The organism is Enterobacter wuhouensis (genome assembly GCF_035835995.1).
Classification (GTDB): domain Bacteria; phylum Pseudomonadota; class Gammaproteobacteria; order Enterobacterales; family Enterobacteriaceae; genus Enterobacter; species Enterobacter wuhouensis.
In genome coordinates this window covers 3,435,611-3,492,876 of the sequence record NZ_CP142124.1, presented here as the reverse complement: position 1 = coordinate 3,492,876, position 57,266 = coordinate 3,435,611, and the positions used below count along the sequence as shown (strand labels likewise).

The window sequence follows — 57,266 nt, the reverse complement described above, 5'->3', positions numbered from 1 at the left end:
CCACGCGACGTGTACCGGGCAGGCCGATCTTGTCAGAGATAATCAGGTCAACGGCATTGCTGCGCTCCAGAACCTGAATATTAGGATGGCTTAGCGCCTTGCTAACCAGCGTGGTTTCGACCTCTTTACCGGTAGCATCCGCGGCGTGGAGTATGCGGCGGTGGCTGTGTCCGCCCTCCCGGGTCAGATGATAGCTCGCTTCACCGTTGGGCTGAACGTGGGTGTCGAACAATACGCCCTGGTCGATAAGCCACTGAACGCAGTGCCGGGCATTGCTGGCAACAAACTCTGCGGCATGTTCGTCAACGATCCCCGCCCCTGCAATCAATGTATCTTCGACATGCGACGCAATGCTGTCCGTTTCATCAAACACGGCGGCAATGCCCCCCTGCGCATAAAGCGTAGAGCCTTCGCTCATGGGGCCTTTACTCAGAACAATCACTTTCTGATGCTCGGCCAGGCGTAATGCCAGTGAGAGGCCAGCAGCACCGCTGCCGATAATCAGTACATCACAATGAAGGTCAGGTAGTGTATTCATGATGTTTGTTTAATTTACTAAACAGTGTTTGGCCAGAATAGCACCGTAATGCGAGGTATCGCACGCATTTTTTTGCTCAGCGTTGCAGTGACTAAACTTATTGCAGAGGATTAAAATGACGTAAAAGAACGAAAATATTTTGCGAAGCAGATCGTTAGCTTCAGATTATGTGGTGAAATAAAGCCCGTGTTGCGTTACTCTTCTCACGGGAAAATAGATGTTTCTTGCCAGAAAGTGGGTACGTATCGTGAACAGACATATAATGAGAGAAAATGAACGGTCTGCGGCGCGATGAACAAAAACAAAGGCGTGACGGAACTTATTGAAGAACAGACACTCTAACCCGGTGCTTGCTCAAAGTGCGGTTTTTAAGAGTGGCGTTTCGATAACGCGTGGAATTTAGGTTTGGGGAGACATTACCTCGGATGAGCGAGCAGTTAACGGACCAGGTCCTGGTTGAACGGGTCCAGAAGGGAGATCAGAAAGCCTTTAACCTACTGGTGGTACGCTACCAGCATAAGGTGGCGAGCCTGGTTTCCCGCTATGTCCCGTCAGGCGATGTGCCTGATGTGGTACAAGAGTCTTTTATTAAGGCCTATCGTGCGCTGGATTCGTTCCGGGGAGATAGCGCTTTTTATACGTGGCTGTACCGTATTGCGGTGAATACAGCAAAGAATTATCTGGTCGCTCAGGGCCGTCGTCCGCCTTCAAGTGATGTGGACGCAATCGACGCCGAAAACTTCGAAAGCGGCGGCGCGTTGAAAGAAATTTCGAACCCTGAGAACTTAATGTTGTCAGAAGAACTGAGACAGATTGTTTTTCGCACGATCGAGTCGCTCCCGGAAGATTTACGCATGGCAATTACGTTACGGGAGCTGGATGGCCTAAGCTATGAAGAGATAGCGGCTATTATGGATTGTCCGGTCGGCACGGTGCGTTCACGAATCTTCCGTGCGCGAGAAGCTATTGATAATAAAGTTCAACCGCTTATCAGGCGTTGACGATAGCGGGATACTGGAAAAGGTATTAGGCATGCAGAAAGAAAAACTTTCCGCTTTAATGGATGGTGAAACGCTGGATAGTGAGCTCCTCAATGAGCTGTCTCATTCTCCTGAAATGCAAGAGACCTGGGAGAGCTACCATCTCATCCGTGACACCCTACGCGGTGACACTGGCGAGGTTCTCCATTTCGATATCTCAGCCCGTGTGATGGCGGCAATTGAGAACGAACCCGTTCATCAGACCACTCCGCTGATTCCTGAAGCTCAACCCGCGCCTCACCAGTGGCAGAAAATGCCGTTCTGGCATAAGGTGCGTCCGTGGGCCAGCCAGCTTACCCAAATGGGCGTGGCTGCATGCGTATCGCTTGCAGTTATCGTTGGCGTCCAGCACTATAATACTCAGTCTGAAACTAATCAGCAGCCAGAAGCGCCAGTGTTCAATACGCTGCCGATGATGGGCAAAGCCAGCCCGGTTAGCCTGGGCGTACCGGCTGATGCTTCCGCAAGTGGCGGCCAGCAGCAGCAGGTTCAGGAGCAGCGCCGTCGCATTAATGCGATGTTGCAGGATTATGAGTTGCAGCGTCGTCTGCACTCTGAACAGCTTCAGTTTGAGCAGGCACAAACCCAGCAGGCTGCTGTGCAGGTGCCAGGAAACCAAACTTTAGGAACGCAATCGCAGTAATGAAGCAACTTTGGTTCGCCATGTCTCTGATGGCGGGTAGCCTGTTCTTCTCTGCCAACGCCTCGGCTGATGTTTCATCCGGGGCGTTGTTGCAGCAAATGAATCTGGCCAGCCAGTCACTCAATTACGAGTTGGCATTTATCAGCATTAACAAGCAGGGCGTAGAGTCGTTACGCTATCGCCATGCGCGTCTTGATAACCAGCCTCTCGCCCAGCTTTTACAGATGGATGGCCCGCGCCGGGAAGTTGTCCAGCGCGGTAACGAAATCAGCTATTTCGAGCCAGGCCTTGAGCCTTTCACGCTGAATGGCGACTATATCGTCGATTCGTTGCCATCTCTTATCTACACCGACTTCAAACGCCTCGGCCCTTACTACGATTTTATCTCGGTAGGCCGTACGCGTATTGCGGACAGATTGTGCGAAGTGATCCGTGTGGTTGCCCGTGACGGAACGCGCTATAGCTATATCGTCTGGATCGACGCAGAAACCAAGCTGCCGATGCGCGTTGATTTACTGGATCGTGACGGCGAAACGCTGGAGCAGTTCCGCGTAATCTCATTCTCCGTCAACAATCAGGTTGGCAACAGCATGCAGAACCTGGCCAAAGCCAGCCTGCCGCCGCTGCTTTCGGTACCGGCCGGTGATTCCGTGAATTTCAACTGGGTACCCTCCTGGATCCCGCAAGGGTTTAGCGAAGTCTCCAGCAGCCGCCGTCAGTTGCCAACGATTGAAACGCCGGTTGAATCCCGTCTTTATTCCGATGGCTTGTTCAGCTTCTCGGTGAACATCAATCGCGCCTCGGCAAACAGTTCTGAACAAATGCTTCGTACCGGGCGTCGGACGGTGAGTACGACGGTTCGCGACAACGCTGAGATCACCATCGTTGGGGAATTGCCGCCGCAGACGGCTAAGCGTATTTCCGACAGTATTAAATTCAGGGCGGCGCAATGATCAAAGAGTGGGCCACGGTTGTCTCCTGGCAGGATGGCATAGCGCTGGTGAGCTGCGATGTTAAAGCATCTTGCAATAGCTGTGCGTCCAGAGCCGGTTGCGGCAGTCGCGTACTGAATAAACTCGGGCCGCAAACCTCGCATACGATCGCCGTGCCGAGCGAACAGCCGCTGGTGGCAGGGCAGAAGGTCGAACTGGGCATTGCCGAAGGCAGCCTGCTGACCTCCGCCGTGCTGGTTTATCTCTCCCCGCTGGTGGGCCTGTTTGTGATGGGTGGCATTTTCCAGATGCTTTTTGCTACCGATGCGGCTGCGATGTGCGGGGCCGTACTGGGGGGAGTGGGCGGATTTTGGCTTGCGAAGGGCTTATCGCCCAAGCTTGCTGCTCGTGAGGAATGGCAGCCCGTTATTCTTAGCGTCGCGCTGGCACCTGACCAGCTTCGCGTTGAAACACTCTCTTCTGAGGCCCGGTGATCCACCGGGCTTTATCATTATTTACGTCTCAAAAAAGAAAACGCCGTTTCTTCGCGCTATGCTTGGCTCTAAGTGCATTTCCAGGTTACGGGGATGTAGTGTAGAATGCTGCGTTTTCGCACTGAAAAACGTCAGGCTAAGAACAGCGGCCTCCAGGAATTCGTAAGGCATAATTATTTAACTATATGAAGAACATACGTAACTTTTCGATCATTGCTCACATTGACCACGGTAAGTCGACGCTGTCTGACCGTATTATCCAGATTTGCGGTGGCCTGTCTGATCGTGAAATGGCAGCCCAGGTTCTGGACTCCATGGACCTGGAACGCGAACGCGGTATCACCATCAAAGCGCAGAGCGTAACGCTCGACTACAAAGCCACCGACGGTGAAACCTACCAACTGAACTTTATCGACACCCCAGGCCACGTTGACTTCTCGTATGAAGTCTCACGCTCGCTGGCGGCCTGTGAAGGTGCGCTGCTGGTGGTGGATGCCGGGCAGGGCGTAGAAGCGCAGACCCTGGCAAACTGCTACACCGCGATGGAAATGGACCTCGAAGTTGTCCCGGTCCTGAACAAAATCGACCTGCCTGCCGCCGACCCAGAGCGCGTAGCGGAAGAGATTGAAGATATCGTCGGCATTGACGCGACCGATGCGGTGCGCTGCTCGGCGAAAACCGGCGTAGGCGTTCCTGATGTGCTGGAACGTCTGGTGCGTGACATTCCGCCACCGGAAGGCGATCCGGATGCCCCGCTGCAGGCGCTGATCATCGACTCGTGGTTTGATAACTACCTCGGCGTTGTCTCGCTGGTGCGTATCAAAAACGGCACCATGCGCAAAGGCGACAAAATTAAGGTGATGAGCACCGGTCAGGTTTACAACGCCGATCGCCTGGGTATCTTCACGCCTAAGCAGGTTGATCGTACCGAGCTGAAATGCGGTGAGGTAGGCTGGCTGGTTTGCGCCATTAAAGACATCCTCGGCGCGCCGGTGGGCGATACGCTGACGCTGGCGCGTAATCCGGCGGATAAAGCGCTGCCAGGCTTCAAAAAAGTGAAGCCGCAGGTCTATGCTGGCCTGTTCCCGGTCAGCTCCGACGACTACGAAAACTTCCGTGATGCCCTCGGCAAGCTGAGCCTGAACGATGCCTCTCTGTTCTACGAGCCAGAAAGTTCAACGGCGCTGGGCTTCGGCTTCCGCTGCGGCTTCCTCGGCCTGCTGCACATGGAGATCATTCAGGAGCGTCTGGAACGTGAATACGATCTGGATCTGATCACCACGGCGCCGACCGTTGTCTACGAAGTGGAAACCACCTCGAAAGAGGTTATCTACGTCGATAGCCCGTCCAAGCTGCCGCCGCTGAACAACATTCACGAACTGCGCGAGCCTATCGCAGAGTGTCACATGCTGCTGCCGCAGGAGTTCCTCGGTAACGTCATCACCCTGTGTATTGAGAAGCGTGGCGTGCAGACCAACATGGTTTACCACGGTAATCAGGTGGCGCTGACCTATGAAATCCCGATGGCGGAAGTGGTGCTCGACTTCTTCGACCGCCTGAAGTCGACCTCACGTGGCTATGCGTCACTGGATTACAACTTTAAACGCTTCCAGGCGTCCAACATGGTGCGTGTTGACGTGCTGATCAACAGCGAGCGAGTTGATGCGCTGGCGCTGATCACCCACAACGACAACGCGCCGTACCGCGGTCGCGAGCTGGTTGAGAAGATGAAAGAGCTGATCCCACGTCAGCAGTTTGACATCGCTATTCAGGCGGCGATCGGTAACCACATTATTGCGCGTTCAACCGTGAAGCAGCTGCGTAAAAACGTTCTGGCTAAATGCTATGGCGGTGACGTCAGCCGTAAGAAAAAGCTGCTGCAGAAGCAGAAAGACGGTAAGAAGCGTATGAAGCAGGTCGGTAACGTTGAGCTGCCGCAGGAAGCATTCCTTGCCATTCTGCACGTTGGCAAAGACGGCAAATAACCTTTAAGGAGTTGGCATGGCGAACATGTTTGCCCTGATCCTGGTCATCGCTACCCTGGTGACGGGTCTGCTGTGGTGTCTGGATAAGTTTATCTTCGCGCCAAAACGCCGTGAGCGTCAGGCTGCCGCACAGGCAGCAACTGGCGATGGGCTGGATGCGAAAACCCTGAAGAAAGTCGGCCCGAAACCGGGCTGGCTGGAGACAGGGGCATCGGTGTTCCCGGTGCTGGCGATCGTTCTGGTGGTGCGTTCGTTTATTTACGAACCTTTCCAGATCCCGTCAGGCTCAATGATGCCAACGCTGCTGATTGGCGATTTTATTCTGGTGGAGAAGTTTGCCTACGGCATTAAAGATCCGATCTATCAGAAAACGCTGATCGAAACGGGTCATCCGAAACGTGGCGACATCGTGGTGTTTAAATATCCGGAAGATCCGCGCCTTGACTACATCAAGCGTGCGGTTGGCCTGCCGGGTGATAAAGTCACCTACGATCCGGTTGCCAAAGAAGTGACCGTACAGCCAGGCTGCAGTTCCGGTACGGCATGCGAAAATGCGCTGCCAATCACCTACTCAAACGTTGAGCCAAGTGATTTTGTGCAGACCTTTGCCCGTCGTAACGGCGGTGAAGCGACCAGCGGTTTCTTCCAGGTACCGAAAGACGAAACCAAAGACAACGGTATTCGTTTGACTGAACGCAAAGAGACGCTGGGTGATGTTACGCACCGTATTCTGACCGTGCCAATTGCGCAGGATCAGCTGGGTATGTATTACAAACAGCCGGGTCAACAGCTGGCCAGCTGGATTGTACCGCCGGGACACTACTTCATGATGGGTGATAACCGCGATAACTCCGCGGACAGCCGTTACTGGGGCTTTGTGCCGGAAGCGAATCTGGTGGGTAAAGCGACCGCAATCTGGATGAGTTTTGAGAAGCAGGAAGGCGAATGGCCGACCGGTGTTCGCCTGAGTCGTATAGGCGGAATCCATTAATTCTCAATAATTGAACACGTAGCCGCAAATATTTGTGGCTACGTGAATTATTTCGGCGATAAATCTCGTTGAACTAACGACATCCCCTGTCGTTGTGTATAGAATATTCCCCCGAAGTTTAAGGTTGGCCCTGCAAGGGTGCCACGGCACACGAAACCGCGTTGGTTTTCTCAGGTCGGTTTCGTGTGCTGCATTTTTGACGCATTTATCTATTGGTATCGCATGAACCCCATCGTAATTAATCGGCTTCAACGGAAGCTGGGCTACACTTTTCAACATCAGGAATTATTGCAACAGGCATTAACCCACCGCAGCGCCAGCAGCAAACATAATGAGCGCCTCGAGTTTTTGGGTGACTCTATTTTAAGTTTCGTGATTGCTAATGCGCTTTATCATCGTTTCCCGCGAGTGGACGAGGGTGATATGAGCCGCATGCGCGCCACGCTGGTAAGGGGTAATACCCTTGCGGAAATCGCACGCGAATTTGAACTCGGCGAATGCCTGCGCCTTGGGCCTGGTGAACTGAAAAGCGGCGGCTTCCGTCGTGAATCTATTCTTGCCGATACGGTCGAAGCGTTAATCGGCGGCGTGTTCCTGGACAGCGATATCCAGACCGTAGAAAAGCTGATCCTGAACTGGTATCAGAGCCGTCTGGACGAAATCAGTCCGGGCGATAAACAAAAAGATCCGAAAACGCGTCTGCAGGAATATCTGCAGGGTCGCCATCTGCCGCTGCCATCTTATCTGGTGGTACAGGTGCGTGGTGAAGCGCACGATCAGGAATTTACCATCCATTGCCAGGTCAGTGGCCTGAGTGAACCGGTGGTTGGCACAGGTTCTAGCCGTCGCAAGGCGGAACAGGCTGCCGCCGAACAGGCGTTGAAAATGCTGGAGCTGGAATGAGCGAAGAAAAAACCTATTGCGGATTTATTGCCATCGTCGGACGTCCGAACGTCGGCAAATCCACCCTGCTGAATAATCTGCTCGGGCAGAAGATTTCGATCACCTCGCGTAAGGCGCAGACCACGCGTCACCGCATCGTCGGTATTCATACTGAAGGCGCGTATCAGGCGATCTACGTCGATACCCCGGGCCTGCATATGGAAGAGAAACGCGCCATCAACCGCCTGATGAACAAGGCGGCGAGCAGCTCAATCGGCGACGTAGAGCTGGTCATTTTCGTTGTGGAAGGCACCCGCTGGACGCCGGACGACGAAATGGTGTTGAACAAATTGCGCGATGGCAAAACGCCGGTGATCCTGGCCGTCAACAAAGTGGACAACGTCCAGGAAAAAGCCGACCTGCTGCCTCATCTGCAGTGGCTGGGCAGCCAGATGAACTTCCTCGATATCGTCCCGCTGTCTGCAGAAACCGGTCTGAACGTCGACACCATCGCGAGCATCGTGCGTAAGCATCTGCCGGAAGCGATTCATCACTTCCCGGAAGAGTACGTTACCGACCGCTCCCAGCGCTTCATGGCCTCTGAAATCATTCGTGAAAAGCTGATGCGTTTCCTGGGTGCTGAACTGCCGTACTCTGTGACGGTGGAGATCGAGCGTTTCCAGAGCAACGAGCGCGGTGGCTATGACATCAATGGCCTGATCCTCGTTGAGCGTGAAGGGCAGAAGAAGATGGTCATTGGCAACAAAGGGGCCAAGATCAAAACCATCGGTATTGAAGCCCGTAAGGACATGATGGACATGTTCGAAGCGCCGGTTCACCTCGAACTGTGGGTGAAAGTGAAATCTGGCTGGGCCGATGATGAGCGTGCTCTGCGCAGCCTCGGTTACGGCGAAGATCAGTAACGCAAGACGACAAGCATATGGAAGGTTGGCAGCGTGCCTTCGTTCTCCATAGTCGTCCCTGGAGCGAAACCAGCCTGATGCTGGACGTCTTCACGGAAGAGTCGGGCCGCGTGCGCCTTGTTGCGAAAGGCGCACGTTCCAAACGTTCTAACCTGAAAGGTGCCCTACAGCCTTTCACGCCGCTGCTGGTTCGCTTTGGCGGGCGAGGGGAAGTTAAAACCCTGCGCAGTGCCGAAGCCGTCTCTCTGGCGCTTCCCCTTTCTGGCATCACGCTCTACAGCGGCCTGTACGTCAACGAACTCATCTCACGGGTTCTTGAACATGAGACTCGCTTCTCTGAACTTTTCTTCGATTATCTGCACTGTATCCAGGCGCTGGCTGGCGCAACCGGCACGCCTGAACCCGCCTTGCGTCGTTTTGAACTGGCGCTGCTGGGGCATCTCGGGTACGGCGTAGATTTTCTGCACTGTGCGGGCAGCGGGGACGAGGTAGAAGACACCATGACCTACCGCTACCGCGAAGAAAAAGGCTTTATCGCCAGTATCGTGATAGACAACAGCACCTTTACCGGTCGCCAGCTCCGGGCGCTGTATGAGCGCGAGTTTCCCGATCGGGACACCCTGCGCGCAGCAAAACGCTTTACCCGGATTGCCCTCAAGCCGTATCTTGGCGGCAAGCCCTTAAAGAGCCGCGAATTATTCAGGCAGTTTGTGCCGAAACGTTAGACCACAGAATCGAAAAGAAAACCGAGGATTGTCATGGCTGAATTACTGTTAGGCGTCAACATCGATCATATCGCCACGCTGCGTAACGCGCGCGGCACGGCGTATCCCGATCCGGTTCAGGCGGCGTTTATTGCCGAGCAGGCTGGCGCCGACGGCATCACCGTTCACCTGCGTGAAGACCGCCGCCACATCACCGATCGCGACGTGCGCATTCTGCGTCAGACGCTGGACACCCGTATGAATCTTGAGATGGCGGTCACCGAAGAGATGTTGACCATTGCCTGCGAAACTAAGCCGCACTTCTGCTGCCTGGTGCCGGAAAAACGTCAGGAAGTGACCACCGAAGGCGGTCTGGACGTGGCCGGGCAGCTCGACAAAATGCGCGATGCCTGCAAACGTCTGGCGGATGCCGGTATCCTGGTTTCCCTGTTTATCGACGCCGATTTCGGTCAGATCAAAGCGGCGGCCGACGTGGGCGCGCCGTATATCGAAATCCACACCGGCTGCTATGCCGATGCTGAAAACGACGCCGAACAGGCGAAAGAGCTGGAGCGTATCGCCAAAGCGGCCACCTACGCGGCAAGCCTGGGCCTGAAGGTCAACGCCGGTCACGGCCTCACCTACCACAACGTGAAGGCCATTGCCGCGCTGCCGGAAATGCACGAGCTGAACATCGGCCACGCCATTATTGGCCGCGCGGTAATGAGCGGCCTGAAAGAGGCGGTATCCGAGATGAAGCGCCTGATGCAGGAAGCGCGTCAGTAATGGCGATTCTGGGCTTAGGCACCGATATCGTTGAGATAGCCCGCATTGAAGCGGTAATCGCCCGTAGCGGCGATCGCCTCGCAAGACGCGTGCTGAGCGATAACGAGTGGGCCATCTGGGAAGCGCATCAGCAGCCGGTGCGCTTTCTGGCGAAGCGCTTTGCGGTAAAAGAGGCGGCGGCCAAAGCCTTCGGTACGGGGATCCGTAACGGTCTGGCATTTAACCAGTTTGAGGTGTTCAACGACGAGCTGGGGAAACCGCGCCTGCGCTTATGGGGCGAGGCGCTGAAGCTTGCGGAGAAGCTGGGGGTGAATCACATGCACGTGACGATCGCGGATGAACGTCACTATGCCAGCGCGACGGTGATCGTCGAAAGTTAAAGTTTGTCTGCGTGATGCATCAGCACAAACTTATCCCACAGCTGCTCTTCGCTTTCGACGTGTGCCGGATCTTTAAGAATGGTATTAGGGATCGGGCACACCTTCTGACAGGTTGGCGTCTCATAGTGGCCGATGCATTCCGTGCAGCGGTCGCTGTTAATCTCATAAATGCTGTCGCCCATCGAAATCGCCTCGTTAGGGCATTCGGGTTCGCACATATCGCAATTGATGCATTTTTTGGTAATTAACAGCGCCATCAGGAAATTCTCAGAACCAACACAAACAGGGCGGGCATTATATGCGCATTCCCTGCTCAAACCAATTTTTTTACCAGCTCTTCGCTGTGGCGGATTCGTTCCGGCGCACGCTCCAGATCCTGCTGCACCAGCGCCATAAACAGCAGATCGGTCAGCATCATCTGCGCGCTGGTCGATGAAATTGCCGCGCTGCGCGTGGCCTGCTCTTCGGCAATGGTATATAGACAGCGCGTTGCCCGCTGCTGTAGCGCATTAGGGGTAAAACCGGTTATCGCCAGAATTTTACCGCCGACGCGCAGGGCTTCATCCGTGGCCATGTTGATCTCGCGGCGTTCACCGGAATAGGAGATCGCCAGCAGCAGATCGTCAGCGTCCATCGCCTGCACGGTCGCAAGCAGGGCATGCATATCCTGCTCGACGATGGCGTTAAGGCCAATTTTCGTCAGCTTCCAGCCAAAATTACGCGCTACCAGTCCGGACGCGCCGATACCTGTCAGAATGATCCGCCGCGCCCCGTGCAGCATCGCCACGCTTTCCAGAAGCTTCTCTTCGGTATTCACGTCCAGCGTGGCGTGCATCGCCGCCACGTTCTCTTTAATCAGCTTTTCGCCTACCAGCCGCATCGGATCGTCGCCGCGGATCTGATTGTGCACCGGCATGGACTGCGGATTAGGGTTGCTCACCAGCGCTTCGCTGATCGCCAGCTTCAGCGCTGGAAAACCCTTAAAACCAATCTTCTGGGCAAACTTCACCACGCTGGACTGGCTCACTCCGGCTTCACTCGCCAGCTGCTGGGAACTGAGATGGCGCGCGCGATCGGGCTGAGACAGTAAAAAATCCGCCAGCTTTTTGTCGCTTTGAGCAAAGCCCGCGTAGCGCTGGCGAATGCGGATTAAACAGTTCATACGTTCTCCTGGCGAAAATGTGATTGTCTGCGCAAATATGGATTTTGCTCGCCTGAATGAATTTTATATTCCATTATAGTGTGATTATTATGAATTAAAAATTCCAGAGGTAAAAAAGATGAATTTAGGCTCACTTGTTTCAGAAACGCGTAACCCACAAACCATGGATCTCGACGCGCTCTCCACGCTGGAGCTGGTTAACCGTTTTAATCAACAGGATACGCTGGTCGCGCAGGCAGTGAAAGAGACATTGCCTGAGGTGGCGAAGGCGGTTGATGCGGCAGCAGCAGCGCTAAAGGCCGGTGGACGCATTATTTACATGGGCGCAGGCACCAGCGGACGTTTAGGGGTACTGGATGCCTCCGAATGTCCGCCAACCTTTGGCGTCCCGCACGGTCTGGTGATCGGGCTCATTGCCGGCGGCCCGGGCGCGCTGTTAAAGGCCGTTGAAGGGGCAGAAGATAACAAACAGCTCGGTGAAGATGATCTCAAAGCCTTGAACCTGACCGCGCAGGATCTGGTGGTGGGGCTGGCAGCTTCCGGGCGCACGCCGTACGTCATTGGCGGCCTGGAATATGCCAACCGGGCCGGCTGCACGACCGTTGCCATCTCCTGTAATCCCGGTTCGCCGATTGCGCAAGTGGCCGCCATTGCCATTTCCCCGGTCGTCGGGCCAGAAGCGCTGACCGGCTCCACGCGCCTGAAATCAGGGACCGCACAAAAGCTGGTGCTGAATATGATCTCCACCGGCGCGATGGTGAAGTTCGGCAAGGTCTACCAGAACCTGATGGTGGATATGCAGGCCACCAACGTCAAGCTGGTGGACAGAGCTTGCCGCATGGTGGTGGAAGCCACGGGGGCAAGCCGTGAAGAGGCAGAAGCCGCCCTGAAACAAACCGATCATGAGGTTAAACCCGCCATTCTGATGATCCTGAGCGGGCTGGACGCAGCGGCGGCGAGAGCCAGACTCGATGCGCACAACGGGTTCTTACGGGCTGCATTAGAAAACTAACAGAGGCGTGTATGGAAAAAACAGCAGCGCTCGCCAGCGGTATCCTGCAGGGGATCGGCGGAGAAAAAAATATTCAGCGTCTGGAAAACTGCATGACGCGCGTGCGCGTCGAGGTGCATGACGACGATGAGCTTGATCTGCCGCGCCTCAAGCAACTTCCCGGCGTAAGCGGATACGTCAAACAGGGGCAACAGCACCAGCTTATTGTCGGGCCGGGTAAAGCGGCGCAGGTTGTCGATGCCATGCGCGCGCTGATGGTGGGCGGTGACGCGACGGCGTCATTTGACGATGCCGAACGCACCAAAGCTCAGGCAAAAGCCAGGTACAAAGCCCCGATGAGCGACGCGCTGCGACAGCTGGCGAACGTCTTTATTCCGCTGATCCCGGCGTTTATCGCCTCGGGGCTGATCACCGGGATCATCAATATCCTCAAGCGCCCGGATATCGTGGGCGATTTTGCCACGCAGTATCCGAACCTGCTGGGGATTCTGGGGATCTTCGGCAGCGCCGTTTTCGCCATCATGAACATCCTGGTCGGGGTGAACGCCGCGAAGGTGTTTGGCGGATCGCTGGCGATGGGCGGCGTGATGGCGGGGATTTTGTCCAGCCCACAGCTGGCGCAGATTACGCTGTTTGGTGAGGCGCTCCAGCCTGGCCGTGGCGGGGTGATTGCGGTCCTGCTGGTGGTCATCCTGATGTGCTGGATTGAGAAACGGCTTCGCGCGGTATTGCCTGGCTCAATTGAGTTAATCCTTAACCCGCTGCTGACCACGCTGATCGCCGGCAGCGTAGCCATTGTGGCGCTGCAGCCGCTGGGCGGCTGGATCTCGGAAGCCATTGCCCACGGCGCGTCGCTGGCTATCGATCGCGGCGGGCTGCTGGTGGGCGCGGTGCTTTCCGGCACCTTCCTGCCGTTAGTGCTGACGGGGCTACATCAGGGGCTGGTTCCCATCCACGTCGAGCTGGTGCAGGCGCACGGCTACAACGCGCTGCTGCCAATCCTGTCGATGGCGGGCGTAGGGCAGGTGGGGGCGGCGATCGCCGTACTGATGAAAACCCGCAACGCGCGTCTGAAAAAGGTGATCAAAGGGGCGCTGCCGGTCGGACTGCTGGGTATTGGCGAACCGCTGATTTTTGGCGTCACGCTGCCGCTGGGTAAACCCTTCCTCGCCGCCTGCCTGGGTGGCGCAGTGGGCGGGGCGCTGATCAGCTACTGGAAAGTGGCGACGGTAATCACCTTTGGGCTTTCCGGTTTACCGCTGGCATTAACCATCGTGACCGGAAAAGTCATGCTCTATCTGTTAGGCTATTTAGTAGCGGTGATCGCCGGGTTCCTGTTTACCTGGCTGTTAGGATTCAACGACCCAGAGGAGTAAGGTTTGGCCAATCACGAGCGTCGCGTTGTTTTTTTCGACCTGGATGGAACGCTGCATCAGCAGGATATGTTCGGCACCTTTATGCGCTACCTGCTGCGGCGCCAGCCTCTGAATGCGCTGCTCGTCTTACCGCTCTTACCCGTAATTGGCATCGCGCTGCTGGTGAAAGGCCGCGCGGCGCGATGGCCGATGAGCCTTCTGCTCTGGGGATGTACCTTTGGGCACAGCGAAGCGCGGCTCAAACAGCTTGAACAGGATTTTGCGCAGTGGTTTCGCGGCCATGTTGCCGCGTTCCCCGTGGTACAGGCGCGGCTGACCGGCTACCTCGACGCCAACGATGCCGACATCTGGCTAATTACCGGCTCGCCGCAAACGCTGGTGGAGCAGGTCTACTTTGATACCCCGTGGCTGCCGCGGGTGAATCTCATCGCCACGCAAATCGCGCGCGGCTACGGCGGCTGGGTATTGACCCTGCGCTGCCTGGGGCATGAAAAAGTGGTCCAGCTGGAGAAGCGCATCGGCACACCGCTGCGCCTGTACAGCGGCTACAGCGACAGCAAGCAGGACAACCCGCTGCTCTATTTTTGCCAGCACCGCTGGCGCGTCACGCCTGTGGGTGAACTTCAGCAACTCGAATAGTCTTCTCTAAAACGGGCGTGTATAATGCCGCCCGCTTTCGACTGGAGTATCAGCCTTGTCCAACCGTGAACACACTCATGAATACTGGATGCGCCATGCGCTCACGCTGGCTCAACGCGCCTGGGAAGAGGGGGAAGTGCCCGTCGGGGCCGTACTGGTTCACAACGACCAGGTCATTGGAGAAGGGTGGAACCGTCCGATTGGCCGTCACGATCCTACCGCGCACGCCGAAATCATGGCGCTGCGTCAGGGCGGGCTGGTGCTGCAAAACTACCGTCTGCTTGATACCACGCTGTACGTGACGCTGGAACCCTGCGTGATGTGCTCCGGGGCGATGGTGCATAGCCGAATCGGGACGCTGGTGTTTGGCGCACGGGATGAAAAAACCGGGGCTGCAGGGTCGCTAATGGACGTGCTTGGGCACCCGGGAATGAATCACCAGGTGCAGACTATCGGTGGGGTACTTGCACCAGAGTGTTCGGGTCTGCTGAGTGACTTCTTTCGAATGCGCCGGCAGCAGAAAAAGCAACAAAAGGCAGAATTGAAGCAGCCGGGCGATTAAGTTCGTCCGGAGCAACCACCGGATAGCTTTGGGCCAACTGTTGCGCCTCTGCCGCCTCCTTTTCTTTCTCACGCAGATAGCCCACCAGGCTAATCTGGTATTTACGAATATTCTCTACGTAGGCGTACGCCTCATGCCCGCGCGCATAGCCGTAGGTGAGCTTGTTGTACCACGGCTTCTGGCTCAGCAGCGGCAGGCGCTGTTTGACATCAGACCAGCTGTCCGGGTTGCCTTTGGTTTTTGCCGTCAGCGCCCGGGCATCCAGCATATGCGCATACCCCATGTTGTAGGCCGCCAGCGCGAACCAAATCCGCTCTTCTTCCGGAACCGTCTCCGGCACTTTCGCCATCATATCCTGTAAATACTGCGCGCCGCCGCTGATGCTCTGCTCCGCATCGGTACGGTCGTTAACGCCCAGGCTCAGCGCGGTATTCTTGGTCAACATCATCAGCCCACGTACGCCCGTAGGGGAGGTGGCCTGAGCATCCCAGTGAGATTCCTGATACGAGATGGCCGCCAGCAGCTTCCAGTCAATCTCCTGGGCATACTTCTCGAATAGCGGCTGCAGGTCCGGCAGCACGCTATCCACGGCGCGCAGGAAGGTGCGGGTATCGACGTAGTCGAAATCATCCCCGTGTCCGAGGTATTTCTCTTCCAGGCGTGCCAGCGTGCCGTCTTCATTGATGGTGTTATAGAAGTCGAGCATGGCCGCAGAGAGGGTCTGATCGCTGTCCAGCTGGGTAAACCAGGTGACCGGCTGTTCGTCCGTCACGTCCAGCGCCACGGCGATTTCCGGGTGTACGCGCTGGAACAGGCTGATCGCCACCGAATCGGCAATGGTGTAGGGCAGCTTCTTGTCCTTTACCTGATCCAGCAGTTCGGTGGTGCCGAGTTTGGGATCGACCGTCCAGCCCAGGTCAGGATACTTTTTCTCTTTAAGGGCGCGCAGGTCGTCAATCACAACGTGGCCGGGGGCAATCGTCAGCTGTTGCTCATTGATGGTGGCCAGCGTGCGGGGGCGCAGGCTGCCGACGCGGTACACCAGCTGCTGCGATACGGAGTAGTAGGTCGGGCCGGGCTGATAGTTCTTGCTGCGTTCGGTGTTGTACACCAGCCCGGCTGCCAGAATGTCCGCCTCATCGTTATCCAGGTCATCGAAGAGCTGGTTAATGTTCTGACGCACGGTGACTTTCAGCTTCACGCCCAGGTAATCAGCAAACTGTTGGGCCAGCTCATAATCCAGACCAATGGTTTTGCCGTTGATGTCGCTGTAGATCAGCGGAGAGGAAAGAGTACTGACGCGCAGCTCCCCCCGCTCCTGAATGGCGGCGATACGGTTTTCGGCCTTGCCGAACCAGGGGATAGAAGGCCAGAGGGCCACTGCCAGCAGCAACGTCACAATGCCGATGAGCAGATAATTAATCTTTAATTTTTTCAATTAGTTAATTCTCTGCGACGCCGGTTGCCTCAGTATGCTGTAGCCATGTTAAGAATAAGGTTTGCCATTGATTGAGCGGCATTTTGCGCAAACTTGCGGCAGTTGGCAACCAATTAGAGAGACAGGTCACATCTATTGTTAAACGTCTTTGCAAATTTTATTTCGACGCAAACGGTTTCGTCAACGCGCAGGATTCTCTATAATGACGCCCGTTTTCCCCCCTTGCGCACACTGTAAGCGCCCCGGCGCTTCGAAGACGAGAGACTTATGATGGAAATTCTGCGTGGTTCGCCTGCACTGTCTGCCTTCCGTATCAACAAACTGCTGGCACGTTTTCAGGCAGCCGACCTTCCGGTAAGCAATATTTACGCTGAGTATGTCCATTTTGCTGACCTGAATGCCCCCCTGAATGCAGAGGAGCGCGAACAGCTGGAACGCCTGCTCAAGTACGGCCCAAGCCTGAGCAGCCACACGCCAACCGGCAAGCTGATCCTGGCGACGCCGCGTCCGGGCACCATCTCCCCCTGGTCTTCCAAAGCCACCGACATCGCCCACAACTGTGGCCTGAACCAGATTAACCGTCTGGAACGCGGCGTGGCGTACTACGTGGAAGCCTCTACCCTGAGTGAAGCGCAGTGGCAGGCGGTTGCGGCTGAACTGCACGATCGCATGATGGAGAGCGTGTTTGCCTCGCTGGACGACGCGCAGCAGCTCTTCTCGCACCATCAGCCTGCGCCGGTACAGAGCGTGGACCTGCTGGGGCAGGGCCGTCAGGCGCTGATTGACGCCAACCTGCGTCTCGGCCTGGCGCTGGCAGAAGATGAAATCGACTACCTGCAGGATGCGTTTGTTAAGCTCAACCGTAACCCGAACGACATCGAACTCTACATGTTCGCGCAGGCTAACTCTGAGCACTGCCGCCACAAGATTTTCAACGCCGACTGGATTATTGACGGCGAACAGCAGCCGAAGTCGCTGTTCAAAATGATCAAAAACACCATGGAACAAACCCCTGACCACGTGCTGTCTGCCTATAAAGACAACGCCGCGGTAATGGAAGGTTCCGAGGTGGGCCGCTTCTTCGCCGATCGCGAAGCAGGGCGCTATGACTTCCATCAGGAGCCTGCGCATATCCTGATGAAGGTGGAAACCCACAACCACCCGACGGCGATCTCTCCGTGGCCGGGTGCGGCGACCGGCTCCGGCGGTGAAATCCGTGACGAAGGTGCGACCGGTCGCGGCGCTAAACCTAAAGCGGGTCTGGTCGGTTTCTCCGTTTCCAACCTGCGCATCCCGGGCTTTGAACAGCCGTGGGAAGAAGACTTCGGCAAGCCAGAACGCATTGTGACCGCGCTGGATATCATGACCGACGGGCCTTTGGGCGGCGCGGCATTTAACAACGAATTTGGTCGTCCGGCGCTGAACGGTTACTTCCGTACCTACGAAGAGAAAGTGGACAGCCACAACGGCGAAGAGCTGCGCGGCTACCACAAGCCGATCATGCTGGCGGGCGGGATCGGCAACATCCGCGCCGATCACGTGCAGAAAGGCGAGATCGTCGTCGGCGCGAAGCTGATCGTGCTCGGCGGCCCGGCGATGAACATCGGCCTGGGCGGCGGGGCGGCATCTTCAATGGCCTCCGGCCAGTCTGATGCCGATCTCGACTTCGCCTCCGTACAGCGCGACAACCCGGAGATGGAGCGTCGCTGCCAGGAAGTGATCGACCGCTGCTGGCAGCTGGGCGATGCCAACCCGATTCTGTTCATCCACGACGTGGGCGCGGGCGGTCTGTCCAACGCCATGCCGGAGCTGGTGAGCGACGGCGGACGCGGCGGTCGCTTCAACCTGCGCGACATCCTGAACGATGAGCCGGGCATGAGCCCGCTGGAAATCTGGTGTAACGAATCCCAGGAACGCTACGTGCTGGCGGTTGCAGCCGATCAGCTGCCGCTGTTTGACGAGCTGTGCCGCCGCGAGCGCGCGCCGTATGCCGTCATCGGTGAAGCGACCGAAGAGCAGCACCTCTCCCTAAGCGACACCCATTTCGACAACCAGCCTATCGACCTGCCGCTGGACGTCCTGCTCGGCAAAACGCCGAAGATGACCCGCGACGTTACAACCCGCAAAGCGGCGGGCAAAGCGCTGGATCGCCAGGGCATTACCGTGGCAGAGGCGGTTAATCGCGTGCTGCACCTGCCTGCCGTGGCAGAGAAAACCTTCCTGGTGACCATCGGCGACCGTACCGTGACCGGTATGGTATCGCGCGATCAGATGGTCGGCCCGTGGCAGATCCCGGTGGCGAACTGCGCCGTGACTACCGCGAGCCTCGACAGCTACTACGGCGAAGCGATGGCCCTGGGCGAACGTACCCCGGTGGCGCTGCTGGACTTCGCGGCTTCCGCCCGTCTTGCGGTCGGTGAAGCGCTGACCAACATCGCCGCGACGCAGATTGGCGACATCAAACGCATCAAGCTCTCCGCAAACTGGATGGCCGCAGCCGGTCATCCTGGCGAAGATGCTGGCCTGTATGAAGCCGTGAAGGCGGTAGGCGAGGAGCTGTGTCCAGCCCTCGGCCTGACCATTCCGGTGGGTAAAGACTCCATGTCGATGAAAACCCGCTGGCAGGAAGGCAGCGAGCAGCGCGAGATGACCTCTCCGCTGTCGCTGGTGATCACCGCGTTTGCCCGCGTGGAAGACGTGCGTCATACCATCACGCCGCAGCTTGCGACCGTTGACAACGCCCTGCTGCTGATTGATCTCGGCAAAGGCCACAACGCGCTGGGTGCCACCGCGCTGGCGCAGGTGTACCGTCAGCTCGGCGACAAGCCGGCCGACGTACGCGACGTGGCCCAGCTGAAAGGCTTCTACGACGCGATTCAGGCGCTGGTGGCGCAGCGTAAGCTGCTGGCCTACCACGACCGTTCCGACGGCGGCCTGCTGGTGACGCTGGCAGAGATGGCCTTCACCGGCCACTGTGGCGTGGAAGCGAACATTGCCACGCTTGGCGAAGACCGTCTGGCGGCGCTGTTCAATGAAGAGCTGGGCGCCGTGATTCAGGTGCGTGCGGCGGATCGCGACGCGGTTGAAGCGATTCTTGCGAAGCACGGTCTGGCAGACTGCGTGCACTATCTGGGTAAAGCCGTTCAGGGCGATCGCTTCGTCATTGAAGCAGACGGTCACGCCGTGTTCAGCGAAAGCCGCACCACGCTGCGCATGTGGTGGGCGGAAACCACCTGGCAGATGCAGCGCCTGCGTGATAACCCGGAATGCGCCGATCAGGAGCATAACGCGAAAGCGAATGACCAGGATCCAGGCCTGAACGTGAAGCTCGCCTTCGACATCAACGAAGACATTGCTGCGCCTTATATTGCGACCGGCGCGCGTCCGAAAGTGGCGGTGCTGCGCGAGCAGGGCGTTAACTCCCACGTTGAGATGGCGGCTGCCTTCCACCGTGCGGGCTTTGACGCTATCGACGTCCACATGAGCGACCTGCTGGCGGGCCGTACCGGTCTGGAAGATTTCCAGGCGCTGGTGGCGTGCGGCGGCTTCTCCTACGGCGACGTGCTGGGCGCGGGCGAGGGCTGGGCGAAGTCCATCCTGTTCAACAGCCGCGTGCGCGACGAATTCGAAACCTTCTTCCACCGTCCGCAGACGCTGGCGCTGGGCGTGTGTAACGGCTGCCAGATGATGTCTAACCTGCGCGAGCTGATCCCGGGCAGCGAAGCCTGGCCGCGCTTCGTGCGCAACCAGTCCGACCGCTTCGAAGCGCGCTTTAGCCTGGTAGAAGTGACCCAAAGCCCGTCTCTGCTGCTGCAGGGGATGGTCGGTTCACAGATGCCAATCGCCGTTTCCCACGGTGAAGGTCAGGTAGAAGTGCGGGATGCGGCGCATCTGGCTCAGCTTGAAAGCAAAGGCCTGGTGGCGCTGCGCTTCGTGGATAACTTTGGCAAGGTGACAGAAACCTACCCGGCTAACCCGAACGGTTCAGCGAACGGCATTACTGCGGTGACCAGCGAAAGCGGTCGTGCGACCATCATGATGCCGCACCCGGAACGCGTGTTCCGCACCGTAAGCAACTCCTGGCATCCGGAAAACTGGGGCGAGGACAGCCCGTGGATGCGTATCTTCCGCAACGCGCGTAAACAGCTGGGTTAAGATGTAAAGCAGGTACTTTGTAGGCCCGGTGAGCGTGAGCGCCACCGGGCTTTTTTATGCCTGTCGCAAAATCGCGACAATCCTCTGGTATAGGTGTCGCCAAAAGGAGACATTTAACTCCTTGATTTATATATAACAGGAAAGGTTCCCGTTAAGGTGTTGCTTAATAGCGACACTTAGCCTGGAAATCATTCTGCAGACAATTAACAGATATCCACTCAAAACGCCTATATTTCAATGTGTTAATATTTTGTTTTGCATTCTGGCACGGCTGTTGCATAATATTAACCAGTGGCTCATTCACCTTCTTATGTCAGCCCCTTCGGGACGTGCTACATAAACTTCGAATGACGCACAAAAAGGTGCCTGCCGTCCAACTACTGATCATAGCGTTGCTTTATCAGGCCAGGGCGAAACGTCGAGTTAGGCACCGCCTCATTCCTCAACAAAGCCGGGTTTTTACCCGGCTTTGTTGTATCTGACGGGCAGACTCAGTTACGCTCTCCTCAAACCCACAGTAAGAGAGTCATGTCTTGAAACGCTGGCCCGTTTTCCCTCGCTCCCTGCGACAGCTCGTTATGATGGCATTTCTGCTGATACTGCTGCCTTTGCTGGTTCTGGCATGGCAGGCATGGCAGAGCCTGAATGCCCTGAGCGCGCAGGCTGCCTTGACGAACCGCACGACGCTGATTGATGCCAGACGCAGTGAGGCCATGACCAACGCCGCGCTGGAGATGGAGAGAAGCTATCGCCAGTATTGCGTGCTGGACGATCGCACCCTGGAAAAGGTCTATCAAAGCCAGCGCAAACGCTACAGCGAGATGCTGGACGCCCACGCGGGCGTACTGCCGGATGACAAACTCTATCAGGCGTTACGTCAGGATCTAAACAGCCTGGCGCAGCTGCAGTGTAAAAACAGCGGGCCAGATGCCGATGCCGCAGCCCGCCTCGAAGCCTTTGCCAATGCCAATACGGAAATGGTGCAGGCCACCCGCGCCGTGGTGTTTTCGCGCGGGCAGCAGCTGCAGCAGGAAATTGCCGAGCGCGGTCAATTCTTCGGCTGGCAGGCGCTGGTGCTCTTTCTTGTCAGCCTGGGGCTGGTCCTGCTGTTTACCCGTATGATCATCGGCCCGGTAAAGGGGATTCAGCGCATGATCAACCGGCTGGGCGAGGGGAAATCGCTCGGGGATACCGTCGCCTTTAAGGGGCCGCGAGAGTTACGCTCGGTGGGCCAGCGTATCATCTGGCTTTCTGAGCGTCTGGCCTGGCTGGAATCGCAGCGCCACCAGTTCCTGCGGCATATCTCCCACGAGCTTAAAACGCCGCTTGCCAGCATGCGTGAAGGCACGGAGCTGCTGGCGGACGAGGTGGCTGGGCCTCTGACCCTCGAACAGAAAGAGATTGTTGAGATTCTGGATGACAGCAGCCGTAATCTGCAAAAGCTGATCGAGCAGCTGCTGGACTATAACCGCAAGCTGGCTGATGGCGCGGTGGTGCTGGAAAAGGTCGAGATTGAACCGCTGGTGGATATGGTCATCTCCGCCCATAGCCTGCCAGCAAGAGCTAAAATGATGCATACGGACGTCAGCCTCAGTGAACCGGCCTGTCTGGCGGAGCCCATGCTGCTGATGAGCGTGCTGGATAATCTTTATTCCAATGCGGTGCACTATGGTACTGAATCCGGTAACATTTATATCCGAAGCTATACGAATGGTTCACGGGTGTTTATTGAAGTCGCCAATACTGGCACCCCGATCCCGGATGATGAAAGCGCGATGATTTTTGAACCCTTCTTCCAGGGGAGTCATCAGCGGAAAGGTGCGGTTAAAGGAAGTGGCCTGGGATTGAGCATTGCCCGGGACTGTATACGACGAATGCAGGGTGAATTAAACATTGCCACGGACGAACGTTCAGATGTTTGCTTCCGTATCGAACTGCCCCTTGAGCCGGAAAAATCAATAAAATGAATCAATGTCTGGTGAGTATGTCACACGTCTTTTTTCGCGCCATACGCGCGGTGTTTTCCAGCAAAACGTTACGCCTGAGCCTGCCGGGTCTACTTCTGGTGGGATGTGTTTCCCATCCGCCGCAGAGTGCAATTAGCGATAAACAAGAAGATAAATGGCCAGAGCATCAGCTGGCTGATTTCCTTTCAACGCGGTGTGAAAACATCTGGCTCCTGTCGGGCCATGATGTCGAATCAAATCCGCTGTTCTGGCTGCGTGGCATCGACTGCGCCCAGCGTCTGGCGCCGGTTGAAGCCCGCGCGCAGGCGGCCTTGCTCGACAATAGTACCTGGCAGGATGCGTTTAAGCGTGGGATCGTGCTGGCGGATGCCAAAATCACCCCGGTTGAACGTCGCGCCAATCTCAACCGGCTCGATACCTTTGTCATGAACATTCCGGCACAGGTGCGCCCGGTTTATCAGCTCTGGCGCGACGGTCAGACGCTGCAGCTGCAGCTGTCGGAAGAGCGTTCCCGCTACAGCAAACTGCAGCAGTCGACGGACGGCGAGCTGGATACGCTTCGCCAGCAGCAGGAGTCTCTGCGAACCCAGCTTGATACCACCACGCGCAAGCTTGAGAACCTGACCGATATTGAAAGGCAGCTCTCATCGCGTAAATATCAGCCCGGAAGTGCCTCCGCGACGCCGGACAGCGATACGCCGAAACAAGAGGATGTGAAGCATGACGAGCCGTAAACCTGCTCATCTCTTACTGGTCGATGACGATCCCGGGCTGTTAAAGCTCCTGGGAATGCGCCTGGTCAGCGAAGGCTACAGCGTCGTGACCGCAGAAAGCGGGCAGGAAGGGCTGAAGGTGCTCAGCCGCGAGAAGATCGATCTGGTGATCAGCGACCTGCGGATGGACGAGATGGACGGCCTGCAGCTGTTTGCAGAGATCCAGAAGCAGCAGCCGGGTATGCCGGTTATCATTTTAACCGCCCACGGCTCGATCCCGGATGCGGTCGCCGCGACGCAGCAGGGGGTGTTCAGCTTCCTGACCAAGCCGGTCGATAAAGACGCGCTGTATAAGGCTATCGACAGCGCCCTTGAGCATGCCGCCCCTTCAGGCGATGAAGCGTGGCGCGAGTCGATTGTCACGCGCAGCCCCATCATGCTGCGTCTGCTTGAGCAGGCGCGAATGGTGGCGCAGTCGGACGTCAGCGTGCTGATTAACGGCCAGAGCGGGACCGGGAAAGAGATCCTCGCGCAGGCGATCCACAACGCCAGCCCGCGTGCCAAAAACGCCTTTATCGCCATCAACTGCGGCGCGCTGCCGGAACAGCTGCTTGAATCCGAACTCTTTGGTCACGCGCGCGGTGCCTTTACCGGGGCGGTAAGCAGCCGGGAAGGGCTGTTCCAGGCGGCGGAAGGGGGCACGCTGTTCCTCGACGAGATTGGCGATATGCCGGCACCGCTGCAGGTTAAGCTGCTGCGCGTGCTGCAGGAGCGCAAGGTCAGACCGCTCGGCAGCAACCGCGATATCGACATCAACGTGCGTATTATCTCCGCCACCCACCGCGATCTGCCCAAGGTGATGGCGCGCAACGAGTTCCGCGAAGATCTCTACTACCGCCTGAACGTGGTGAACCTGAAGATCCCTGCGCTCGCCGAGCGTGCGGAAGATATCCCCCTGCTGGCGAACCATCTTTTGCGCCAGTCCGCCGATCGCCATAAGCCCTTCGTGCGCGCGTTTTCCACCGACGCCATGAAGCGCCTGATGACCGCAGGCTGGCCGGGCAACGTGCGCCAGCTGGTTAACGTGATTGAGCAGTGCGTGGCACTAACGTCGTCGCCGGTGATCAGCGACGCGCTGGTGGAGCAGGCGCTGGAAGGGGAAAATACGGCCCTGCCGACCTTTGCCGAAGCGCGGAATCAGTTTGAGCTGAACTATCTGCGCAAGCTATTGCAGATCACCAAAGGCAACGTGACCCACGCGGCGCGGATGGCCGGGCGCAACCGTACCGAGTTCTATAAGCTGCTCTCACGCCACGAGCTGGAAGCAAACGATTTTAAAGAGTAGTGCCGTATGGTACTGTGAGCAATCGATTACGAGGCAGCTTACAGGCAAGAGTTTAAGGACCCACCATGAAAAAGATTGATGCGATTATTAAACCTTTCAAACTGGATGATGTACGTGAAGCGCTGGCGGAAGTCGGCATCACCGGGATGACCGTGACGGAAGTGAAAGGTTTTGGTCGTCAGAAGGGCCACACCGAGCTTTATCGTGGCGCAGAGTACATGGTCGACTTTCTGCCGAAAGTGAAAATTGAGATTGTGGTCAGCGACGATATCGTCGATACCTGCGTGGATACCATTATCCGCACGGCGCAGACGGGCAAAATTGGCGACGGCAAAATCTTCGTCTTTGACGTGGCGCGCGTGATCCGCATCCGTACCGGTGAAGAAGACGACGCGGCAATTTAAGATTGCCAACGATTTTGTAGGCCGGGTAAGGCGCAGCCGCCACCCGGTGAAAAAAAGCCCCTCGAACGAGGGGCTTTTTGCGTTACAGCACCTTATGCGGCCCGAAGCACTCGTAATGAATGCTGTCTTTTTTTACGCCCAGCTCAACGAGCTGCTTCGCGGCATACTGCATAAACGCCACCGGCCCACAGACGTAGAACTGCATATCCGGCGCGCTGAACGTCCCTTCCATCTGGCTTAAATTCATCAGACCTTCGCTGTCGAAGCGAGCGGCCTGGCGATCTGCGTCCGTCGGCAGGCGATACCAGATGTGCGCGGTGAAGTGTGGCAGATCCGCCGCCAGGGCGTTCACCTCATTCGCAAAGGCGTGCACGTCGCCGTTCTCCGCGGCGTGGAACCAGTTGACCTGCGCACCGTGGCTGGATTTTGCCAGCGTATCCAGCATTGCCAGCATCGGCGTTTGACCCACGCCCGCAGAGATCAGCGTCACCGGCGTAGTGGCTTCAACGGCCATAAAGAAATCGCCCGCCGGCGCGGCCAGATGGACCACGTCGCCCACGTTAGCTTCGTTGTGGAGCCAGTTGGAGACCTGACCGCCGTCCTCACGTTTCACCGCAATGCGGTAGCCTTTGCCGTTTGGCTTGCGGGTAAGAGAATACTGGCGGATCTCCTGATGCGGGAATCCTTCAGGCTTCAGCCACACGCCCAGATACTGGCCCGGCTGGTAGTCAGCCACCGGCTGGCCATCAACCGGCTCGAATTCAAAACTGGTGATCAAGGCGCTACGCGGGGTTTTTTCAACGATACGGAAGGCGCGGGTGCCTTCCCAGCCGCCGTTTTTAGCCGCGTTTTCGCTGTAGATCTGCGCTTCGCGGTTGATAAACACGTTTGCCAGCACGCCGTAGGCTTTGCCCCAGGCGTCCAGCACCTCCTGGCCCGGGCTGAACATCTCGTCCAGCGTGGCCAGAAGGTGGCCGCCAACGATGTTGTACTGCTCGGGTTTGATCTGGAAGCTGGTATGTTTCTGCGCAATTTTCTCTACCGCAGGCAGCAGCGCCGCCAGATTTTCAATATTGCTGGCGTAGGCGGCGATGGCGTTAAACAGCGCTTCACGCTGGTCGCCGTTGCGCTGGTTGCTCATGTTGAAAATCTCTTTCAACTCCGGGTTGTGAGCGAACATGCGATCGTAAAAATGGGCGGTCAGCTTAGGGCCGGTTTCGACAAGCAGGGGAATAGTAGCCTTAACGGTAGCGATGGTTTGAGCGTCTAACATAGCAACTTCCTTCAAATGTTACTTTAATGATGTATTTTATATGCATCTTATAAAAATACCCCTGCAATGTAAATGGTTCTTTGCATCGTGAAAAATATGCATCACAAACCTGAAAAGAAATCCGTTGAAAATGACGAGGGCTTTATTGCTCAAACCCTTGCGTGGCGCATAGGAAAACGTTTGCGTAAAATCGTTTGTCAAGACCTGTTATCACAGAACGATTCAGTTATACTGTTGCCCGTCGTCCATCAGGACTGCCTTTTCAGGCCAAAATTTACTTGTTAGCTGAGTCAGGAGATGCGGATGTTAAAGCGTGAAATGAACATTGCCGATTATGATGCCGAACTGTGGCAGGCTATGGAGCAGGAAAAAGTACGTCAGGAAGAGCACATCGAACTGATCGCCTCCGAAAACTACACCAGCCCGCGCGTTATGCAGGCGCAGGGTTCTCAGCTGACCAACAAATACGCTGAAGGTTATCCGGGCAAGCGCTACTACGGCGGTTGCGAATACGTTGATATCGTTGAGCAGCTGGCTATCGACCGTGCCAAAGAGCTGTTTGGCGCTGACTACGCGAACGTACAGCCGCACTCCGGCTCCCAGGCTAACTTCGCCGTTTACACCGCGCTGCTGCAGCCGGGCGACACCGTTCTGGGTATGAACCTGGCGCAGGGCGGCCACCTGACTCACGGCTCCCCGGTTAACTTCTCCGGCAAGCTGTACAACATCATTCCTTACGGTATCGATGAGTCCGGCAAAATTGACTACGAAGACATGGCTAAGCAGGCCAAAGAGCACAAGCCGAAGATGATCATCGGCGGCTTCTCCGCATACTCCGGCGTAGTTGACTGGGCAAAAATGCGTGAAATCGCAGACAGCATCGGCGCTTACCTGTTCGTTGATATGGCGCACGTTGCGGGCCTGATTGCCGCTGGCGTTTATCCGAACCCGGTTCCACACGCTCACGTTGTGACCACCACCACCCACAAAACCCTTGCTGGTCCACGCGGTGGCCTGATCCTGGCGAAGGGCGGCGACGAAGATCTGTACAAGAAACTGAACTCTGCCGTGTTCCCAAGCGCGCAGGGCGGCCCGCTGATGCACGTGATCGCGGCGAAAGCCGTGGCGCTGAAAGAAGCGATGGAGCCTGAGTTCAAGGTATATCAGCAGCAGGTTGCCAAGAACGCCAAAGCGATGGTGGAAGTGTTCCTGAACCGTGGCTACAAAGTGGTATCCGGCGGTACTGAAAACCACCTGTTCCTGCTGGATCTGGTTGATAAGAACCTGACCGGTAAAGAAGCTGACGCTGCCCTGGGCCGCGCCAACATCACCGTGAACAAAAACAGCGTGCCTAACGATCCGAAGAGCCCGTTCGTGACCTCCGGTATCCGTATCGGTTCTCCGGCCGTAACGCGCCGCGGCTTCAAGGAAGCGGAAGTGAAAGAGCTGGCGGGCTGGATGTGTGACGTTCTGGACAACATCAATGACGACGCGGTTATCGAGCGCGTTAAAGGTAAAGTTCTGGATATCTGCGCACGCTTCCCGGTATACGCATAATCCTTCTGCCCTGCAGAAATAAAAAAGGCCGCGCTTGCGGCCTTTTTTTATGCGTTAACGCCGGTCCAGGGATATGGCACCCGGGCCGGTAATCGCCAGCAAAATAAACGCGCCGGCAATACTGACGTTCTTATAGAAGTTAATCATGTTCGGCACAACCGCATCACCGGTCATATCCCAGTAATGGTGGCCTATTACCGCCGTTCCCAGCGTGTAAAAGACAAAGAGCACGGCGAGGGGGCGGGTGAAAAAGCCCAGCACGATCAGGATGGCTGCGGGGACCTCCATCACCACCGCAATAATGGCCGCCAGCATCGGCATGGGCGCACCGAGCGACGTCATATACTGAACGGTGCCGCTAAACCCCGTCAGCTTGGGGTAGCCAAAAATAATAAACAGAGCAACGATGGCGATACGGGCAATCAAAAGCAGGAAGGAACGTGAGGAGCCGAAATCGAAATAACGTAAGCTGTTCATGGCAAACGACCTCTCCAGGCGATGTCTTTTAAACGTAATACAATTTTGCCGCTCTCGCCATACGCCAACCGCCTGTCCATGATGTTAATTTATCGTTAATTTATAGCGCGCTAACGACTTGCTAAAGTCAGGGATTAACGCCAGACTATCGCCTCCATTTCGGGAGGGATTCATGGTCTTGCATTCCACGCGCTGGCTGGCGCTCAGCTACTTCACCTACTTTTTTAGCTACGGTATTTTTCTGCCTTTCTGGAGCGTCTGGCTCAAGGGGATTGGCTTAACGCCCGAAACCATCGGCGTACTGCTGGGCGCGGGGCTGGTGGCGCGTTTTCTGGGCAGCCTGCTGATTGCGCCACGCGTCAGCGATCCCTCCTTACTGATAAAAGCCGTGCGCATTCTGGCGCTGCTGACGCTGGTCTTTGTCGCCTGCTTCTGGGTCAGCCAGCAGTTTGCCTGGCTGATGGTGGTGATGGTGGGCTTTAACCTGTTCTTCTCGCCGCTGGTGCCGCTGACGGATGCCCTGGCGAACACCTGGCAAAAGCAGATCACCATGGACTATGGCCGCGTGCGGCTGTGGGGATCGATTGCCTTTGTGATCGGCTCTGCGCTGGTGGGCAAGCTGGTCAGCCTCTACGACTATCGCGCCATCCTTGCCCTGCTGAGCATCGGTATTGCCTCCATGCTGCTGGGGATGCTGCTGCGCCCGTCGGTGATGCCGAAAGGGGAGAGCCGCCAGCAGGAGAGCGCGGGCTGGCCCGCCTGGCGAAGCCTGGTTGCCCAGAGCTGGCGCTTCCTGGCCTGCGTTTGCCTGCTTCAGGGGGCGCATGCGGCCTACTATGGCTTCAGCGCTATTTACTGGCAGGGGGCGGGATATTCGGCCTCCGCGGTGGGCTACCTGTGGTCGCTGGGAGTGGTTGCGGAAGTGATCATCTTCGCGCTGAGCAAGAAATTATTCCGTCGCTTCGGCGCGCGCGATCTGCTGCTGCTCTCCGCCGTCTGCGGCGTGGCGCGCTGGGCCATTATGGGCTGGACTACCGAACTGCCGTGGCTGATTGTGGCGCAAATTCTGCACTGTGGCACCTTCACCGTCTGCCACCTGGCGGCGATGCGCTACATTGCTGCCCGCGAGGGCGGGGACGTGATTCGCCTGCAGGCGGTCTATTCCGCGGTGGCGATGGGCGGCAGCATCGCGATCATGACGGTCTTTGCGGGCTTCCTGTACCAACACCTGGGCCACGGCGTGTTCTGGGTGATGGCGCTGGTTGCCCTTCCCGCGATGTTTGTGCGTCCTAAAGTCACCCCGCGCGCCTGACTAGGACTCCAGCATGGCGCGAATATGTTCCTGCTGCTGCGGATTCAACGTTTCAACGGCGTGGATCAGCGGCGGCGAGAACAGCGGCAGGGCGGTCGGGTAGGGGGTGATCACCAGCGAGGCTTCACGCGGGGCCCCCTCCTTCTGAAACGCCTGCAGCGTCAGATAGCGAATGTTGAGCGGCAGCAGCGTCAGCTCGCGCAGCTGCTGTTCAATCACTTCCTCGCAGGATTTATCCTCTCCGGTCAACAACACCACCTGCTTCTCGTGCAGGTCGGTCTCCTGCATCAGCCAGGCACCAAAAATGACCGCCACGAGCGCCATTTCTTCATCGGAGAAGCGCAGCCCAAATTCGGCTTCCAGCTCAAACAGCACCTCTTTAGTGGTGCGCAGCAGGCGCGGGTAAAGTCGATGGATCTCTTCCGGCAGGCTGTTATCGATGCCGATTTCGAAGAGCGAGCGGTCCAGCGCCTGAGCCAGATGGATGTAGAGCTGATCGGTTAGCCCTTGCTCATCGCTAAAGTTCATTCCGGTTTGCGAGCGGAATCGGGCGACCATCCGCACAATTGCCCGACGCAGGCGCTGGTCCTGCTGGTGCTTATCCATTACCGGGTCCGGCGTGCGCAGCATCATAAAGAGTAGCGCCAGGAACAGCTGTTCATCCACGTGAGCGCCCTGAGGAACGCGGCGTTTCCAGTGGCGGATAATTTCCTGAGCCGTAAAATACTCGCCCCTTGACTGGGTCCAGCTGCGCTGCGAGTGTGAAAATTGCGGCGTATTCCCCAGATGGTGCTGGATAAGGCAGTATTGCAGATAGAGCTGTAAAAACTGCACGTCGCGGCACTCAAACTGGCGCTGAAGCTTGCGCGAGCAGAAGCCGATCAGCGCCCGCAGATTCGCATCGTCATAAAGCGGTCGCGCAATGCCGTGCTGTTTAAGCGCGGTTTTCAAGGCGGGGGTAAACTGATGCGAGACAAACTGCGGGCAAAGCCGGAGCGCCCTGCGCAGCCAGTGCAGCAGGCAAAGGCGTTGATTAAGGGCAGAGCCTTCAATTCGGTAGCAGCCGTCTGCGTGCGTCACGATATCAAGCCGGTGATAGCGCTGGATTTCGTCACGCGTCTCGGCTATATCTTGCCGTGCCAGAACATCGTCAACGCCATTAGTCGCAATTATGCTTTGGGCGGTGACGGCAGCATCCGGCAGGTAAAGCATCAAAAGCACTTGGCAGCGGCGCTGCGAACTGGAAAGCACAGATGGAATTTCAAGCGTCGTCATCATCTGTCGGGTATCCAGTAAGAATGTTTGATAAGAATAGCTAAAGGATGGACGCTGAAAAGCGCACCGGCAGGCCTTTCACTCAGGATTGCTGGCGAACATCACAGTATTTTTGACGTGAGGAATTGATGCAAATAGTTAAACAAAGCGCGACAGCGTTATTTTTGGCGGTTTTGACTTTCACCGCCAGCGCGCACCCTCACAGCTTCATCAGCCTGAAAACCGCGCTGGTGACGGACGGCACGCAGCTCAGCGGCCTGAAAATGCGCTGGACGATGGATGAAATCACCTCGGCAGACCTGCTGTATGACGCGGGAAACGCGAAGCCCGGGGATGAGATCTGGAAGAAGCTGGCGGCAGAAGTGATGGCCAATGTGCTGGGCCAGCACTATTTCACCGAGTTCTGGCACAACGGACAAAAGGTGAAGTTTCTCAACCGCCCAACCGAGTACGGTATGTCGCGCGACGGACATCAGGCGGTGCTGACGTTTATCCTTCCGCTGGCGCACCCTCAGCCGCTGGCGGGGCAGAAGTACACTTTTTCCACCTTCGATCCCACCTACTACGTCGATATGAGCTACGCCGAGGACAGCGACGTAACGTTACCGGCTGCGCTGCAAAAAGCCTGCAAACTCGCCGTTCATACGCCGAAGCCAAGCGACGAGACGCTCAACTTTGCTCTCTCGCTTGATAAAGCCGATGCACCACCGGAGGATATGGAGTTGGGTAAACAGTTTGCCCAGGAGGTGACGTTGCAATGTCAGTGATCTCCTCCCCGGGTCGAAAACCGCGCCGCTGGCTGCACCTGTGGCCGCTGGCAATCTTTTTGCTGTTCGCCGTTTTCGGCGCGCTATGGCTGTGGCAGGCCTGGCCGCAGGTGATGATGAAAAGCATTATCTGGCAGCGTGAAGTCAATCAACAGATGAGCGGGCTGCTGAAGGCCGTTGCGGAGAACCCGACCAAAGCAGGCGGTTCCCTGCTGGCGTTCAGCTTTATCTATGGCGTGCTGCACGCCCTGGGGCCAGGGCACGGCAAAATCGTCATCACCACCTGGCTTGCGACCCATCCCTCGAAGTTGAGATCGAGCATTGGCCTGACGCTGGCCTCCTCGCTGCTGCAGGGCGGCGTGGCGATTACGCTCGTCGTGGTCGTGCTTTCGCTCTTACAGCTGCCTGCGCGCCAGCTGCACTTGAGCAGCTTCTGGCTGGAGAAGGGGAGCTATGCGCTGGTAGGCGTGCTGGGATTAATACTCTGCTGGCGCGCGCTGAAAAAACTGCGCGCGCTGCTGCAAACGCCCAAATTCAAAGCCTTCACTCCGCATCACGTTCATGATGAAAGCTGCGGCTGCGGGCATCAGCATCTGCCCACGCAGGAACAATTACAGAACGGTGACGACTGGCGCGCGCGGCTGATGATTGTGCTTTCGATGGGCATGCGCCCGTGCTCGGGAGCGATCATGGTGCTGCTGTTCAGTAAGGTGATTGGCGTGTTCGGCTGGGGAATGCTTTCTGCGCTGGCGATGGCGGCGGGAACCTCTCTCACCATTTCGTCTTTGGCGTTACTGGTGCACAGCTTCCGTCAGCTGGCGGTAAAACTCAGCGGCAATAAAACGCCGGTGCTGTGGAGGCAAGTAGGGTGGACGACGCTTGCTCTGGCGGGCGGGGTGATTCTGCTGGTGGCAGCGGTAACGATGTGGATGAGCGCGGTGCCGGTGGGAAGGGGATTAAGGCCTTTTTAGTTGGGATCCCCTCTCCCACAGGGAGAGGGAATTTTCGGCATTAACGCTTCAGCGCATCGCTCAGCTCTTCACGCATGTTTGCCAGCATGGCTTTAACAACGCGTGGGTTACCTGCAACGATGTTGCCGGTGGTCATGTAGTTGTGGCCGCCGGTGAAATCGCAAACAATCGCGCCTGCTTCACGTGCGATCAGCTCGCCCGCCGCAAAGTCCCACGGCTTCAGCGACAGCTCGAAGTAACCGTCAACGCGGCCGGTCGCAACGTAGGCCAGATCCAGCGCAGCAGAACCGGTGCGACGGAAGTCAGCGCATTCGGTGAACAGTTTGCCCAGGATATTCATATAGGTGGTCGCGTGCTGCTTCGCCTTGAACGGGAAACCGGTCGCCAGGATGGTGCCGTCCAGATCGCGAGCGTTGCTGCAGCGCAGACGGTAACCGTTCAGCTGTGCGCCCTGACCGCGGGTTGCGGTGAACAGTTCGTTACGCATTGGATCGTAGACAACGGCGACTTCAGTACGGCCTTTAATGCGTACTGCAATAGACACAGAGAAGTGTGGCAGGCGTTTTACGAAGTTGGTGGTGCCATCCAGTGGATCGATAACCCATTGAACATCCTGATCGGTACCTTCATGTTCACCGCTTTCTTCGGTGATGATGGTGTGCTGCGGGTAAGATTTGCGGATTGTTTCGATAATAATCGCTTCTGCGGCTTTATCGACGTTAGTCACGAAATCATTGCTGCCTTTCTGGCTGGTTTCTACGGAGTCTGGAGTTTCGTAGTGTTTGGCAATTACATTACCCGCCTTGCGCGCTGCGCGCACGGCGATGGTCAGCATCGGATGCATCGGTCTCTCTCACTGGATGTTAAAGAACAGGAAAATCGGCGCAGAGTATAGCAGCGGGATCGGATTATGTCTCTCGAATATGATAATATGCCGGAATATTCTTCAGACACTGAATTCAGACACCTAAAAATTATGCTGCAAAACATTCGAATCGTGCTGGTTGAAACATCGCACACCGGCAACATGGGCTCCGTGGCCCGCGCTATGAAAACCATGGGCTTAACAAACCTGTGGTTGGTTAACCCGCTGGTGAAGCCAGACTCGCAGGCCATCGCCCTGGCGGCCGGTGCCAGCGACGTGATCGGCAACGCCCAGATCGTCGATACCCTGGACGAAGCGCTGGCGGGCTGCAGCCTGGTGGTTGGCACCAGCGCGCGCTCCCGCACGCTGCCGTGGCCAATGCTGGACCCGCGCGAATGCGGCCTCAAAAGCGTTTCAGAAGCGGAACAGGCGCCGGTGGCGCTGGTGTTTGGCCGCGAGCGCGTTGGCCTGACCAACGACGAACTGCAGAAGTGCCACTATCACGTCGCCATCGCGGCGAACCCGGAATACAGCTCGCTGAACCTGGCGATGGCGGTGCAGGTTATCGCCTATGAAGTGCGCATGGCATGGCTGGCGACGCAGGATAAACAGGTAGAACCGAAAGAAGAGACGGCCTATCCGCTGGTGGACGACCTCGAGCGCTTTTACGGTCATCTGGAGCAGACGCTGCTCTCAACCGGCTTTATCCGTGAAGGCCACCCGGGCCAGGTGATGAACAAGCTGCGCCGTATGTTCACCCGCGCCCGCCCGGAAAGCCAGGAGCTGAACATCCTGCGCGGAATTCTGGCGTCGATTGAGCAGAAGAATAAAGAGTAGTGTCGTCTGTTCGCCGGGTGGCGCTTCGCTTACCCGGCCTACAAAACCGTAGGTCGGGTAAGCGAAGCGCCACCCGACAAAAAAACGGCACAGAAGGTTAAATACCTGACTAAAACAGTCAAGTAAATAGTTGACCAATTTAGTCAGGAATGTCAGACTTGGCCCTGCTATGCAATACCCCCATTTTACAATAAAAAACCCCGGGCAGGGGCGAGTTTGAGGTTAAGTAAGACATGAGACTGACATCTAAAGGGCGTTATGCCGTGACCGCGATGCTGGACGTTGCGCTCAACTCCGAAGCGGGCCCGGTTCCGTTGGCTGATATTTCTGAACGACAGGGGATCTCCCTCTCTTATCTGGAGCAGCTGTTCTCCAGACTGCGTAAAAATGGACTGGTTTCCAGCGTTCGTGGCCCAGGCGGCGGCTATCTGCTGGGTAAAGACGCGGGCAGTATTGCGGTTGGCGAAGTGATCAGTGCAGTAGACGAATCCGTCGACGCGACCCGTTGCCAGGGTAAAGGCGGCTGCCAGGGCGGCGATAAGTGCCTGACCCACGCGCTGTGGCGCGATCTGAGCGACCGTCTGACCGGTTTCCTGAACAACATCACCCTGGGTGAACTGGTCAATAACCAGGAAGTTCTGGACGTGTCGGGCCGCCAGCAGAGCCATGAGTCACAACGCAGCACCCGCGCGCAAGACGCAATCGACGTTAAGCTGCGCGCCTAATAAAAAGATAAGTATTTCAGAATCAGGCCGGGGTGATAACACCCCGCGTACTCGGTCGTACATCCAGCCGGTTGCCTGATTCCTTGCATTGAAGCGATGTACGGAGTTTATAGAGCAATGAAATTACCGATTTATCTCGACTACTCCGCAACCACGCCGGTGGACCCGCGTGTTGCCGAGAAGATGATGCAGTGTCTGACCCTGGACGGAAACTTTGGTAACCCAGCTTCCCGTTCACACCGTTTTGGCTGGCATGCTGAAGAGGCGGTTGATATCGCCCGTAATCAGATTGCTGACCTGGTGGGTGCCGACCCGCGTGAAATTGTTTTCACCTCCGGCGCGACCGAATCCGACAACCTGGCTATCAAAGGTGCTGCCAACTTTTATCAGAAAAAAGGCAAGCACATCATTACCAGTAAAACCGAACACAAAGCCGTGCTGGACACCTGCCGTCAGCTTGAGCGTGAAGGGTTTGACGTGACTTACCTTGCGCCGCAGAGCAACGGGATCATCGATCTCAAAGAGCTCGAAGCGGCCATGCGTGACGACACCATTCTGGTCTCCATCATGCACGTGAACAACGAAATCGGCGTCGTTCAGGACATCGCCACCATCGGTGAAATGTGCCGCGCGCGCGGTATCATCTACCACGTGGACGCGACCCAGAGCGTGGGCAAACTGCCTATCGACCTGAGCCAGCTGAAAGTGGACCTGATGTCCTTCTCCGGCCACAAAATCTACGGCCCGAAAGGTATCGGCGCGCTGTACGTGCGTCGTAAGCCGCGTATCCGCATCGAAGCACAGATGCACGGCGGCGGTCACGAGCGCGGCATGCGTTCCGGTACGCTGCCTGTTCACCAGATCGTGGGCATGGGCGAAGCATACCGCATTGCAAAAGAAGAGATGGAAACCGAGATGGCGCGCCTGCGCACGCTGCGTAACCGTCTGTGGGACGGCGTGAAGGATATGGAAGAAGTGTATCTGAACGGCGATCTCGAGCAGGGCGCACCGAATATCCTCAACGTCAGCTTCAACTATGTTGAAGGCGAATCGCTGATTATGGCGCTGAAAGACCTGGCCGTCTCTTCCGGTTCTGCCTGTACGTCTGCAAGCCTCGAGCCATCCTACGTGCTGCGCGCGCTGGGCATGACCGACGAGCTGGCACACAGCTCTATCCGTTTCTCTTTAGGTCGTTTCACTACCGAAGAAGAGATTGACTACACCATCAAGCTGGTTCGTAACTCCATCGGCCGTCTGCGTGACCTCTCTCCACTGTGGGAAATGTTCAAGCAGGGCGTGGATCTGAACAGCATTGAATGGTCACATCACTAATCGGTACATAAGGAGAATTCAATCATGGCATACAGCGAAAAAGTCATCGATCATTACGAGAACCCGCGCAACGTTGGCTCTTTTGACAACAGCGATGAATCCGTAGGTAGCGGCATGGTCGGTGCACCGGCGTGTGGCGACGTGATGAAGTTGCAGATTAAAGTCAACAATGAAGGTATCATTGAAGACGCGCGCTTCAAGACCTACGGCTGCGGTTCTGCAATCGCGTCCAGCTCCCTGGTGACCGAATGGGTGAAGGGCAAGTCTCTGGACGAAGCACAGGCTATCAAGAACACCGATATTGCTGAAGAACTCGAACTGCCGCCGGTGAAAATTCACTGTTCAATTCTGGCAGAAGACGCGATCAAAGCCGCCATTGCGGATTACAAAAGCAAACGTGAAGCAAAATAATTGAGGTTTGAGTATGTCGATTACCCTTAGCGACAGCGCTGCCGCGCGAGTAAGCTCTTTTCTGGCGAACCGTGGTAAAGGCTTTGGCCTGCGACTGGGCGTACGTACCTCCGGCTGTTCTGGTATGGCTTACGTACTGGAGTTTGTTGATGAACCGGCGTCTGACGACACCGTGTTTGAAGACAAGGGCGTGAAGGTGGTGGTCGATGGCAAAAGCCTGCAATTCCTCAACGGCACTCAACTGGACTTCGTCAAAGAAGGCCTGAACGAAGGGTTCAAATTTACGAACCCGAACGTCAAAGACGAGTGTGGTTGCGGCGAAAGCTTCCACGTTTAACCGCGCGTCATCCGAAACCCCACCGTGGCGTACCTGCTGCGCGTGGGGTTTGTTCTAACAGGCTACCCCTGAGATTGTTATGGATTACTTCACTCTCTTCGGACTACCCGCTCAATACCCGATCGATCTGCAGGCGCTGACGATCCGTTTTCAGGATCTGCAGCGTCAGTACCATCCGGATAAATTCGCGAGCGGTTCTCAGTCAGAGCAACTGGCTGCGGTTTCCCACTCTGCGACCATCAACCAGGCCTGGCAGACGCTGCGTCATCCGCTGGCGCGTGCAGAATATCTGCTCTCGCTCCACGGTTTCGACCTGGCGAGCGAACAGCACACCGTTCGCGACACCGCGTTTCTGATGGAACAGCTAGAACTTCGCGAAGAGCTGGATGAGATTGAACAGGCCAAAGACGAAGCGCGTCTGGAAAGCTTCATCAAGCGCGTGAAGGGCATGTTCGATACCCGCCATCAGCAGATGGTGGAGCAGCTGAACAACGAGACCTGGGACGTGGCGGCAGATACTGTGCGCAAACTCCGTTTTCTCGATAAACTACGAAGCAGTGCTGAACAACTCGAAGAAAAGCTGCTCGATTTTTAATTTCGGAAGCAATTATGGCCTTATTACAAATTAGTGAGCCTGGCTTAAGTGCCGCACCGCACCAGCGTCGCCTGGCGGTGGGTATTGATCTCGGCACCACCAATTCCCTCGTGGCGACCGTGCGCAGCGGCCAGGCGGAAACGCTGGCCGACGAGCAGGGCCGCCATCTGCTGCCTTCCGTAGTCCACTACCAGCAGCAGGGTCACGCGGTCGGCTATGACGCTCGCGCCAACGCCGCGCGCGATCCGGCCAACACCATCAGCTCCGTAAAGCGCATGATGGGCCGCTCGCTGACCGATATTCAGACCCGCTATCCGCATCTGCCGTATCAGCTGCAGGCCAGTGAAAACGGCCTGCCGATGATCGCGACCGCGGCCGGCCTGCTGAACCCAATCCGCGTTTCCTCCGACATCCTTAAAGCGCTGGCGGCGCGCGCGACGGCGACGCTCGGCGGCGATCTGGACGGCGTAGTCATTACCGTTCCGGCCTATTTTGACGATGCACAGCGTCAGGGCACCAAAGACGCCGCGCGTCTGGCGGGCCTGCACGTGCTGCGCCTGCTGAACGAACCCACGGCGGCGGCCATTGCCTACGGCCTCGACTCCGGTCAGGAAGGGGTCATTGCGGTTTACGATCTCGGCGGCGGCACCTTTGATATCTCCATCCTGCGCTTAAGCCGCGGGGTGTTTGAAGTGCTGGCGACCGGCGGGGATTCCGCGCTCGGCGGCGATGACTTCGATCATCTGCTGGCGGACTACATCCGCGAGCAGGCGGGCATTACCGATCGCAGCGATGCGCGCGTACAGCGTGAACTGCTGGATGCCGCCATCGACGCCAAAATCGCCCTGAGCGATGCGCAGACGGTTACCGTTAACGTTGCGGGCTGGCAGGGTGACATCACCCGCGACCAGTTCAACGATCTGATTGCGTCTCTGGTTAAACGCACGCTGCTCGCCTGCCGTCGCGCATTGAAGGATGCGGGCGTTGAGGCCAACGAGGTGCTGGAAGTGGTCATGGTGGGCGGTTCGACCCGCGTGCCGCTGGTGCGCGAGCGCGTGGGTGAATTCTTTGGCCGCACGCCGCTGACCTCCATCGACCCGGATAAAGTGGTTGCCGTGGGCGCCGCCATCCAGGCCGATATCCTGGTCGGCAACAAGCCGGACAGCGAAATGCTGCTGCTGGACGTTATTCCGCTGTCGCTGGGGTTAGAAACCATGGGCGGCCTGGTGGAGAAAGTGATCCCGCGTAACACCACCATTCCGGTGGCGCGCGCGCAGGAGTTCACCACCTTTAAGGACGGCCAGACCGCGATGTCCATCCACGTGATGCAGGGCGAACGCGAGCTGGTGCAGGACTGCCGCTCGCTGGCGCGCTTTGCGCTGCGCGGCATCCCGGCGCTGCCTGCGGGCGGGGCGCATATTCGCGTCACCTTCCAGGTGGATGCGGACGGCCTGCTGAGCGTCACGGCGATGGAAAAATCGACCGGCGTGGAATCGTCCATCCAGGTGAAGCCGTCCTACGGCCTGACCGATGGCGAAATCGCCTCCATGATTCAGGATTCAATGAGCTACGCCGAGCAGGATGTGAAGGCGCGTATGCTGGCCGAACAGAAAGTCGAGGCCGCACGCGTGCTGGAAAGCCTGAACGGCGCGCTTGCTGCCGATGCCGCGCTGTTAAGCGCCGCTGAGCGTCAGGTGATTGACGAGGCTGCCGCGCGCTTGAGCGCAGTTGCCGAAGGCAATGACGCTGACGCAATAGAAGAAGCCATTAAAAACGTTGATAAACAAACCCAGGACTTTGCTGCTCGCCGCATGGACAAATCTGTCCGCGTCGCGCTGAAAGGCCAGTCCGTGGACGAGGTTTAATATGCCAAAGATTGTTATTTTGCCTCATGCGGACCTGTGTCCGGATGGTGCTGTTCTGGAAGCGAAGACCGGCGAAACCATTCTCGATGTTGCCCTGCGTGCAGGTATCGAAGTGGAACACGCCTGTGAAAAATCCTGTGCCTGCACCACCTGCCACTGCGTTGTGCGTGAAGGTTTCGACTCTCTCGCCGAGAGCACCGAAGACGAAGACGACATGCTGGATAAAGCATGGGGTCTGGAGCCAGACAGCCGCCTGAGCTGCCAGGCGCTGGTGACCGATGAAGATCTGGTCGTGGAATTCCCACGCTACACCATCAACCACGCACGCGAGCATTGATATGGGACTGAAGTGGACAGACAGCCGTGAAATCGGCGAAGCGCTCTACGACGCGAACCCGGATCTCGATCCGAAGACCGTACGATTCACCGACATGCATCAGTGGATCTGCGATTTAGAGGATTTTGACGACGATCCAAGCGCATCCAATGAAAAAATTCTGGAGGCGATTCTGTTAGTCTGGTTAGATGAAGCAGAGTAAATCACCTAGCGGGCTGCCTTCAGGCGGCCCGTTTGCTAATAAGGATAAATAAAATGACCGAAGCGATGAAGATTACGCTCTCCACGCAGCCTGCCGACGCTCGCTGGGGCGAAAAAGCTACCTACAGCATCAACAACGACGGTATTACCCTGCACCTGACGGGCAAAGATGATACCGGCCTGATCCAGCGCGCCGCCCGCAAAATTGACGGCCTCGGCATTAAGCATGTGACTCTGGCAGGCGAAGGCTGGGATACCGACCGCAGCTGGGCGTTCTGGGCAGGTTACAAAGGGCCTAAAGGCACCCGCAAAATTGAGTGGGCAAACCTTGATGAAGCGGGTCAGAAAGAGCTGGAAAGCCGCCTGAAAATCATCGACTGGGTGCGCGACACCATTAACGCCCCGGCGGAAGAGCTAGGCCCAGAGCAGCTGGCGCAGCGCGCCGTTGACCTGCTGTGCGGCGTGGCGGGCGACAAAATGTCTTACCGCATCACCAAAGGTGAAGACCTGCGCGAGCAGAACTACATGGGTATCCACACCGTGGGCCGGGGTTCTGAGCGTCCTCCGGTCCTGCTGGCGCTGGATTACAACCCAACCGGCGATAAAGAAGCTCCTGTGTTTGCCTGCCTGGTCGGGAAAGGTATCACCTTCGACACCGGCGGCTACAGCCTGAAGCAGAGCGCGTTCATGGACTCCATGAAGTCCGACATGGGCGGCGCGGCAACCATCACCGGCGCGCTGGCGTTCGCGATTACCCGCGGTCTGAACAAGCGCGTGAAGCTTTACCTGTGCTGCGCGGATAACATGGTGAGCGGAAACGCCTTCAAGCTGGGCGACATCATTCGCTACCGCAACGGCAAAAACGTTGAGGTGATGAACACCGACGCCGAAGGCCGTCTGGTGCTGGCCGATGGCCTGATCGACGCCTCCGCGCAGAAGCCAGAGCTGATTATCGACATGGCGACCCTGACAGGCGCGGCGAAAACCGCCCTGGGCAACGATTACCATGCGCTGTTCAGCTTCGACGACAAGCTGGCCGCTCGCCTGCTGGCAAGCGCCGCTGCGGAAAACGAACCGTTCTGGCGTCTGCCGCTGGCGGAGTTCCACCGCAGCCAGCTGCCGTCTAACTTTGCCGAGCTGAACAACACAGCGAGCGCGGCGTACCCGGCGGGTGCAAGCACGGCGGCAGGCTTCCTGTCCCACTTCGTTGAGAACTATCACGAAGGCTGGCTGCACATCGACTGCTCCGCAACCTACCGTAAAGCGGCGGTTGAGCAGTGGTCCGCGGGCGCGACCGGTCTGGGCGTGCGTACCGTAGCGAACCTGCTGACGGCTGAGTAATCGTCATTGCCCGGCGGCGCTGCGCTTGCGCGGGCCTACGGAGTCATCGTATTGCCCGGCGGCGCTGTGCTTGCACGGGCCTACGGTTTTGTAGGCCGGGTAAGCGAAGCGCCACCCGGCGTTTTTTGAAGTAGCCAAACTATGTCAGAAACCAAAAACGAATTAGAAACCCTGCTGGAGCAGGCTGCGACCGAGCCCGCCCACCGTCCGGCATTTTTCCGCACGCTGCTGGAATCCACCGTCTGGGTGCCGGGAACGGCGGCGGAAGGTGAGCAGGTTGTGGAAGACAGCGCGCTGGATCTGCTGCACTGGGAGAAAGACGACGGCACCTCGGTGATCCCGTTCTTCACCTCCCTCGAAGCGTTGCAGGAAGCGGTAGAAGACGAACAGGCGTTCGTAGTGATGCCTGTTCGTACCCTGTTCGAAATGACGCTGGGGCAGACGCTGTTCCTCAACGCTAAACTGCCGACCGGGAAAGAGTTTACCCCGCGCGAAATCAGCCACCTGATGGGCGAAGAGGGCAACCCGCTCAGCACCCAGGAGGTGCTGGAAGGGGGCGAAACGCTGCTGCTGTCTGAAGTGGCCGAGCCGCCAGCCCAGATGATTGACTCCCTGACCACGCTGTTTAAAACCATCAAACCGGTGAAGCGGGCGTTCCTTTGCTCCATTAAGGAGCATGCGGACGAACAGCCGGTTCTGCTGATTGGCATTGAGGCAGACGGCGACATCGAGGAGATCATTCAGGCGGCGGGAAGCGTGGCGACCGACACGCTGCCGGGCGATGAGCCCATTGATATCTGCCAGGTGAAGAAAGGTGAAAAGGGCATCAGCCATTTTATTACCGAGCACATCACGCCGTTCTACGAACGTCGCTGGGGCGGCTTCCTGCGCGATCTCAAGACCAACCGCATCATCTGATTACAGCGGGGTGAGTTTCACCCCGTTGCTTCCAGCAGCAGTAAATCCATCAGCAGCACCAGGTTCGACTCAAACGACGTCACCCCCGCGGCTTCGGCGGCGAAGTGCACCGCTTCGTCATACAACGCGAAATGCAGATCGGCCATGCCAGCCAGCGTATTGGCGGACGCGCGGGTGAAGGCAATGACCGTCATGCCCACGTTTTTGGCAATCCGCACTTTATCCAGCACCTGCTCCGTTTCGCCGCTGCGCGAGACGGCGATAAATACCTGATACCGCGCGGCGTTGCTGAGAAAAATATTTCGGCTATCGCCCGGCCCGGAGATAAATGCCGTTTTGCCCAGCACCTGCAGCTTCTTGGTCAGGTACTCCGCAAACAGATAAGAAAACCCGGCGCCGTAGAGAAAGAAGCTCTCCTTCTGGCGCAGCAGGTCGGCAAACTGCTGGCGTTTGTTGTGGGTAATCCACTGGAAGGTTTGCTGGTAGTTGGCGATGAACTGATTAAACAGCGCGGGCAGTTCAGGTCGAGACTGTGCCTGGGCGTCAATATGCGGCGTATCGGAGAGCAGCTGCTTGCAGTGCCAGATGAATTCGCTAAAGCCGCTGAACCCCAGCTTCTGGCACAGCCGCATGATGGTGGCCGTGGAGACGAACGTTGCCTGCGCCAGCTCGCGCACCGTGATGTTGCCTACCAGAAGCGGATGCTCGGTAAGGTGCGCGAGGACGCGATACTCCGCGCGGGTCAGCATCGCCCCGCGCGTTAACAGCGTGGCCAGGCGGTTATCCATTATTTAGCCGGTTCTATCGGCAGGTCGTCGCGGGCACCCCATTCACTCCATGCGCCGTCGTAGAGCGTGACGTCGTTCGCGCCGAGCGTGGCGTCGTTCGCGCCGAGCGTGGCGAGCGCCAGGATCACCACGCAGGCCGTCACGCCTGAGCCGCAGCTGGCAACGATCGGACGATGCAAATCCACGCCCGCACGATCGAAAATAACGCGCAGCTCGTCGGTGGTTTTCAGCTCGCCTTCAAACACCAGATCGCCCCACGGCACGTTCAGCGCGCCCGGGATATGTCCGCGCTTCAGCCCCGGACGCGGCTCGTCCGCCTCGGCATTAAAGCGTGGAGCCGGACGCGCATCGACGATTTGCGCGGTTTTTTCGTGGCTGACCACCAGCACGTCGGTCAGACGCTTAACGATATTAGCGTCAAAGGTGGCGTCGAATTCGCCTTCCGGCAGCGTCACGTCGCCCTGCTGGAGCGGCAGCTCGTCGCGCTTCCAGCCCGCGAGGCCGCCCGCCAGAATCGAGACTTTTTCCACGCCGAAGTTTTTGAGCATCCACCAGGCGCGCGGCGCGGAGAAGAGGTTACCTTCGTCATAAACAACGAGGTGTTTGTCTTTGCTGACGCCCAGCTCGCGCATCGCCACGGAAAACGCTTCCGGGCGCGGCAGCATATGCGGCAGGGGAGAGTTGTGATCGGAGAGGGCTTCAATATCAAAAAATACCGCGCCCGGCAGGTGCCCTGCGCGGTATTCACCGGGAACGTCGCGATGCTCTTGCCCCGGCGGGGCCATGCGCGCGTCAATAATCTGAACTTCCGGGTCGTCGCCGTGCTCAATCAGCCAGTCGGCGGCGACAAAATATGAGGTGGACATGGGTTGCCTCCGTTCTTTTCCGTAAAAAAGGATTGTCGGTGTTTTTTCTGACACCGACAAGCAAACCGCGTTCAACTCGCGAGCAACCCCTTATTTTTTCACCGCTTCGCCGTCCTGCCAGGCTTTTTGCAGCGCAGGCCAGTAGTCGCGGTTGGCTTCAATCATCTCATCCAGAATCGCTTTTGCATGCTCCATGGTCGGCACGGTGCGGTTGAGGGTGAATGCCTGCAGCGCTTTCTCATAGCTGCCCTCGATAGTCGCTTCCACCAGCAGTTGTTCAGAGGCGAGCTGCTGTTGCAAAAGGGTCTGATGGAACAGCGGCACCTGACCGACGCGGATCGGTTCTGGGCCTTCGGAGGTGATATACGCGGGCACTTCCACCACCGCATCGTACGGCAGATTGGTAATTGCCCCGCGGTTCTCCACCATGACCAGATGGCGCTGGCGCTGGTTGAACGCCAGCGAGCAGGCCACGTCGACGATAAACTCACCGTGGACGCCAACGTGGAAGGCATCCGGCAATATTCCGGTGCGCTTATATTCCTCGGCTGCGGCGAACAGCTTTTTCTCACGCCCGTTCATCACTTCGTTGGCGCGGGTATAGTCCGGGTTCTGATGCTCCACAATCTGGTTCGGCATCAGGTAATACTGCAGATACGGGTTCGGCAAATACTCCGGGAAGTTATCCATAATCGGCTTGATGTTGCGCCAGGTTTTCACCCACGACGGATCGGAGTGCTGCGGGTCGGTTTTGGCGGCGTCCTCCGTCAGCAGGCCAAACTTCGCGATATGCTTACGCAGCTCGGGCAGCTTGTCTTCGCCGTCCACCAGTACGCGGGTAAACCAGCCGAAGTGGTTCAGGCCGAAGTAGTCCACCTCCAGCTTACGGCGATCGACGCCCAGAATGGCGCCCATATTGCGCATCGCGGCCACCGGCATATCGCAGATGTTCAGCACCCGCGCATTTGGCCGCAGGCGGCGCACGCCCTCCGCGACGATCGCCGCCGGGTTGGAGTAGTTCACGATCCAGGCTTTTTCATGCGCGTAGCGATCCACCAGATCGATAAGCTCCACCATCGGCAGGATCGTGCGCAGGCCGTACGCCAGCCCGCCGGGTCCGCAGGTTTCCTGGCCGACCACGCCGTGACGCAGCGGGATCTTCTCGTCCTGCTCGCGCATTTTATACTGGCCGACGCGCATCTGGGCGAAGACGAAATGCGCGCCGCTGAAGGCCACTTCCGGGTCGCCGGTCACGGTAAATTTGATGCTCTGGCTGTGATCGCGAATAACTTTCTCAACCACTGGCGCAATGGTGTTCTGACGCGCCTCGTCGATGTCATACAGGCGGATTTCGGCCAGCGGGAAATCCTGCAGGCGCACCATCAGGCTTTTCACAATACCCGGCGTGTAGGTGCTGCCGCCGCCGGCAATCGACAGAATGAATGGGGGTGTAAACATCTTTAGCTCCTTTCAGAGAAACGTCTCAACGGCTTCTCGCATTTTTTTGACGTGCAGCCCGTAGACCACCTGAACGTTGTTACCTTGTTTGATAATCCCTTTCGCGCCGGTCGCTTTGAGGCGCGGCTCGTCGATAATGGCGACGTCCTTCACCGTGACGCGCAGGCGGGTGTAGCAGTTATCCACCACTTCAATGTTTTCCCGGCCGCCCAGCCCGGCCACGATAGACTCGCCAAGACCATCGTTATTGCCTTTCGCCTGGTACTCCTGCTTGCTGTAGAGGCGCGTCTCTTTATCGTCATCCTCACGGCCCGGCGTCTTCATGTTGAAGCGCAGGATCAGGAAGCGGAACACCACGAAGTAGAGGGCGAACATGATCAGCCCGACCACGATGTACATCGGCCAGTTGGACTTCTCCGTGCCGAGCGGCAGGTTGTAAAGGATGAAGTCAATAACCCCGTTAGCGCCGATGGCGTGCACGCCCAGTAATGAGAACAGCATCATGCCGATGCCGGTCAGCACCGCGTGCACCACGAACAGCAGCGGGGCGACGAACAGGAACGAGAACTCAATCGGCTCGGTCACGCCGACCAGCAGCGAGGTCAGCGCCGCCGGGATCAGAATCGCTTTGGCAATGGCTTTACGCTCCGGCTTCGCGGTCATGTACATCGCCAGCGCCGCCGCAGGCAGGCCGAACATTTTGCTGATGCCGCGCGCGTCCCACACCACGGTGCTGCTGAGCTGCTTCACGTCCGGGCAGGCCATCTCGGCGAAGTAGATATTGCGCGCGCCCTGATAGGTCGTGCCGCATACCTCCTGCGTGCCGCCCAGTTCGGTATAGAGGAACGGGGTATAGACCAGATGGTGCAGGCCGGTTGGCACCAGAATGCGCTCAAGGAAACCGTAGATCGCCACGCCAAAGGATCCGGAACCTTTTATCGCCAGCGCTAAGGTACTGATGCCGTGCTGCGCGAATGGCCAGAGCTCGCTCATCACCACGCCGAGCAGCATGGAGACGGGGAGCATGACGATGGCGACAAAGCAGTGGCCGGAATAAATCGCCATTGCGCCGTTAAACTGTACGCCGGAGTATTTGTTGTACAGGTATCCTGAGAGCGCCCCGGTCAGTATCCCGGCGAACACGCCCATCTCCAGCACCTGCACGCCCAGCACCATGCTTTGCCCGGCCGCCTTCATCTGGTCTGCAGGCGCCAGCGCACCCTGCAGCTGCAGCGTGACGTTCATGGCGTTGATAAACACCACGAAGGTCACCAGACCGATCAGCGCCGCGTAGCCTTTATCCCGCGTGGCCAGGCCAATCGGAATGCCGACGGCAAACACCAGCGCCAGGTTAACCAGCACCGACACGGCAGATTTCGCAATCAGCTGGCCGATATTTTGAATGAAAGGATGCCCAAGAAACGGCAGATACTCGGCCAGATTGCCGTTACCCAGCACGTTACCAAAGGCGATAAACAGACCGACGATCGGTAAGATAAGTACCGGTCCGTACAATGATTTTCCGAAATTTTGTAGGGCGTTCACGGCTCGTTTCATGGCTTTCTCTCTTTGTGAACCGCGCACTCGGGGTGCGTCTCAGGCTTAAAATTAGCAGGCTGCAGGCGTTTCTATCCAGCTATCTTCTTGTTTTAAAAACAAATGACGTGAAAGGTAACATGTAACGTTCTGCGCTGTGATCGGTGTTGCAACACGGGACGGGCCTGTTGCACACGCCTGCGAGGCCTCTTCCAGAATCTAAAATTGGACTTTTTGAATTAATGAAACTTGCGGATAATACTTATCCGGACGACGACCAACAGGCTCCACGGGCCAGGGACAAAGGATGAAACCGTTTCGCTTAGCCGCGATCTCTCTCGCGCTACTTACCACGTTTACGCTTGCCGGCTGTGATAACAGCGACGATAAGCCTCAGGCTGCGGCTCCCGCGGCTTCAACTGCACCAGAACAGAAAACGCCGGTAAAACCCGACGCAGAAAAACTGGCTAAACTGGCCGCCCAGAGCCAGGGCAAAGAGCTGACGTTGCTCGATGCTTCCGAGGTGCAACTTGATGGCGCCGCCACGCTGGTGCTCACGTTTTCTGTCCCGCTGGATCCCGAGCAGGATTTCGCAAAGTCGGTTCACGTTGTAGATAAGAAAAGCGGCAAAGTTGACGGGGCATGGGAACTTGCGCCCAACCTCAAAGAGCTTCGCCTGCGCCATCTGGAGCCAAACCGCAATCTGGTCGTCACCGTTGAGCGTGGCCTGATAGCTTTGAACAAAGCGACCTTCGGCATCGATTACGAAAAAGCCCTGACCACCCGGGATGTTGAACCGACGGTCGGTTTCGCCAGCCGGGGCTCGCTGCTGCCGGGCAAAGTGGTGGAAGGTCTTCCGGTGATGGCGCTCAACGTCAACAACGTAGACGTGAACTTCTACCGCGTGAAGCCGGAGTCGCTGGCCTCGTTTGTCAGCCAGTGGGAATACCGTAACTCACTGACCAACTGGGAGTCCGACAACCTGCTAAAGATGGCGGAACTGGTCTATACCGGCCGTTTCGACCTCAACCCTTCGCGCAACACGCGTGAAAAATTGCTGTTGCCCCTGAAGGATATCAAACCGCTCCAGCAGTCTGGCGTTTATATCGCGGTGATGAATCAGGCCGGACACTACAACTACAGCAACGCGGCAACGCTCTTTACCCTGAGCGATATCGGCTTGTCGGCTCACCGCTACCATAACCGTCTGGACATCTTCACCCAGAGCCTGGAGAACGGTGCGGCGCAAACCGGCGTGACCGTGACGCTGCTGAATGACAAAGGGCAGACGCTTGCCGAGGCGAACAGCGATGCAGACGGCCACGCAAAGCTTGAGACCGACAAAGAAGCGGCGCTGATCCTCGCCAGTAAAGACGGCCAGACCACGCTGCTCGATCTCAAGCTGCCTGCGCTCGACCTGGCGGAGTTCGACATCGCCGGCAGCCCAGGCTACAGCAAGCAGTTCTTCATGTTTGGCCCGCGCGATCTCTATCGTCCGGGGGAAACGGTGATCCTCAACGGCCTGCTGCGCGACAGCGACGGAAAACCGCTGCCCGCCCAGCCGGTGAAACTCGACGTGCTGCGCCCGGACGGGCAGGTGGCGCGTACCATTGTGGTGCAGCCCGAAAACGGTCTCTATCGCTTTAACTATCCGCTCGATAGCGGCGCCCAGACCGGCATGTGGCATATCCGCGCCAATACCGGCGACAACCTGCAGCGGCTGTGGGACTTCCACGTCGAAGATTTTATGCCTGAGCGCATGGCGCTCAATCTGACCGGGCAAAAAGCGCCGGTGTCGCCGCAGGATAATGTCGATTTTAACGTGGTGGGGTATTACCTGTATGGCGCACCGGCGAACGGCAATTCTCTGCAGGGCCAGCTGTTCCTGCGTCCGCTGCGTGAGGCGGTCACCGCGCTGCCGGGCTTCCAGTTTGGTGATATCGCCGAAGAGAACCTGAGCCGCAGCCTGGATGAAGTGCAGCTTACCCTGGACGATCGGGGGCGCGGGCAGGTCACCACCGAAAGCCAGTGGAAAGAGGTGCACTCGCCGCTGCAGCTGATCCTGCAGGCCAGCCTGCTGGAGTCCGGCGGCCGTCCGGTAACGCGTCGCGCCGAGCAGGCAATCTGGCCGGCGGCTGAGCTGCCGGGTATTCGCCCGCAGTTTGCCAGCAAGGCCGTGTACGACTACCGCACTGATACCACCGTCAATCAGCCGATAGTGGATGAAAACGGCAACGCCAGCTTTGACATTGTCTATGCCGACGCAAGCGGGGCGAAAAAAGCAGTATCCGGGTTACAGGTTCGCCTGATCCGCGAGCGCCGCGACTACTTCTGGAACTGGTCCGAGAGCGACGGCTGGCAGTCTCAGTTTGACCAAAAAGATCTTGTTGAAGGCGAACAGGAACTGACCCTCAAGGCAGATGAAACCGGCAAAGTGACCTTCCCGGTGGAGTGGGGCTCTTATCGACTGGAAGTGAAAGCGCCCAACAATATGGTCAGCAGCGTACGCTTCTGGGCCGGGTACAGCTGGCAGGATAACAGCGACGGTACGGGTGCCGCGCGTCCTGACCGCGTCACCCTGAAACTCGATAAGCCGTCCTATCAGCCAGGCGATACGATTCAACTGCATATCGCAGCCCCGGCGGCGGGTAAAGGCTATGCGATGATCGAATCCAGCGAAGGGCCTCTGTGGTGGAAAGAGATCGACGTACCGGCAAACGGTCTGGATCTCTCCATTCCGGTGGATAAAGCCTGGAAACGCCACGATCTCTACCTCAGCACGCTGGTGGTTCGACCTGGCGACAAATCGAAATCCGCCACGCCGAAGCGCGCGGTCGGGCTGCTGCACCTGCCCATGGGCGATGAAAATCGCCGTCTGAACATCGCGCTGGATACGCCACAGAAAATGCGTCCTAATCAGACGCTGTCCGTGAAGGTAAAAGCCAGCGTGAAGGAAGGCACGGTGCCGCAAAAGGTGAACGTGCTGCTCTCGGCTGTCGATAGCGGCGTGCTGAACATAACCGATTACGTTACGCCCGATCCGTGGCAAGCCTTTTTCGGCCAGAAGCGCTACGGCGCGGACATCTATGATATTTACGGCCAGGTAATCGAAGGGCAGGGACGAATGGCCGCGCTGCGCTTTGGTGGCGACGGGGATGAACTTAATCGTGGCGGTAAGCCGCCGGTGAACCATGTCACCATTATTGCCCAGCAGGCACAGCCGGTGGAGCTGGATGCCAACGGTGAAGGCACCATCACGCTGCCGATTGGCGACTTCAACGGCGAGCTGCGCCTGATGGCGCAGGCGTGGACGGAGGATGATTTTGGCAGCAGCGAGAATAAGGTGATTGTGGCCGCGCCGGTCATCGCCGAGCTCAATACGCCGCGCTTCCTGGCAAGTGGCGATACCTCTCGACTGACGCTGGACCTGACTAACCTGACCGACCAGCCGCAAACGCTTAACGTGGCTCTGACCGCATCCGGCAAGCTGTCGCTGGAAGGCGCACAGCCGCAGCCCGTTCAGCTACCGCCGGGCGCGCGCAGCACGATGTTTATTCCGGTGCGTGCGCTGGAGGGCTACGGTGACGGTGAAATATCCGCGCAGGTGACGGGCCTGCAGCTGCCAGGCGAGACGTTTGCTCCGCAGCAGAAGAGCTGGAAGATTGGCGTGCGTCCGGCATTCCCGGCACAAACGGTCAATACCGGCGCCATGCTGAACCCGGGGGAGTCCTGGACCGCGCCGGCACAGCACATCACCGGCTTCTCGCCTGCCACGCTGCAGGGGCAGCTGCTTCTGAGCGGCAAACCGCCATTGAACCTGGCGCGCTATATCCGAGAGCTGCAGGCGTATCCGTATGGCTGCCTGGAGCAAACCACCAGCGGCCTCTTCCCGTCGCTCTATACCAACGCCGCGCAGCTGACGGCGCTGGGCATCAAGGGCGACACGGACGATAAACGCCGCGCGGCGATTGATATCGGTATTTCCCGTCTGCTGCAAATGCAGCGTGACGACGGCGGTTTTGCCCTGTGGGATAAAAATGGTCCGGAAGAGTACTGGCTGACCGCCTACGTGACTGACTTCCTGGTCCGCGCCGGTGAGCAGGGCTACAGCGTTCCGGCCGACGCGGTGAACAATGCCAATAGTCGTCTTCTGCGCTATCTGCAGGACCCGGGCATGATGTCCATCCGCTACAGCGACGACACCCAGGCCAGCAAGTTCGCCGTACAGGCCTATGCCTCGCTGGTGCTGGCGCGTCAACAGAAAGCCCCGCTCGGCGCACTGCGTGAAATCTGGGATCGCCACGGTCAGGCAGCCTCTGGCCTGCCGCTGATGCAGCTGGGCATGGCGCTGAAGCTGATGGGCGACGCCCCGCGCAGCCAGCAGGCGCTGGATCTGGCTCTCAAAACGCCGCGTAACGACAGCAAAAACTGGATGGCCGATTACGGCAGCCAGCTTCGCGATAACGCGCTGATGCTCTCTCTGCTGGAAGAGTACAAGCTTCTGCCGGATGCGCAAAACACGCTGCTTAACGCCTTGTCTGAAGAAGCGTTCAGCCAGCGCTGGCTGTCAACGCAGGAGAGCAACGCGCTGTTCCTTGCCGGACGTTCGCTGCAAACCTTGTCAGGTGCATGGCAGGCAACCGCCAGCTTCTCGGAACAACCGCTGAGCGGCGATAAATCGCAGGTACAAAACGTCAACGGTGACCAGCTTGGCGCGCTGCAGGTGACTAACACCGGTACAGCGCCGCTGTGGGTGCGTCTGGACAGCACCGGTTATCCGGAATATGCGCCTCAGCCAGCGTCCAACGTGCTGCAGGTAGAACGCCATATTCTGGCAACCGACGGCAGCAGTAGGTCACTCTCTTCCCTGAAGAGCGGTGAGCTGGTGCTGGTGTGGCTGGAAGTGAAAGCCAGCCAGAACGTGCCGGATGCGCTGGTGGTGGACCTGCTCCCGGCAGGGCTGGAGCTGGAAAACCAGAACCTGGCGAACAGCAGCGCAAGCCTGCAGGATAGCGGCAGCGAAGTGCAGAACCTGCTGAACCAGATGCAGCAGGCGGACATTCAGCATATGGAGTTCCGCGACGATCGCTTCGTGGCTGCGGTGCCGGTTAACGAAGGGCAGCCGGTTACGCTGGTCTATCTGGCGCGCGCCGTGACACCGGGGACCTATCAGGTGCCCGTACCGATGGTGGAGTCCATGTACGTTCCGCAGTGGCGTGCGACGGGTGCGGCCAGCGGCCCGCTGATTGTTGTTCCGTAACATGTCGATAGCACGTCTGATACGCTCCCGCTGGCTATGGCTGGCGGGAGCGCTTCTCGTTTTATGGGGTCTGGTTATTGCCGCCGACCGCCTGTGGCCGTTGCCTTTGAAAGAGGTTAACCCTGCACGCGTGGTTGTGGATGAGAAGGGCGCGCCGCTGTGGCGTTTCGCCGACAGAGAAGGAATCTGGCGCTATCCGGTTTCCATTGAAGAGGTTTCTCCCCGCTATCTTGAGGCCCTGATCCAGTACGAAGATCGCTGGTTCTGGGATCATCCAGGCGTAAACCCGTTCTCCGTGCTGCGCGCCGCCTGGCAGGATCTCAGTTCGGGCAAAGTCGTCTCTGGCGGCAGTACGCTCACCATGCAGGTGGCGCGGCTCCTTGACCCGCATCCGCGCACCTTTGGTGGCAAAGTTCGTCAGCTCTGGCGGGCGATGCAGCTGGAGTGGCATCTCTCCAAGCGCGACATCCTCACGCTGTACCTCAACCGTGCCCCTTTTGGCGGCACGCTGCAGGGCGTCGGGGCAGCAAGCTGGACCTATCTGGGAAAACCGCCCTCGCAGCTCAGCTATTCCGAAGCCGCTCTGCTGGCGGTGCTTCCCCAGGCGCCGAGCCGCTTGCGTCCGGACCGCTGGCCAGAACGCGCCGAAGCGGCGCGCAATAAAGTGCTCGACCGAATGGTGACGCAGGGCGTCTGGTCTGCAAAACAGGTCCGGGAATCCCGTGAGGAGCCGGTATGGCTGGCACCGCGGCAGATGCCGCAGCTGGCGCCGCTTTTTTCACGCATGATGCTCGGTAAAAGCCGCGAAACCAAAATTGTTACTACGCTCGATGCGGCCCTGCAGCGGCAGCTTGAAGAGCTGGCAATGAACTGGAAAACCCGTCTGCCTGCCCGCAGCTCGCTGGCGATGATCGTTGTCGATCATACGGACATGAAGGTGCGCGGCTGGGTTGGCTCTGTTGATATTAACGATGACACGCGATTTAGCCATGTCGATATGGTGAATGCGATCCGATCTCCGGGATCGGTACTGAAACCCTTTATTTACGGCATGGCCCTGGACGATGGCCTGATCCATCCTGCCTCGCTGCTGCAGGATGTACCCAGAAAAACGGGTGACTATCGCCCCGGTAATTTTGACAGCGGATTTCATGGCCCGGTCAGCATGAGCGAGGCGCTGGTACGCTCGCTTAACCTGCCAGCTGTGCAGGTGCTGGAAGCGTTCGGTCCAAAACGTTTTGCGGGCATGCTCAGCAACGCAGGGCTGCCGCTCATACTGCCTTCAGGCGCACAGCCGAACCTATCGCTGATTTTGGGCGGAGCTGGCGCGCGCCTGTCGGATATCACCGCGGCGTACAGCGCCTTTGCCCGACACGGAAAGGCGGGACGGCTGCGGCTGCGGCCGAGCGATCCGCTGGTTGAGCGTCCGCTGCTGTCGCCAGGCTCGGCGTGGATTATTCGCCGTATATTGGGCAATGAGGCGCAGCCCCTGCCGGATGGCGCTCTGCCGCAGATCGCGCCGCTGGCGTGGAAAACGGGTACCAGCTACGGCTACCGCGATGCCTGGGCTATCGGTTTAAATGCCCGTTACGTGATTGGCATCTGGACCGGCCGACCAGACGGTACGCCCGTTGCAGGGCAGTTTGGCTTCGCGAGCGCCGTTCCGCTGTTGAACCAGGTCAACAATCTGCTTCAGTCACGTTCGACGCTGGATGAAGCGCGACTGCCGCGCGATCCTCGCCCGGCAAGCGTAGGGCGAGGGGTGATCTGCTGGCCGGGCGGTCAATCGCTGCCGGAAGGCAGCGAAAACTGCCGCCGTCGCCTGTCAACCTGGCTGCTGGACGGCAGCGAGCCGCCTACGCTGCTGCTGCCGGGGCAGGAAGGCATCCGCGGCATTCGTTTCCCGGTCTGGCTGGATAAAACGGGCAAACGCGTTGCGGCAGATTGCCCTGATGCAAAAGAGAACGTTCTCGACGTCTGGCCGCTGCCGCTGGAGCCATGGCTACCCGCTGCGGAAAAAAGGGCGGCGCGTCTTCCTGATTCATCAGCCGACTGTCCGCCACTGGACAACAGCAATGCAGCGCCGCTGATCGTTTCGGGAGTCCGGGAGGGCGCGGTTATCAAACGCCTTCCTGGTGAAGGGAATATGACCCTTTCGCTAACCACTTCGGGAGGAGAAGGCCAGCGCTGGTGGTTCTTAAATGGGGAACCTCTGGAAGGTCGCCAAAAGAACTATTCATTCAAATTATCCTTGCCTGGTAATTATCAATTAGTTGTATTGGATGAATCTGGCCAGACGGCAACGGTGAATTTCGAATTAGATCGTTAAGAGGTACTCCAGAAGAGTTAGCTTGATAATTATCAAATGCTCGTTCCTTCAAAAACCCGAGAATGCGTTTTTATTTGAAGGAACGAGCAATGAACAAAGATAAAAGTCAGGAAGAAGACTTATTACACGGTATTTCTCGTCGTCATTTTATTCAGGCAGGGTCGGCACTGGCGACCCTGCCGTTTGTTGTGACGACGGGAAACGTGCAGGCAAAGGTCCCGGCATCATCAGAGAGCCTGCCTGAGGAAAAAGTTGTACAGACGTGCAGCACGTTTGACTGTGGCGGAAAATGCGATATCCGCGCTCACGTTAGCGACGGCGTAGTCACCCGAATCTCCACGCGTCCGGATAATGAATTAGATCCTCAAATGCCCGTTATGCGCGCCTGCGTTCGTGGTCGCGCCTACAGAAAATTTGTATATCATCCAGACCGTCTGAAATATCCGATGAAGCGCGTGGGAAAACGCGGGGAAGGTAAGTTCGAACGTATTTCATGGGATGAAGCCACCACGCTTATTGCCAGCCAATTAAAAACGCTTACACAAAAATATGGCGCCGCATCGCGCTATGTCCATGTGGGCACTGCGGTTTCAGGCGGCACCTTTTCCGGCGATAAAATGGTCCGTCGTCTGCTCAACATGACCGGTGGCTATCTTGAAAGTTATCACTCGGTCAGTATGGGCAACACGGCGGCGGCAACGCCTTATACCTACGGCACCGCCGCCAGCGGCAGTTCGCTGGATACGTTACTGGACACAAAGCTGGTCATCCTCTGGGGGCATAACCCTACGGAGACCATATTCGGCCACAGCAACTACTTCTTCCAGAAGATGAAGCAAAACGGCACCCGATTTATTGTGGTCGATCCCCGTTATTCCGATACCGTTTCATCGCTTGCCGATCAATGGATACCGCTGCTTCCCACTACCGATAACGCGCTAATGGATGCGATGATGTACACGATCGTCACGGAAAATCTGCACGATCGCGAGTTTATCGACCGCTATACCCTGGGCTTTGACGAGTCCTCTATGCCGGAAGGCGTACCGGCCAATGAATCTCTGTTCGCCTATCTGAGCGGTGCCAAAGACGGCGTGGCGAAAACGCCAGAGTGGGCGGAAAAAATCACCCACGTGCCTGCGCAGACCATCCGCCAGCTGGCGCGGGACTACGCAACCACCAAACCCGCCGCGCTGATTCAGGGCTGGGGACCGCAGCGACATAACTGCGGCGAGCGCACCGCGCGCGGCTCGACGTTACTGGCAACCCTGACCGGCAACGTCGGGGTGAAAGGCGGTTGGGCGGCAGGCTACGGCGGCTGCGCTAACCGAAAATTTGCGGCGGGCCCCGAGATGCCGGATAACCCGGTGAAAGCCAAAATATCGGTGATGAACTGGGTTCAGGCCGCCGATGATGCGTCAAAGGTAACGCCGGACGTCGGCTTGAAGGATGCCGAGAAGCTCGATAGCAATATTCGTATTCTGTTCTCGCTGGCGGGCAACTACCTGGCGAACCAGAACCCTGATCTTCACCAGGCCACGCGCGTTCTGAAAGATGAGTCGAAAATTCAGTTTATCGTCGCAAGCGATCTGTTCATGACGCCAAGCGCAAAATACGCCGATCTGCTGCTGCCGGAAACCAGCTTTATGGAGCGCTGGAACATTGGGGAAACCTGGGGCACGGCAAGCTATCTCATCCTTTCAGAAAAACTGATTGAACCCGAATTTGAACGCCGTTCGGACTACGACTGGCTGCGCGACGTTGCCGCTAAGCTGGGCATAGAGCATGCATTCAGCGAGGGGCGGGACGAGAAGGGCTGGATTGAGCACATCTGGGAGCAAACGCGGCTGGCGATGCCGGACGAAAATCTTCCCGACTTCGCAACGCTGCAAAAAACGCGTCAGCATCTGTTCAAAAGCGCGCCGTTCGTCGCCTTTGAAGACAACATACGCGATCCGCAACATCACCCGTTCCCGACGCCGTCCGGGAAGATTGAGATCTTCTCGAAGCGCCTGTACGACATGCATCATCCGGAAATTCCGGCGCTGTCGCACTATGTGCCTGCCCACGAGGGGCCGGAGGATGAGCTGACGAAAACCTTCCCGCTCCAGCTGATTACCTGGAAAGGTAAAAACCGCGCCAATTCGACGCAGTATGCCAACCCGTGGCTGATTGAGGCGCAGCAGCAGAAGCTGTGGATTAACCCGCAGGATGCACAACAGCGCGGTATAGCCCAGGGCGACGCCGTGCGTATTCATAACGCGCGCGGCGTATGCGAGATCCCCGCGGAGGTTACGCCGCGCATTATTCCGGGCGTGGTGGCGATGCAGGCGGGTGCCTGGTGGCAGCCGGACGAGCAGGGTATTGATAAAGGCGGTTGCGCGAACGTGCTCAGTTCAGCCCGTATCACCGCGCTGGCGAAAGGGAATTCACATCAAACCATGCTGGTGGAGGTAGCGAAAGCATGAGTCAGTTCAAACACTACGCGCCGGTCAGCGACAAACAGCTGGGCTTTTATATCGACTCGTCGCGCTGCTCCGGGTGTAAAGCCTGCCAGGTGGC

The 57,266-nt window shown here is 57.7% G+C and carries 52 protein-coding genes (2 of these 52 running past the window's edge); 39 read left to right on the top strand and 13 right to left on the bottom strand.

The window, feature by feature from the left end:
- Positions 1 to 538 carry the beginning of an L-aspartate oxidase gene (gene nadB, locus VPX56_RS16620; protein WP_326467746.1) on the bottom strand. Its footprint begins 1,082 nt before the window's first position, so 538 of the gene's 1,620 nt are visible here — the first part of the coding sequence; it begins with the start codon at positions 536 to 538; its stop codon lies beyond the left edge, outside the window.
- 425 nt (positions 539 to 963) lie between these two features.
- Here nadB and rpoE point away from each other — a divergent pair, with 425 nt between their 5' ends.
- From rpoE to acpS, 11 genes are all read left to right on the top strand, one after another.
- Complete coding sequence (gene rpoE / locus VPX56_RS16615; protein ID WP_006176728.1) at positions 964 to 1,539, top strand: RNA polymerase sigma factor RpoE; 576 nt, start codon at positions 964 to 966, stop codon at positions 1,537 to 1,539.
- 31 nt (positions 1,540 to 1,570) lie between these two features.
- Entirely contained in the window at positions 1,571 to 2,221 is a 651-nt protein-coding gene (gene rseA / locus VPX56_RS16610; protein ID WP_061097363.1) for an anti-sigma-E factor RseA, read from the top strand.
- The gene (rseB, locus tag VPX56_RS16605) at positions 2,221 to 3,174 is read left to right on the top strand and encodes a sigma-E factor regulatory protein RseB (protein ID WP_131635882.1); all 954 of its coding nucleotides are present in this window, start codon (positions 2,221 to 2,223) and stop codon (positions 3,172 to 3,174) included. Before rseA ends, rseB begins: the two co-directional genes overlap by 1 nt.
- Complete coding sequence (rseC, locus tag VPX56_RS16600) at positions 3,171 to 3,647, top strand: SoxR-reducing system protein RseC (protein WP_326467740.1); 477 nt, start codon at positions 3,171 to 3,173, stop codon at positions 3,645 to 3,647. The genes rseB and rseC overlap by 4 nt, the downstream gene beginning before the upstream one ends.
- Before the next feature lie 185 nt (positions 3,648 to 3,832).
- Positions 3,833 to 5,632, top strand: a complete 1,800-nt coding sequence (gene lepA, locus VPX56_RS16595) for a translation elongation factor 4 (protein WP_131635880.1) — start codon at positions 3,833 to 3,835, stop codon at positions 5,630 to 5,632.
- Positions 5,633 to 5,648: 16 nt separating this feature from the next.
- A complete protein-coding gene (gene lepB / locus VPX56_RS16590) occupies positions 5,649 to 6,623 on the top strand; it encodes a signal peptidase I (RefSeq protein ID WP_263611638.1) in 975 nt (324 codons plus the stop codon).
- A 222-nt stretch (positions 6,624 to 6,845) separates the two neighbouring features.
- A complete protein-coding gene (rnc, locus tag VPX56_RS16585; RefSeq protein WP_119937503.1) occupies positions 6,846 to 7,526 on the top strand; it encodes a ribonuclease III in 681 nt (226 codons plus the stop codon).
- Positions 7,523 to 8,428 (top strand): GTPase Era, encoded by a 906-nt coding sequence (era, locus tag VPX56_RS16580; protein WP_263611637.1) that lies wholly within the window; start codon positions 7,523 to 7,525, stop codon positions 8,426 to 8,428. Before rnc ends, era begins: the two co-directional genes overlap by 4 nt.
- 17 nt (positions 8,429 to 8,445) lie before the next feature.
- A complete protein-coding gene (recO, locus tag VPX56_RS16575; RefSeq protein WP_326467736.1) occupies positions 8,446 to 9,153 on the top strand; it encodes a DNA repair protein RecO in 708 nt (235 codons plus the stop codon).
- A 33-nt stretch (positions 9,154 to 9,186) separates the two neighbouring features.
- On the top strand, positions 9,187 to 9,918 hold the full coding sequence (gene pdxJ, locus VPX56_RS16570; RefSeq protein WP_263611636.1) for a pyridoxine 5'-phosphate synthase: 732 nt from the start codon (positions 9,187 to 9,189) through the stop codon (positions 9,916 to 9,918).
- Positions 9,918 to 10,298 carry a holo-ACP synthase gene (gene acpS / locus VPX56_RS16565; RefSeq protein WP_131635871.1) on the top strand — a complete coding sequence of 127 codons (381 nt, stop codon included), beginning with the start codon at positions 9,918 to 9,920 and terminating at the stop codon, positions 10,296 to 10,298. The genes pdxJ and acpS overlap by 1 nt, the downstream gene beginning before the upstream one ends.
- Here acpS and VPX56_RS16560 read toward each other — a convergent pair.
- Positions 10,295 to 10,555: a YfhL family 4Fe-4S dicluster ferredoxin gene (locus VPX56_RS16560; protein WP_014071370.1), complete on the bottom strand. Its 261-nt coding sequence runs from the start codon at positions 10,553 to 10,555 to the stop codon at positions 10,295 to 10,297. The two genes, acpS and VPX56_RS16560, sit on opposite strands and share 4 nt — an antisense overlap.
- Positions 10,556 to 10,611: 56 nt before the next feature.
- On the bottom strand, positions 10,612 to 11,460 hold the full coding sequence (locus tag VPX56_RS16555; RefSeq protein ID WP_326467731.1) for a MurR/RpiR family transcriptional regulator: 849 nt from the start codon (positions 11,458 to 11,460) through the stop codon (positions 10,612 to 10,614).
- Positions 11,461 to 11,578: 118 nt separating this feature from the next.
- Here VPX56_RS16555 and murQ point away from each other — a divergent pair, with 118 nt between their 5' ends.
- The 4 genes from murQ to tadA are packed head-to-tail and all read left to right on the top strand — an operon-like array spanning position 11,579 to position 15,049.
- Complete coding sequence (gene murQ, locus VPX56_RS16550) at positions 11,579 to 12,472, top strand: N-acetylmuramic acid 6-phosphate etherase (RefSeq protein WP_131635869.1); 894 nt, start codon at positions 11,579 to 11,581, stop codon at positions 12,470 to 12,472.
- A gap of 11 nt (positions 12,473 to 12,483) precedes the next feature.
- Positions 12,484 to 13,848, top strand: coding sequence for a PTS transporter subunit EIIC (locus VPX56_RS16545; RefSeq protein WP_131635868.1), 1,365 nt, complete (start codon positions 12,484 to 12,486; stop codon positions 13,846 to 13,848).
- Between the two features lie 3 nt (positions 13,849 to 13,851).
- On the top strand, positions 13,852 to 14,487 hold the full coding sequence (yfhb, locus tag VPX56_RS16540; RefSeq protein WP_131635867.1) for a phosphatidylglycerophosphatase C: 636 nt from the start codon (positions 13,852 to 13,854) through the stop codon (positions 14,485 to 14,487).
- Positions 14,488 to 14,542: 55 nt separating this feature from the next.
- The gene (gene tadA / locus VPX56_RS16535) at positions 14,543 to 15,049 is read left to right on the top strand and encodes a tRNA adenosine(34) deaminase TadA (protein WP_326467726.1); all 507 of its coding nucleotides are present in this window, start codon (positions 14,543 to 14,545) and stop codon (positions 15,047 to 15,049) included.
- On the opposite strand, the gene mltF is transcribed toward tadA, so the two are convergent.
- Positions 14,937 to 16,487, bottom strand: a complete 1,551-nt coding sequence (mltF, locus tag VPX56_RS16530; RefSeq protein ID WP_131635865.1) for a membrane-bound lytic murein transglycosylase MltF — start codon at positions 16,485 to 16,487, stop codon at positions 14,937 to 14,939. The two genes, tadA and mltF, sit on opposite strands and share 113 nt — an antisense overlap.
- Positions 16,488 to 16,754: 267 nt before the next feature.
- Here mltF and purL point away from each other — a divergent pair, with 267 nt between their 5' ends.
- The 5 genes from purL to glnB all read left to right on the top strand — a co-directional run bounded on the left by purL (position 16,755) and on the right by glnB (position 25,071).
- Positions 16,755 to 20,642 carry a phosphoribosylformylglycinamidine synthase gene (gene purL / locus VPX56_RS16525; protein WP_326467723.1) on the top strand — a complete coding sequence of 1,296 codons (3,888 nt, stop codon included), beginning with the start codon at positions 16,755 to 16,757 and terminating at the stop codon, positions 20,640 to 20,642.
- 533 nt (positions 20,643 to 21,175) lie between these two features.
- Positions 21,176 to 22,609 (top strand): two component system sensor histidine kinase QseE/GlrK, encoded by a 1,434-nt coding sequence (gene qseE, locus VPX56_RS16520; protein WP_165500743.1) that lies wholly within the window; start codon positions 21,176 to 21,178, stop codon positions 22,607 to 22,609.
- Positions 22,606 to 23,343, top strand: a complete 738-nt coding sequence (qseG, locus tag VPX56_RS16515; protein ID WP_131635861.1) for a two-component system QseEF-associated lipoprotein QseG — start codon at positions 22,606 to 22,608, stop codon at positions 23,341 to 23,343. The genes qseE and qseG overlap by 4 nt, the downstream gene beginning before the upstream one ends.
- Complete coding sequence (gene glrR, locus VPX56_RS16510) at positions 23,330 to 24,667, top strand: two-component system response regulator GlrR (protein ID WP_131635860.1); 1,338 nt, start codon at positions 23,330 to 23,332, stop codon at positions 24,665 to 24,667. Before qseG ends, glrR begins: the two co-directional genes overlap by 14 nt.
- Positions 24,668 to 24,732: 65 nt before the next feature.
- Complete coding sequence (gene glnB, locus VPX56_RS16505) at positions 24,733 to 25,071, top strand: nitrogen regulatory protein P-II (RefSeq protein WP_003860685.1); 339 nt, start codon at positions 24,733 to 24,735, stop codon at positions 25,069 to 25,071.
- A gap of 82 nt (positions 25,072 to 25,153) precedes the next feature.
- On the opposite strand, the gene hmpA is transcribed toward glnB, so the two are convergent.
- Positions 25,154 to 26,344 carry an NO-inducible flavohemoprotein gene (gene hmpA / locus VPX56_RS16500; RefSeq protein ID WP_326467715.1) on the bottom strand — a complete coding sequence of 397 codons (1,191 nt, stop codon included), beginning with the start codon at positions 26,342 to 26,344 and terminating at the stop codon, positions 25,154 to 25,156.
- A gap of 303 nt (positions 26,345 to 26,647) precedes the next feature.
- Between hmpA and glyA the strand changes: the two genes are divergently transcribed.
- Complete coding sequence (glyA, locus tag VPX56_RS16495; protein ID WP_131635858.1) at positions 26,648 to 27,901, top strand: serine hydroxymethyltransferase; 1,254 nt, start codon at positions 26,648 to 26,650, stop codon at positions 27,899 to 27,901.
- Between the two features lie 54 nt (positions 27,902 to 27,955).
- Here the strand turns inward: glyA and VPX56_RS16490 are convergent, their stop codons facing one another.
- Positions 27,956 to 28,378: a DoxX family protein gene (locus VPX56_RS16490; protein ID WP_131635857.1), complete on the bottom strand. Its 423-nt coding sequence runs from the start codon at positions 28,376 to 28,378 to the stop codon at positions 27,956 to 27,958.
- 172 nt (positions 28,379 to 28,550) lie between these two features.
- Between VPX56_RS16490 and VPX56_RS16485 the strand changes: the two genes are divergently transcribed.
- Positions 28,551 to 29,690, top strand: coding sequence for a 3-phenylpropionate MFS transporter (locus VPX56_RS16485; RefSeq protein ID WP_326467710.1), 1,140 nt, complete (start codon positions 28,551 to 28,553; stop codon positions 29,688 to 29,690).
- Here the strand turns inward: VPX56_RS16485 and csiE are convergent, their stop codons facing one another.
- Positions 29,691 to 30,968 (bottom strand): stationary phase inducible protein CsiE, encoded by a 1,278-nt coding sequence (gene csiE, locus VPX56_RS16480; protein WP_131635855.1) that lies wholly within the window; start codon positions 30,966 to 30,968, stop codon positions 29,691 to 29,693. It lies immediately after the preceding gene.
- Between the two features lie 125 nt (positions 30,969 to 31,093).
- Here csiE and VPX56_RS16475 point away from each other — a divergent pair, with 125 nt between their 5' ends.
- Together VPX56_RS16475 and VPX56_RS16470 are read left to right on the top strand one after the other, a co-directional pair.
- Entirely contained in the window at positions 31,094 to 31,732 is a 639-nt protein-coding gene (locus VPX56_RS16475; RefSeq protein ID WP_131635854.1) for a DUF1007 family protein, read from the top strand.
- A complete protein-coding gene (locus VPX56_RS16470) occupies positions 31,723 to 32,703 on the top strand; it encodes a nickel/cobalt transporter (RefSeq protein WP_131635853.1) in 981 nt (326 codons plus the stop codon). Before VPX56_RS16475 ends, VPX56_RS16470 begins: the two co-directional genes overlap by 10 nt.
- Positions 32,704 to 32,743: 40 nt before the next feature.
- Here VPX56_RS16470 and suhB read toward each other — a convergent pair whose 3' ends face one another.
- A complete protein-coding gene (gene suhB, locus VPX56_RS16465) occupies positions 32,744 to 33,547 on the bottom strand; it encodes an inositol-1-monophosphatase (RefSeq protein ID WP_010434013.1) in 804 nt (267 codons plus the stop codon).
- 132 nt (positions 33,548 to 33,679) lie between these two features.
- Between suhB and trmJ the strand changes: the two genes are divergently transcribed.
- The 10 genes from trmJ to pepB all read left to right on the top strand — a co-directional run bounded on the left by trmJ (position 33,680) and on the right by pepB (position 41,549).
- A complete protein-coding gene (gene trmJ, locus VPX56_RS16460; RefSeq protein ID WP_263611647.1) occupies positions 33,680 to 34,405 on the top strand; it encodes a tRNA (cytosine(32)/uridine(32)-2'-O)-methyltransferase TrmJ in 726 nt (241 codons plus the stop codon).
- A 233-nt stretch (positions 34,406 to 34,638) separates the two neighbouring features.
- The gene (gene iscR / locus VPX56_RS16455; RefSeq protein WP_089597799.1) at positions 34,639 to 35,130 is read left to right on the top strand and encodes a Fe-S cluster assembly transcriptional regulator IscR; all 492 of its coding nucleotides are present in this window, start codon (positions 34,639 to 34,641) and stop codon (positions 35,128 to 35,130) included.
- 117 nt (positions 35,131 to 35,247) lie between these two features.
- A complete protein-coding gene (iscS, locus tag VPX56_RS16450; protein WP_020883022.1) occupies positions 35,248 to 36,462 on the top strand; it encodes a cysteine desulfurase in 1,215 nt (404 codons plus the stop codon).
- A 24-nt stretch (positions 36,463 to 36,486) separates the two neighbouring features.
- Positions 36,487 to 36,873, top strand: coding sequence for a Fe-S cluster assembly scaffold IscU (gene iscU, locus VPX56_RS16445; protein ID WP_003860661.1), 387 nt, complete (start codon positions 36,487 to 36,489; stop codon positions 36,871 to 36,873).
- Between the two features lie 13 nt (positions 36,874 to 36,886).
- Positions 36,887 to 37,210: an iron-sulfur cluster assembly protein IscA gene (gene iscA / locus VPX56_RS16440; RefSeq protein WP_003860659.1), complete on the top strand. Its 324-nt coding sequence runs from the start codon at positions 36,887 to 36,889 to the stop codon at positions 37,208 to 37,210.
- 79 nt (positions 37,211 to 37,289) lie between these two features.
- Entirely contained in the window at positions 37,290 to 37,805 is a 516-nt protein-coding gene (hscB, locus tag VPX56_RS16435; RefSeq protein WP_131635851.1) for a co-chaperone HscB, read from the top strand.
- A gap of 14 nt (positions 37,806 to 37,819) precedes the next feature.
- Positions 37,820 to 39,670 (top strand): Fe-S protein assembly chaperone HscA, encoded by a 1,851-nt coding sequence (hscA, locus tag VPX56_RS16430; RefSeq protein ID WP_326467699.1) that lies wholly within the window; start codon positions 37,820 to 37,822, stop codon positions 39,668 to 39,670.
- A 1-nt stretch (position 39,671) separates the two neighbouring features.
- Positions 39,672 to 40,007 carry an ISC system 2Fe-2S type ferredoxin gene (gene fdx, locus VPX56_RS16425; protein WP_119937458.1) on the top strand — a complete coding sequence of 112 codons (336 nt, stop codon included), beginning with the start codon at positions 39,672 to 39,674 and terminating at the stop codon, positions 40,005 to 40,007.
- Between the two features lies 1 nt (position 40,008).
- On the top strand, positions 40,009 to 40,209 hold the full coding sequence (gene iscX, locus VPX56_RS16420; protein ID WP_095282903.1) for a Fe-S cluster assembly protein IscX: 201 nt from the start codon (positions 40,009 to 40,011) through the stop codon (positions 40,207 to 40,209).
- Positions 40,210 to 40,262: 53 nt separating this feature from the next.
- The gene (gene pepB / locus VPX56_RS16415) at positions 40,263 to 41,549 is read left to right on the top strand and encodes an aminopeptidase PepB (RefSeq protein ID WP_131635849.1); all 1,287 of its coding nucleotides are present in this window, start codon (positions 40,263 to 40,265) and stop codon (positions 41,547 to 41,549) included.
- 3 nt (positions 41,550 to 41,552) lie between these two features.
- On the opposite strand, the gene VPX56_RS16410 is transcribed toward pepB, so the two are convergent.
- On the bottom strand, positions 41,553 to 41,687 hold the full coding sequence (locus VPX56_RS16410; RefSeq protein WP_326467695.1) for a hypothetical protein: 135 nt from the start codon (positions 41,685 to 41,687) through the stop codon (positions 41,553 to 41,555).
- Between the two features lie 3 nt (positions 41,688 to 41,690).
- On the opposite strand from VPX56_RS16410, the gene sseB reads away from it, so the two are divergent.
- Entirely contained in the window at positions 41,691 to 42,467 is a 777-nt protein-coding gene (gene sseB / locus VPX56_RS16405) for an enhanced serine sensitivity protein SseB (RefSeq protein WP_326467693.1), read from the top strand.
- A gap of 17 nt (positions 42,468 to 42,484) precedes the next feature.
- On the opposite strand, the gene VPX56_RS16400 is transcribed toward sseB, so the two are convergent.
- From VPX56_RS16400 to VPX56_RS16385, 4 genes are all read right to left on the bottom strand, one after another.
- Positions 42,485 to 43,255, bottom strand: a complete 771-nt coding sequence (locus VPX56_RS16400) for a MurR/RpiR family transcriptional regulator (protein WP_326467691.1) — start codon at positions 43,253 to 43,255, stop codon at positions 42,485 to 42,487.
- Positions 43,255 to 44,121, bottom strand: coding sequence for a 3-mercaptopyruvate sulfurtransferase (gene sseA / locus VPX56_RS16395; protein ID WP_326467689.1), 867 nt, complete (start codon positions 44,119 to 44,121; stop codon positions 43,255 to 43,257). The genes VPX56_RS16400 and sseA overlap by 1 nt, the downstream gene beginning before the upstream one ends.
- A 90-nt stretch (positions 44,122 to 44,211) precedes the next feature.
- A complete protein-coding gene (locus tag VPX56_RS16390; RefSeq protein WP_131635845.1) occupies positions 44,212 to 45,579 on the bottom strand; it encodes a 6-phospho-alpha-glucosidase in 1,368 nt (455 codons plus the stop codon).
- Between the two features lie 12 nt (positions 45,580 to 45,591).
- Positions 45,592 to 47,136, bottom strand: a complete 1,545-nt coding sequence (locus VPX56_RS16385) for a PTS transporter subunit EIIC (RefSeq protein ID WP_326467686.1) — start codon at positions 47,134 to 47,136, stop codon at positions 45,592 to 45,594.
- A gap of 286 nt (positions 47,137 to 47,422) precedes the next feature.
- Between VPX56_RS16385 and VPX56_RS16380 the strand changes: the two genes are divergently transcribed.
- The 4 genes from VPX56_RS16380 to VPX56_RS16365 form a co-directional block, all read left to right on the top strand.
- Positions 47,423 to 52,375: an alpha-2-macroglobulin family protein gene (locus VPX56_RS16380; protein WP_326467685.1), complete on the top strand. Its 4,953-nt coding sequence runs from the start codon at positions 47,423 to 47,425 to the stop codon at positions 52,373 to 52,375.
- 1 nt (position 52,376) lies between these two features.
- The gene (gene pbpC / locus VPX56_RS16375; protein WP_326467683.1) at positions 52,377 to 54,704 is read left to right on the top strand and encodes a peptidoglycan glycosyltransferase PbpC; all 2,328 of its coding nucleotides are present in this window, start codon (positions 52,377 to 52,379) and stop codon (positions 54,702 to 54,704) included.
- 89 nt (positions 54,705 to 54,793) lie between these two features.
- On the top strand, positions 54,794 to 57,172 hold the full coding sequence (locus VPX56_RS16370) for a DMSO/selenate family reductase complex A subunit (RefSeq protein WP_326467681.1): 2,379 nt from the start codon (positions 54,794 to 54,796) through the stop codon (positions 57,170 to 57,172).
- Positions 57,169 to 57,266: the beginning of a DMSO/selenate family reductase complex B subunit gene (locus VPX56_RS16365; protein WP_131635840.1), read on the top strand. Its footprint extends 532 nt past the window's final position; the window shows 98 of its 630 coding nt (coding positions 1-98); it begins with the start codon at positions 57,169 to 57,171; the stop codon falls past the right edge of the window. The genes VPX56_RS16370 and VPX56_RS16365 overlap by 4 nt, the downstream gene beginning before the upstream one ends.

What these genes read in the sequence shown, in the direction of transcription:
- rpoE (WP_006176728.1), top strand. Translation starts at nt 964, where the DNA reads ATGAGCGAGCAGTTAACGGACCAGGTCCTGGTTGAACGGGTCCAGAAG.
- rseA (WP_061097363.1), top strand. Translation starts at nt 1,571, where the DNA reads ATGCAGAAAGAAAAACTTTCCGCTTTAATGGATGGTGAAACGCTGGAT.
- rseB (WP_131635882.1), top strand. Translation starts at nt 2,221, where the DNA reads ATGAAGCAACTTTGGTTCGCCATGTCTCTGATGGCGGGTAGCCTGTTC.
- rseC (WP_326467740.1), top strand. Translation starts at nt 3,171, where the DNA reads ATGATCAAAGAGTGGGCCACGGTTGTCTCCTGGCAGGATGGCATAGCG.
- lepA (WP_131635880.1), top strand. Translation starts at nt 3,833, where the DNA reads ATGAAGAACATACGTAACTTTTCGATCATTGCTCACATTGACCACGGT.
- lepB (WP_263611638.1), top strand. Translation starts at nt 5,649, where the DNA reads ATGGCGAACATGTTTGCCCTGATCCTGGTCATCGCTACCCTGGTGACG.
- rnc (WP_119937503.1), top strand. Translation starts at nt 6,846, where the DNA reads ATGAACCCCATCGTAATTAATCGGCTTCAACGGAAGCTGGGCTACACT.
- era (WP_263611637.1), top strand. Translation starts at nt 7,523, where the DNA reads ATGAGCGAAGAAAAAACCTATTGCGGATTTATTGCCATCGTCGGACGT.
- recO (WP_326467736.1), top strand. Translation starts at nt 8,446, where the DNA reads ATGGAAGGTTGGCAGCGTGCCTTCGTTCTCCATAGTCGTCCCTGGAGC.
- pdxJ (WP_263611636.1), top strand. Translation starts at nt 9,187, where the DNA reads ATGGCTGAATTACTGTTAGGCGTCAACATCGATCATATCGCCACGCTG.
- acpS (WP_131635871.1), top strand. Translation starts at nt 9,918, where the DNA reads ATGGCGATTCTGGGCTTAGGCACCGATATCGTTGAGATAGCCCGCATT.
- VPX56_RS16560 (WP_014071370.1), bottom strand. Translation starts at nt 10,555, where the DNA reads ATGGCGCTGTTAATTACCAAAAAATGCATCAATTGCGATATGTGCGAA.
- VPX56_RS16555 (WP_326467731.1), bottom strand. Translation starts at nt 11,460, where the DNA reads ATGAACTGTTTAATCCGCATTCGCCAGCGCTACGCGGGCTTTGCTCAA.
- murQ (WP_131635869.1), top strand. Translation starts at nt 11,579, where the DNA reads ATGAATTTAGGCTCACTTGTTTCAGAAACGCGTAACCCACAAACCATG.
- VPX56_RS16545 (WP_131635868.1), top strand. Translation starts at nt 12,484, where the DNA reads ATGGAAAAAACAGCAGCGCTCGCCAGCGGTATCCTGCAGGGGATCGGC.
- purL (WP_326467723.1), top strand. Translation starts at nt 16,755, where the DNA reads ATGATGGAAATTCTGCGTGGTTCGCCTGCACTGTCTGCCTTCCGTATC.
- qseG (WP_131635861.1), top strand. Translation starts at nt 22,606, where the DNA reads ATGAATCAATGTCTGGTGAGTATGTCACACGTCTTTTTTCGCGCCATA.
- glrR (WP_131635860.1), top strand. Translation starts at nt 23,330, where the DNA reads ATGACGAGCCGTAAACCTGCTCATCTCTTACTGGTCGATGACGATCCC.
- glnB (WP_003860685.1), top strand. Translation starts at nt 24,733, where the DNA reads ATGAAAAAGATTGATGCGATTATTAAACCTTTCAAACTGGATGATGTA.
- hmpA (WP_326467715.1), bottom strand. Translation starts at nt 26,344, where the DNA reads ATGTTAGACGCTCAAACCATCGCTACCGTTAAGGCTACTATTCCCCTG.
- glyA (WP_131635858.1), top strand. Translation starts at nt 26,648, where the DNA reads ATGTTAAAGCGTGAAATGAACATTGCCGATTATGATGCCGAACTGTGG.
- VPX56_RS16490 (WP_131635857.1), bottom strand. Translation starts at nt 28,378, where the DNA reads ATGAACAGCTTACGTTATTTCGATTTCGGCTCCTCACGTTCCTTCCTG.
- VPX56_RS16485 (WP_326467710.1), top strand. Translation starts at nt 28,551, where the DNA reads ATGGTCTTGCATTCCACGCGCTGGCTGGCGCTCAGCTACTTCACCTAC.
- csiE (WP_131635855.1), bottom strand. Translation starts at nt 30,968, where the DNA reads ATGATGACGACGCTTGAAATTCCATCTGTGCTTTCCAGTTCGCAGCGC.
- VPX56_RS16475 (WP_131635854.1), top strand. Translation starts at nt 31,094, where the DNA reads ATGCAAATAGTTAAACAAAGCGCGACAGCGTTATTTTTGGCGGTTTTG.
- VPX56_RS16470 (WP_131635853.1), top strand. Translation starts at nt 31,723, where the DNA reads ATGTCAGTGATCTCCTCCCCGGGTCGAAAACCGCGCCGCTGGCTGCAC.
- suhB (WP_010434013.1), bottom strand. Translation starts at nt 33,547, where the DNA reads ATGCATCCGATGCTGACCATCGCCGTGCGCGCAGCGCGCAAGGCGGGT.
- trmJ (WP_263611647.1), top strand. Translation starts at nt 33,680, where the DNA reads ATGCTGCAAAACATTCGAATCGTGCTGGTTGAAACATCGCACACCGGC.
- iscR (WP_089597799.1), top strand. Translation starts at nt 34,639, where the DNA reads ATGAGACTGACATCTAAAGGGCGTTATGCCGTGACCGCGATGCTGGAC.
- iscS (WP_020883022.1), top strand. Translation starts at nt 35,248, where the DNA reads ATGAAATTACCGATTTATCTCGACTACTCCGCAACCACGCCGGTGGAC.
- iscU (WP_003860661.1), top strand. Translation starts at nt 36,487, where the DNA reads ATGGCATACAGCGAAAAAGTCATCGATCATTACGAGAACCCGCGCAAC.
- iscA (WP_003860659.1), top strand. Translation starts at nt 36,887, where the DNA reads ATGTCGATTACCCTTAGCGACAGCGCTGCCGCGCGAGTAAGCTCTTTT.
- hscB (WP_131635851.1), top strand. Translation starts at nt 37,290, where the DNA reads ATGGATTACTTCACTCTCTTCGGACTACCCGCTCAATACCCGATCGAT.
- hscA (WP_326467699.1), top strand. Translation starts at nt 37,820, where the DNA reads ATGGCCTTATTACAAATTAGTGAGCCTGGCTTAAGTGCCGCACCGCAC.
- fdx (WP_119937458.1), top strand. Translation starts at nt 39,672, where the DNA reads ATGCCAAAGATTGTTATTTTGCCTCATGCGGACCTGTGTCCGGATGGT.
- iscX (WP_095282903.1), top strand. Translation starts at nt 40,009, where the DNA reads ATGGGACTGAAGTGGACAGACAGCCGTGAAATCGGCGAAGCGCTCTAC.
- pepB (WP_131635849.1), top strand. Translation starts at nt 40,263, where the DNA reads ATGACCGAAGCGATGAAGATTACGCTCTCCACGCAGCCTGCCGACGCT.
- sseB (WP_326467693.1), top strand. Translation starts at nt 41,691, where the DNA reads ATGTCAGAAACCAAAAACGAATTAGAAACCCTGCTGGAGCAGGCTGCG.
- VPX56_RS16400 (WP_326467691.1), bottom strand. Translation starts at nt 43,255, where the DNA reads ATGGATAACCGCCTGGCCACGCTGTTAACGCGCGGGGCGATGCTGACC.
- sseA (WP_326467689.1), bottom strand. Translation starts at nt 44,121, where the DNA reads ATGTCCACCTCATATTTTGTCGCCGCCGACTGGCTGATTGAGCACGGC.
- VPX56_RS16390 (WP_131635845.1), bottom strand. Translation starts at nt 45,579, where the DNA reads ATGTTTACACCCCCATTCATTCTGTCGATTGCCGGCGGCGGCAGCACC.
- VPX56_RS16385 (WP_326467686.1), bottom strand. Translation starts at nt 47,136, where the DNA reads ATGAAACGAGCCGTGAACGCCCTACAAAATTTCGGAAAATCATTGTAC.
- VPX56_RS16380 (WP_326467685.1), top strand. Translation starts at nt 47,423, where the DNA reads ATGAAACCGTTTCGCTTAGCCGCGATCTCTCTCGCGCTACTTACCACG.
- pbpC (WP_326467683.1), top strand. Translation starts at nt 52,377, where the DNA reads ATGTCGATAGCACGTCTGATACGCTCCCGCTGGCTATGGCTGGCGGGA.
- VPX56_RS16370 (WP_326467681.1), top strand. Translation starts at nt 54,794, where the DNA reads ATGAACAAAGATAAAAGTCAGGAAGAAGACTTATTACACGGTATTTCT.